Below are 48067 nucleotides of genomic sequence, written 5' to 3' on the forward strand. Positions count from 1 at the left end.
GAGATTTAGGCATTTTTATTATGTATTTGTCATAAACTATTTTTAACATTCCTAGTATAGCATAAAATTTAAACTTTATTAAATAATATTAGGATTATTTTTTAATTAACTTTTAATTTTTAGTTTAATTCTTAAATTTAGCTTTTAAAGGAGCAGGGTGGGGTGAGTTAGGATAGGCAGAAAGTCTAATAATTAGCCATTATTTATGATAAAAAGTTACATCTTGTCTATAATCTAAATAATATTTAAAGCTTATTGTCGAGTTTATGGATAAAGTTTGGTTATAATTACTAGTTATAAAGGTTTAAACTTATTTTTAAGGAAAAAAATGAAGTTCAAAGGTTTTTGTAGTTTTTGGCTTTTATTTGGAGTATTGTTTGCAGAACCTAGGCATCCAGAATGTATAGCTCCTGCTAAACCTGGAGGAGGGTTTGATTTGACTTGTAAGTTAGCGCAAATAACTTTAGCTGATAGTGGAATCTTGCAAAAGGTTATGCGTGTAACTTATATGCCCGGGGGTGTTGGTGTTGTCGCTTATAATGCAATGATTAATTCTAAGGCTAAAGATTCAAATATTATCGTAGCTTTTTCAAGTGGAACCTTGCTTAATATTGCTACAGGAAAGCATGGCAAATATAATGAAAATGATGTGAAATGGCTTGCGACAGCGGGTGTGGATTATTCGGCAATTTATGTTAAAGCAGATTCAAAATACCAAACTTTAACGCAACTGCTTGAGGATTTGAGGACTAATCCTCAAGCGATTAGTTTTGGTGCTGGAGGGAGTGTTGGCGGACAAGATTGGATGGTTACTGCTTTGCTTGCAAAATCTGCTAATGTGGATATTAAAAATACGCGTTATGTTGCCTTTGAAGGTGGGGGTGATACAATGATCTCTTTACTTGGTGGGCATGTTGATGCTGCAGTGCAAGGACTTGGTGAGCTAGTATCCCAATTAGATTCGGGTAGCATAAGAATATTGGCTATCTTTTCAGAGGAACGTTTGAAGCTCAATGATAAAATAGCACAAATTCCTACTGCAAAGGAGCTAGGGTATGATGTCGTATGGCCGGCTATTCGTGGGTATTATATGGCTCCTAAGGTTTCGCAAAAAGATTATGAGTGGTGGATTAATGCTTTTGAAAAACTTTATGAGACTCCAATTTTCAAGGAGCAAAGGGATCAGAGAGCTTTATTTGAATTTAATAAAAGCGGTAAAGAGTTAGAAGAGTTTGTGAAAATGCAAACTCACCAAATGCGGCAATTAGCTAAAGAATTTGATCTTATTAAATAATGTTAAGTATTAGGATTTTTTCTGTACTTTTTATTTTTTTAAGCCTTGTTTTGTTTTATTATGGGCTTGGTATAAAAAGTGAGTTTAATTATGAGCCTCTAGGTCCAGCACCCTTTCCTTTAGTAATACTTGGCTTGATAGCTCTTTGTAATGTTTTACTTTTGTTTTTTTCAGAGCATACAAACATTCAATGGGTTGGTTTAAGGATTATGCAAAAGTTAGGACTTTTGCTTTTAAACTTCTTTGGCTATGCCTTTGTTTTTGAGATTTTTGGATTCTTGCTTGCAAGTGTGATTTTTATATTTGTTACTTCCCTTATTTTTGGGGCTAGGTTTTTCTCTGCCCTTATTTTTGCGGTATTGTGTAGTTTAGGGTTATTTTATCTTTTTGATATTTGTTTGCAAATTACCTTGCCTCTTGGTGAGATTTTTGCGTAAAATTAAGGTGTGAGATAAGGTATTTAGGGGTGAAAGGATAGAATGGATATATGGAATTATCTAATGCAAGGCTTTAGTGTAGCCTTGAGTTTAGAAAATTTAATTATTGCGGTGATTGGTTGTTTGATAGGGACGATAGTTGGAATGTTACCCGGACTTGGTCCTATTAATGGTGTGGCGATTTTGCTTCCTTTGGCTTATTCTATAGGGCTTGAACCTGCTTCGGCTTTGATTTTGTTAGCGACTGTTTATCTTGGGTGTGAATATGGAGGAAGGATTTCTTCGATTTTGCTTGGGATACCCGGAGATGCAGCGGCTATTATGACAACTTTAGATGGGTATCCCCTCGCAAAATCAGGAGAGGCTGGAAAGGCTCTTTGTATTTCAGCTATAAGCTCATTTATTGGTTCTTTTATTGCTATTGTTGGGATTATTTTATTTGCTCCTTTGCTCGCAAAATGGTCTTTAAGCTTTGGTCCTGCAGAATATTTTGCTCTTATCGTGTTTGCTTTGGCAACTTTGGGTTCTATGATGGCGGAGAAACCTATTCGTTCGTTTATGGCTGCTCTTATTGGTTTGTTTTTGACGACAATAGGTATAGATGGGAATTCTGGTGTTTATCGCTTTACTTTTGAAAATCCGCATTTGTTTGATGGGATTCCTTTTGTTATTCTTGTTATTGGCTTGTTTTCTATTAGTGAGATTTTGTTAATTTTGGAAAATACCCATAGTGGTAGTGTTGTTATCAAAAAAACAGGCAAACTTTTGATTAGCTTAAAAGAGTTTTTTTATTGCTTTTGGGTGATTATAAGGTCGGGAATTACAGGGTTTTTTGTAGGAGTTTTACCTGGGGCTGGTGCTACCATAGCAAGTGCTATATCTTATATGAATGAAAAAAAGTTAGCGGGTAAAAGGGGGAGATTTGGACAGGGAGATTTAAAAGGTATTGCCGCACCAGAGGCGGCTAATAATGCTTCAGCTTGTGGTTCTTTTATCCCTATGCTAACTTTAGGGCTTCCTGGCTCTGGCACGACTGCTGTAATGATAGGAGCTTTAAGTCTTTATAATATTAATCCTGGTCCTACTATGTTTAATGAACAACCGGATATTGTTTGGGGGATTATTGCTTCTTTATTGATTGCAAATATTTTATTGCTTATTTTAAATATCCCTTTAATAGGTTTCTTTGTGAGAATCTTAAGTATTCCTACTTGGATTTTAGCACCTACTATTGCGGTTATTTCTGTTATTGGGATTTACTCGATTAATAGCACAAGCTTTGATATTTTTTTAATCCTTATTATTGGTATAGTGGGGTATGTCTTAAGAAAACTTGCTTTTCCTATGGCTCCTTTAATCTTAGGGTTTGTTTTAGGGGAATTATTAGAGGTAAATTTAAGAAGGGCATTGTCTATTAGTGGTGGAGATTTTTCAATTTTGTGGCAGGGGTATATCACACAGGCTTTATTGGTTATGGCTGTGTTGATTATCATCGTGCCTTTGGTTTATAAATATTATAAAAAATCTCAAGGTTAATTTATTAATGTTGTTTATACAAACTTGATCAAAGAATAAAAAGTATAAAATAGAATATCTTTTTTAGGATAATTTAAGATAAGGTTTAACGGTGCGTATATTGATGTTTAGTTTAATGGGTTTTGTAGTAGCTGTTTTATTTGGTTGTGAAAAAGCGGATTCTAGCATTATCTCTAGTGGGGCAAACACTACGCAAGAGCGATTAGAGGAGATGAATAGTATTGATAGAAACTCTTATGCGGAAGTGGCGGATGTATTTTTAGAAACGCAACATATTACTACGCAGGATAAACCTTATTTCTTGGTTTTTGGTGCTAATGGTTGCTTGTATTGTGATAGATTGAAAACGCTTATTAAGCAGGATTCTCAAATTAAAGAAAGCCTAAAGAATAATTTTTCCCCTTATTATATTAATCTTAGCTATTCTAAAAAACATAATGTTGATTTTTTAAACAAAGAAGTATCAACCACCAAATTAGGGCAGATATATGGTGTTCGTTCAACCCCTACATTAGTTTTTCTTAATGCTAATGGGGATACTTTGTTTGTCTATCCTGGATATATGCAAAGGGATAGGTTTATGGCTACTTTAGAGTTTTTGCAAAATCCTGATATTGCTAAATTAGATGAGAAAACTATTGCGATGAAATTACGTGATTTATTTGAGCAAAAGAAAATTTAATTAACTAATGGTTGGCAGTTTTTATTATAAAATTTATTTATTTGAAAAAGAAAGGAAATAATGGAACTGCAAAATTTTGTCAATAGAATTGTTAAAGGCTTTTGTAACTTTTGGGTTATGATCGCATTATTGCTTCTATATGCCACCGCCTGTGGTGTGGCAACTTTTATAGAAAATGATTATGGAACTCCTAGTGCTAAAGCATTGATTTATAATACGCAATGGTTTGATTTGCTACATTTGCTTTTGGTCTTAAACCTTATTGGTGTTTTAATTCGCTCTCGTGCTTGGCAGAGAAAAAAATATGCAAGTGTGCTTTTTCATTCTTCTTTGGTTATGATTTTCATAGGGGCCACAATAACTAGATATTATGGCTTTGAAGGTGTTATGCATATAAGAGAGGGAGAGCGGAGTAATGTCATACAATCACAAGAGGAATTTTTGACTATTTTAGCAAAGATAGATGATAAAGTTTATCGTGCATTTTTCCCCACAACTATTACGCCTTTGGTGCAGAAAAAGTTTGATGAAACAATGTTTTTTTTAAATAATGAGTTGCGTGTAAGATTTGTAGAATATCTTGCAGCAGAGGATAAAATGGGCATTGATTCGTTAAAGGTAGAAGTTAGCTATGAGGGTTTTAGTGAAATTGTTAATGTAGAAAAAAATATAATGGGACAAACTCCTATACTTTTTAGCTTAGGTGATGCAAAATTTGGGTTAGAGTGGGGCAGTAGAGCTATTATGCTTCCTTTTGCTTTGGAGTTAAAAGATTTTCAACTTGATAGGTATGCAGGCTCAATGAGTCCCTCTTCTTATGCTTCAGAAATAGTCTTAATTGATGAGAAAAATAATCTTGAAGAGCCTTATAGAATTTTTATGAATAATGTTTTAGACTATGGCGGTTTTAGGTTTTTTCAATCTTCTTATGATCAAGATGAGTTAGGGACGATATTATCTGTGAATAAAGATCCTGGCAAAATCCCCACTTATATCGGCTATGCTATGCTAACTTTAGGGCTTTTGTGGTCGTTTTTTGCAAGGAATGGGAGATTTTATAGATTAGGTAAATATTTAAAAGCACAGAATCTAGCCCTTGCTTTTGCATTTATTAGTGCTTTTGCTATGAATTATCCCCTTTATGCAGAGAATGCTAAAGAAAGTCCTCAAGAGATTGATACACCTAGTAATGCGAGTATTTTAGAGCTGTTAGAAAATCTTAAGAATAAGTCTTTACCGCATTCTCAAGAGTTTGGAAAACTCCTTGTGCAAGACTTTGGCGGTAGGATAAAGCCTGTAGATACAATGGCTATGGAATATATCCATAAAATGACAAAAAAAGATGAGTTTTTGGGGCTTAATAATATGCAGTTGTTTTTGGGGATGATGATGTATCCTAATGAATTTAAAAAAATCAAAATGATTGCTATTTCTACCCCAAAGCTTAAAGAAATTATAGGCGTGGATACTAAGGATAAGTATATTGCTTTTGATGATGTCTTTAGTAATGGTGAGTATAAAATAATCAATTATTTAGAGGAGGCTAATAGAAAAAAGCCCTCTATGCGTGATAAGTTTGATAAGGATGTATTAAGTGTTGATGAACGCATTAATGTAGCCTATTTAATTTATACTGCACAAAGTTTGCGTATTATTCCCGATTTCAAAGAGGATGGCACAACTTGGTATGCACCAACAGAAGCGATGACTGATTTTAGTCCAAAAGATAGAGAGCAGTTACATAAGCTCTTTCAAGCCTATTTTGCAAGTTTTCATCAAGGTTTAGTTGAAGATAATTGGGAAAATGCTAGTTTAGCCCTTGTGGCATTGCATAAGATTCAAGAAAAATTTGGTGGTGAGCTATTACCTCCTACTTCTAAGATAACCTTAGAGATATTTTTAAATCACTATAATATTTTTGATAATTTGACCTTTCTTTATATTTTAGCGGGATTGTTATTGTTTGTGCTAGTGTTGGTGCAGATTTTAAGGAATAAAAATATTAATATTTTGCTTACTAAAATTATTTATTGGGTGATTGTGATTTTAGCACTCTTGCATACATTTGGGCTTGGTGTGCGTTGGTATGTCGGAGGGCACGCACCTTGGAGTAATGCTTATGAATCTATGATTTATATTGCTTGGGCGGCTGGAATTGCGGGAGTCGTGTTTTTTTCTAGGAGTTTTTTAGCACTTGCTACGGCAAGTTTTCTAGCTGGGATTTCTCTTTTTGTCGCTCATTTGGGTCTTATGGATCCACAAATTGGGAATTTAATTCCTGTTTTAAAATCCTATTGGTTAAATATTCATGTCTCTATTATCACCGCAAGTTATGGATTTTTAGGGCTTTGTTTTATGCTGGGTGCTATTACTTTAGTGCTTTTTGTGTTCCGCTCAAAGAAGTATCAGCAAATTGATGAGACAATTTTAACTCTGCATACTATTAATGAGATGTCTATGATTTTAGGTTTAACAATGCTTACTATTGGGAATTTCTTAGGTGGAGTATGGGCTAATGAATCTTGGGGGAGATATTGGGGTTGGGATGCAAAAGAAACTTGGGCTTTAATATCTATTGCTATTTATGCAGTAGTTTTGCATGTGAGATTTTTACCTAAAGGGGAGAGTCCTTATATTTTTGCCACTTTAAGTGTTGTAGCGTTTTATTCTATTTTAATGACTTATTTTGGGGTAAATTTCTATCTTTCTGGACTTCATTCTTATGCTGCTGGAGATCCTCTCCCTATTCCTGTGTTTTTGTATTATTTTGTTGCAGGGACGATTCTTTTAATAGTGGTTGCAGCAAGAAAGAGAGATTTGGAATCCCCTAAACTCTCTTAAGTTAATATTTTTTAACTATGAAGCAAGAATATTCTTGCTTTAACTTAAATGAAACTAGTTGGTGGTGTTTATCTTTTTTAAGTCTATAAAACTTAACTTATTTTAATTTACATAATGAATAAGATTTAAATTGGTAGTTGTGCTTAGAGGATTTGACTTTTAATAAGGCTTAAGAGTTTAAGAATCCTTAATTCTATTTAGGTGGTATTTAGGGATTTGGGAGCTTAGGATTTTGGTATTAATGTGTTTGAATATTTATATGATTTGCATAAGTTCTAACGATTAAAGAGAGGCAAAAGCAAACGATAAAATATAATCCTGCTACGGTGGCAAATACACTAACAATTTCTTCAAAGCTTGTAGAGCGGGCTAAAATATCTTTGGAGACATTGGTTAATTCTACTACATTTAAGGCAGCAAGAAAAGAAGTATCTTTAATGGTAGTAACACATTGTGAGAGAATTGTAGGGATTACTTTGCGGTAGCATTGTGGAAAGATAATATACCATAAGGTAAAGGGGAAGCTAAAACCTTGTGAAGCAGCTGCTTCAAACTGCCCCTTAGGGATAGAATTTAATCCTCCGCGAATAATCTCTGCCATCACTGAAGAGGTATAAAGGAATAAGCCAATGGTGCCAAGCACTGCATAATTTGCGGGTATCCCAAGCACAACAGGTAAAACAAAACAAGCCGCATACATCCATAAGAGCAAAGGAGTATTCCTAAAAACCTCTATATAAGTCCCTGCTAAATATCCTAAAAACTTACCCGCACCAAATTTGCCATAGTTTCTCATTACTGCAAGGATAGAGCCAAAAATGATAGCCCCACCTGCAGCAAAAAATGCCATAATAAGGGTGAGTTTTAATCCGCCTAGTAACGCATAAAAATCAATTATATCCATTAGCCTACCTTTAACTTACCTTACTACTACACTTTTTTTAAGCTTTTCTTCATAAGAGCGTGTAAAAATTGCTAGAGCATAACAGACTACAAAGTAAAATGCTCCTGCAATTATATATGCGGGTGCATAATTAAGACTTGATTGTGCATAAGAGTCGGCATTATACATAATCTCTGCACCTGCGATAATAGCTAATACGGAGGTGTTTTTGATAAGATTGACTGCTTGATTAGTTGCTGGAGGCAAAATTATTTTAATAGTCTGTGGCAAAATAATATAAAACATTTTTTGCGTATAATTAAAACCTTGTGAAGCAGCTGCTTCAAACTGCCCCTTAGGGATAGATTGTATTCCACTTCGCATTACCTCACTCATATAAGCTCCTGTATAAACACCAATCCCAACTATACCAATAGTGAAAACATCAAGGGTTATACCAATATAGGGAACTTTGGGTAAAACATAATATAAAAAGAATAAATTAATCAATAAGGGCGTATTTTGAAAAAATTCTACATACACTCTAGCCCACCACCTTAATATTGCAAATTTACTTGTTGCCATAAGGGCGTGAAATACCCCCACAATAATGGCAAGGCTTAAGGCTAAAATAGAAATTAAAAGTGTAAGCCCAAAGCCTTCAAAAAATACATCAATGTGGGAGAGGGTATCAACCCATCTCCATAATGCAAAAGGTGAATCACTCATTAGTTCTTCCAAAATCCTATAAGGGTTATTTTAAATTCCACTTTTTTGCAAGTTCGTTAATAGCATCATTATTATTGCGAACAAAGTCATTGACATATTCACTCCATTGTGTATCACTTTTGCGCGTTACAATGCCATATTCTTGTGGATTAAGACTATCCTCTAAAATCACATTATTGTTATCTAAATACCCGCGTAAGATGGATTTATCCACAGAAAAGGCATCAATTCTTTTAGAATCTAATGCTGCTTTTAAAGAGGGATAATCGGGTAATTCTTGCACTTTGACTTTCATTCCTATTTCCTCTGCGGCTTCCATAACGGCTTTTTTGGTGGTTGCTGCTTGTGCTACGCCAATTATTTTGCCATCTAGGCTTTTAAAATCTATGAAATTATTTTCTTTTAATACCAAAAAGCCAATAGGATCACTATAATAAGAATCTGTAAAATTGTAGGTTTTCTTTCTTTCCTCTGTGATAGTAAAGGTTGCAATTACAGCATCAAGTGTGCCATTATCAAGCAGGGGTCCTCGTGTCTTTGCGGTTACGGGTTCTAGTCTTAATTTGTTTTCATTGCCTAAAATTTCTTTAGCAAGCATTTTTGCCATATCAATTTCAAACCCTTCGATTTGGTTAGTCTTGGGATTAAGCAAACCAAAATTTGGAGCGTCTTTTTTGACACCTACTACAAGCTCTCCACGCTTTTTGATAGTATCAAGTGTGCTTGTTTGTTCATTGCTATTGTTACTACACGCAACAAGTAAAAAAGAAAAAGCTACGCTAAGTCCTACCAATACGCTTTTGGTTAATTTTGTCATATAAACTCCTTTAGTTAATGTGTAAGAATCTTGCTTAAAAAGAGCCGTGTTCGCTCATTTTTAGGATTCTCAAAAAAGTTTTTAGGGGTATCTTGTTCTATAATTGCCCCATTTTCCATAAATATCACCCTATCGGCTACTTCTTTAGCAAAGCCCATTTCGTGTGTTACTATAACCATTGTTGTGCCTTTTTCATAGGAAATTTTTCGCATTACATCTAGCACTTCTTGCACAGTTTCTGGATCTAGTGCAGAAGTTGGCTCATCAAAAAGGATAATTTTCTTTTGGGTGCAAAGACTTCTTGCGATTGCTACTCTTTGTTGTTGTCCTCCACTAAGTGTAGCTGGATATACATTTGCCTTTTCTTCTAATCCTACTACTTGGAGGTATTTATAGGCAATTTCTTTTGCTTCTTTTTTGTTCTTCTTTTGGATTTTCATAGGTGCAAGCGTGAGATTCTCTAACACACTCATATGGGGATAAAGGTTAAAGTGCTGAAATACCATCGCACAATATTTACGACAAATAGTAAGCTTTGTTTTGTGTGTAAGCTCAATGCCATTAATGATGACTTTCCCTGAACTCACTTCCTCTAAACCATTCATACAACGAATTGTTGTGCTTTTGCCACTTCCACTAGGACCTATAATAACGAGCTTTTCACCTTCATTAACAATTAGATTAATATCTTTTAACACTTGGTTTGTGCCATAAAATTTATTTACATTTTTAAGCTCAATCAAGATAGACCTCTTTTGATGAATACAAATTATCTTTATATAGAGTTCATTCTAAGAAAACAAAATTTAAAAAAAACTTAATATCTTAAGGTATTATAAGAAAAGCTATTTATATGTTACTAATAATGATTAAGCAGGTGGAATGATTTGGGGGTAGGGGCTGGATAGTTATTTCACTTCGCTTATTTTGAAGTTTAATAATACTAAGATAGTATATTATTTAAAGAATATTGATGAAACTTAAGTTTATCTAAAATATCTATTTGTGGTAGTTTTTAAAGATTCTCATTAAATTTTATTTTTTGGATTAGGTATATCTTAATAAAAGAGATAGAAATCTTGGATGAGGATTTGCGTTTATAGCAAATACAAAATATGTTTTTCATAGATTAAATTCACATTATATTAATCTTTTTGATAATTAGTATATGTTTTTGTGTTGTCATTAGAATATCTTTCAGATTTTTTTAAAATTGTTTAAATATAATTATAATAATAGTTATTATATATAATTTTAGTATTAAGTTGGTTACAAATGATTGATTATATTAATATCAGCTCTAGCATTGATTTTATCAAATATCACGGGGGGATTTGTGTTTTGGATACACAGCAAGATTCTTCTATGGATTTTGGGCTAAAAGATAGTATATATCAAAATGTTTTTGTTAATGTGGATGCGTATGAGGGATTAGAATCTGCTTTTTTGGGAGATTCTTTGAAGGAGGCTTTTAGAATAATTCTTATTCCAAGTGGAATCGATCAGGTTTTGCTCTATCATCATAAAGAGGTGATTGCGAAATTTTTAGATAAGGGTGGGATTTTGCTTAGTTTTGGGCAAAATTATAAGGAGTGGCTACCGGGAAACTCTTTGTATCAAGTTAGCCAAACTCCCCTTAAAAATAGAAAAATCCTAACCTGTAAGCATCCTATTACAATGGGCGTTAGAGATTATGATATTACCTATAGGAGGGGTGTTTGTGGGTTTTTTTCTCGCGGATATTTTAATCCCCCTAAAAATGCAGAGATTTTTTTAAAGGATAATGCTGATTGTTGCGTGGGGTATATTGATAGAGATTCTACAAATGGGGTGATTCTTAGCACTGCTGGGGCAGATTTGTTTGGCTATGGACTTTTTGAGCAAAGCACAGCTAAGAGGCTTGGATTAAATCTTTTAATCTATCTTGCAGAGATTGTAAAGGAGAGGTGTTGAAAAAGGCGATTATTGTGGGCGGGAGTTTTTATCATGATTATTTGTTTAAGGCTTGTGGCGGAAAGTTTGGAGAGATATTTGATACAAAGATTTATTTGCCAGATCTCTACAAAGAGGATTTAAGTAGTTTTGATTACGTAGTGATAAGCTCTAGGCTTAATCCTAAGTTTTTAATGCAAAATGCCAACAAATTCTTGGAGTTTATCAATAATGGAGGGCATATTGTTTTATTAGGAGGGGCTGAAGTGGAGTTTTTGCCTCATTTGCATTATCAAAGCTCTGAAGTGAATTTTTGGTGGTGGGTGCATAAGGGGGCAGATTTACCTCTTTATGCTTTTGATGCTTCTCATCAATTATGGGATTTTTTAAGGGTTGGTGAGTGTAAATGGCATTATCACGGAGTTTTTAAAGAAAATGAAAAATATGAGAAAATCTTAGTTAATGAAATTGGGGAGGCGATTATTTGCAAAAGTCATCATTTTAAAGGGAATCTTTATTTAACTTCCCTTGATCCTGATTTTCACATAGGGCAGGGGTTTATGCCTGTTACTATTCCCTTTTTGGATAAATATATGCAATGGATAGAATCGGATATTTTGGGGACAAAATGAAAAAGATTCTAGCATTTTCTATACTTTTGGCATTGCCTTTGTTTGCGGAGGTGAAAGTAGCGGTTTTTGGTGGATTGTGGCCTATGCCGGTGATTTTGAGTTTCTTAACAGATGCTCAAATTGTTTATATGCCAAAAGCTTCTGTAAATGCGGCAAAGTATTCAGTTGTTGCGGAATTAAAGCCGGAGTTTTTGGAGATTCCTTATGGGAGTAATGAAAACATTGAGGAGCTGTTGGGGTTGGATGTAGATGTGTATATGTGCCATATAGCAGATATGAAGCTCTATACCCAGCTTCAAAGGGCAAATAAAGAGGTGATAAGTTTCCCAGTCAATGTGGAGAATTATAATCTCAAAAAAGCCTTGCAAGTGTGGCTAGAGGGTGTGGGAAAGTATTTTGACATTGCTTTAAAGCAAAAGGAGATTTTAGAGGATATTACGCAAACAGAGGAGTTTATCGCAAAGCGCACTCAAGATTCTCAAGCAAAAGTAATGATTTTAAAATCCCTAAATCATAATCAGATTGCTCTAGGAGGGAGGGATTATCTAATCGAAAAAAGCGGAGGGGAAAATGTTTTTAAATCCTCTAATGATGGTCTTGTAAATCTTGAGGCGATTTATAAATTTGACCCGGATGTGATTTTTATCACTAATTTTACAGATACGCAAGAAAAAGATTTATTGCAGTCCAAAGAATGGCAGAGGTTAAAAGCGGTGAAGGAAAAAAGAGTGCATAAGCTCCCCCTAGCGACTTATCGCCCTTATGCGCCAAGTCTTGATATTGCGCCTACCTTGCTTTTTATGGCAAAGAAAACCTATCCATCTTTATTTGAAGATATATCCTTAGAGGATATTTTTAAAAAGCATTTCTTGAAATTTTATGGAATCCCTCTTACCCAAAAGCAAGTAGAGTTGATTTTAAAGCCTGATTTTAGGGCTGGGATTATTTAATAAAAGGAATAAGATGTTAAAGATTATTGTATTGTTTTGTGGAGTATTTTTAAGCTTTACTCTTGCCACACAATCTCATAAAGTAGCAGTTATTGGGCTTTGGCCACTTCCTTCATTATTAGCATTTTGGAGTGATGCGAAGCTAGTTTATATCCCAAGAACCTCTTATAATGTTATGCAAAACTCTATTAATGAAAAGTATTTTCCGCAGTATAAAGAGGCAAGAATTGGCAATAATGAAAATTTAGAAGAGTTGTTGGCTATGGATGTGGATATTTATATTTGTGGCTTTGCAAATCTTAAAATTTGTGGCGGATTAAAGAATGCTGGGGTAAAAGTCATAGAACTTAGCACCAATATAGAAAATCATAATTCTAAAAAGACTTTAGAGCATTGGCTTGTAGAATTGCAACCTTATTTTGCCATTGAAGCAAAAAACCAAAAACTTATTCATTCTATCACCCAAATTGAAAAGCTTATAGAGGAGAAAACAAAGAATATCGCTAAGCCTAAGGTTTTGATTATTCACCGCTTTGATAAAGATAATATCACAACGGGGTATTTTTCGCATTATCTCATTCAAAGTAGCGGAGGGGAGAATCCCTTAGGTTATGGGGACTTTAAAAGTATCAGCGTAGAGGAGATTTATAACCTTGATCCTGATGTGATTTATATTTCTAACTTTACTCCCTTATCCCCTCAAGAGTTTATGAAAAAGAAAGAATATAAGAGCCTAAAAGCTGTTAAGCAAAATAGGGTTTATAAGCTCCCCCTAGCGACTTATCGTCCCTTTGCTCCCAGTCTTGAGTTAGGACCTGTATTGTTATTTTTAGCCAAGCATAACCATCTAGAAGCTTTTAAGGATTTGGATATGAGAAAAATCTTTAAAGACTATTTTTATGAGTTTTATGAGATTGCCTTAGAGGAAAAAGAGTTGGATTTAATTTTAAATCCTAATGCAAAAACAGGAATCCATTATTAAGGAATTGAAAATGAAAAAATATATCGTGTCATTATTGGCCATGAGTGCTTTGGTGGCTAATGATAAAGTTGTTTTGGATAAGGCTAGTATTTCTGGGGAGAGCTTTCAAGAGACTGCTTGGGAGTTGTTAGAGTATCAATCACAAATGCCTACTAAAAATGTGAGTCTTATTGGAGAAAAACAGCTTTTAGAATCTAGCAGTGGAAGTGGAGGGATTCAAAGTATTTTAGAGGGGATTGCGGGCATAACTTATGCAAGGACTTCAGGATTAGGAGGGAATATAAGTATTAGGGGGCAAAATACGCGTAATGGGCGATCCATTATCGCCATAGATGGTGTTAGAGTGAATGGTAGGACAGAGTTAGAATTTGATATGATTGATCCTTTGGCGATTCAAAGTATTGAGATTATTCGGGGTGCTGCTTCTTCTATGTATGGCTCTAATGCGATGAATGGAGTGATAAATTTTAAGACTAGGCGATGGATGGGGGATGTTTCTGCTCCTTTTAAAATGGATGCAAAAATCCGAGGAGTAGAGGTAGCTAGTGTCAATAATGCCCTTGGAGGGAGGGCGGAAGTCTTAGGTGGCGGTGATGGTTGGGATGTTTTGGTGGGTTTAACAGGAAGAAAAGCGTCAGATTTTAGAACTCCAGCAGGAGTTGCTAAGGAATCTAAATATCATTCCTATGGCACAGATTTTAATATAGGCTATACCAAAAATGCCATTCGCTATTATTTATCGGGGAAATATTATAGTGTTAGCAACCACGAAGCTAATGGGTTATTTAGCCGTCCCGGAACTTCTTATGGTTTTACAATGTCTGAAGATCCTTTAAGAGAGATCTACTTAAAAATGGGGGTGAAAGCCTATGAGTTAGCAGGTTTTGCCGATAAGATGGATTGGTATGCTTACTGGAGGAGGTGGGATACAGATATTTATAATCAGCTTCCTAATGGGCAGTATCGGCATAGAAAGGTTTATAATAATAACTATGTGGGAGGGAGATTAAACTTGGATAAAACCTTAAAATCCCATTCTTTGAGCTATGGGATTGATGTTTGGAGTTCTATTTCTCCCACACAGCTAAGGGATGAGGTGATAAGACCCAATCCTAGAGTGATACTTAATTCAAGGGATACTTATCAAGTCTCCATTGCCCCTTATATCAAAGATGATTATTACTTAAATGAGGCTTGGATTCTCTCTGGTTCTTTGCGGTATGATTATTATAAGATGAAAATAGGTAAAAAGAAATCGACAACAGAGAGGATGGATACTACTCTTGAGACGACTAGATTTTTAGATTCTCATTCGACGATGACAACAGGGGCTTTAACAGGAAATTTAGGGGCTACTTATTTTATCAATGATAAATTCTCCCTAAATGCAAATATCTCTCAAGATTTCAAATCTCAAGGCACTACGGGTATGTTTCCTAACTATGGGGCATCCATTCAAACCCTTGCAAATTTAGATTTAAAGCCAGAAACTGGGCAAACCTATGAGATAGGTGCTAAATTTGCTGATAAAAACCATTATAGCTCTTTGAATTTTTATCGCACGAATTATACGGATATGATAGCCCTACAAAGCCTTAATGCAACTACCCAACAATACCAAAATATAGGAAAAGCTTATGTTCAAGGGATTGAGCTAGAAAGTGTGCATCGCTTTTTGGAGAAGTGGAATCTCCAATTAGTGGGAGCTTATACTTATGGACAAGACAAAACCGCTAATAAGCCTTTAGCTTATATTGCTCCTTTTAGTGGAAGTTTAAGTTTGGGGTATGATTTTCTCTGGGGGAGCTTGAGCTGGATTCAAAGGCTTTATCTAGGGAAAAAGAGAATTAATAATACTCAAGAGAGGGAGAGTAAAACCTATACGATGAGTGATATTAAAGCGGTGATGAATTTAGGGTATTTTAAGAAAGACTTTAAAGATATGGAGATGATTGTTGGTGTGGAGAATCTCTTTAATACCAAAGGAAGGAATCCTGCCACCCAAGAAAACATAAATTATAGTAGGGCTTTAACCAATCCCCTCTTAGAACCCGGAATCAACGCATTTATGAAGTTTGCGTATAAATACTAATGAAATATCTATTGCTTTTATGCGTCTTGGCATTGCTTAGTTTTTTTGTTTTAGGTGTTGGACGCTATCCCTTAGAGTATCGACAGATTTTAGAAGTTTTACTCTCTCCTTGGGCTACAACTCTTGATGAGAGGTTGCGTTATATTATCCTTGAAGTGCGTTTGCCACGCATTGTCTTAGCTATTTTTGTGGGGGCATCTTTGGGGATTTGTGGAGCTTCTTTTCAAAGCATTTTTAGGAATCCTCTAGCTTCACCTGATATTTTAGGCGTGGCAAGTGGGGCTGGGTTTGGAGCTGCTTTGGCAATCCTTTTGGGGTTGAATATTTATTTTTTAACCCTCTTTGCCTTTGCTTTTGGGATTTTGACTTTAATTTTAGTGTTGCTTATTGTGAGGGATTCTAATAATAGAATTATGATTATCTTAGGCGGTATCATTATTTCTGCTCTTTTTCAGAGTTTTATCTCGCTTTTAAAGTATATTGCAGACCCTCAAGATGCCTTACCGGCAATGACTTATTGGTTGCTTGGTTCTTTAAATGTCAGTGATTTTCATCAGCTAATCTTTTGTTGTTTGGGAATGCTTTTTGGCGGGATCATTATTTTTGTGTATCGTTGGAAGCATAATCTTTTAATGCTTGATGACAATGAAGCAAAAAGCTTAGGATTGAATATTAGAAGTTTAAGAATAGGTTTAATCTTCGCCTCTACACTAATGGTATCGTGTGTGGTGAGTATTTGTGGGATTATTGGCTGGGTTGGTTTAATCATTCCCCATATTGCAAGAATGATTGGGGGTAGTAATATGAGTTCGGTTATGTCGCTTAGTTTAGTGCTTGGCGCAATTTTTATGTTGGTTATTGATACTTTAAGCAGATCCCTAAGCTCTGAAGAGATTCCTATCTCTATCTTAAGTGCCGTTATTGGGGCTTTGTTTTTTATTGTGATACTTTATCGTTTTAAAGGAGTGATGAAATTATGAGTTTGTTTCGTGTAGAAAATGGAGCGTTTTATCGTAATAAAAAAGTGATTTTTGAAAAAATAGATTTTGAAGTTAATGGTGGTGAGATATTGGCAATACTTGGTTGTAATGGGGTTGGAAAAACAACTTTGATTCAGTGTTGTATGGGGTTTTTGAAATGGAAAGAGGGGGGAAGTTATTTGCAAGATAAAGCCATTTTAAGTATGGATTCTAAGGAATTATTTTCAAAAATTGGCTTTATTCCTCAAGCCAAGAATTTTAATATTGGCTTATCTGTGTTTGATATGGTGTTGTTAGGTTGCAATGCTAAGATAGATTTTAACCCTAAAAAAGAGCATTGTTTGAGGGTGGAAAAAATATTACAAGAAGTTGGGATCATACATTTAAAGGATAAAACTTGCGATGCCTTAAGTGGAGGTGAATTGCAGATGGTTATTTTTGCTAGAGCTTTGGTAAATGATCCTTTGGTGGTGGTTTTAGATGAGCCAGAATCCCATTTAGATTTTCACAATCAGCATAAAATTTTAGAGATTTTAAAGCTTTTAAAGCATAGGGGTAAGGGGATAATTATTAATACGCATTATCCGCAAAATGCCCAAATGTTAGCGGATAAAGTTCTTATTATGCACAAAAATCAAGAATATCTCTTGGGGGATAATAGGCTTTTAACTAAGAAGCAGTTAGCTAGAAGCTTTGAGGTAGAGGTTGGGTTTTTTGATTATCTTGCAATGGCGATGTAAGGGTTATTGGTCGCTTTCTTGGAAGTCGTTTTTGCCTCTTGCGATGAAAATAATCTTAGTCCCGCTAAAATCAAAATGTTCGCGTAAGAAATTCGCCAAATATCGCTTGTAGCTAAAATGTAGGCTTTTGGGTCTATTCATAATAAGTGCGATTTGCGGGGGTTTGTTGTCAAATTGCGTAGCATAATAGATTTTGACAATTTTTCCTTTATCGCTAGGGATAGGGTGTTTTATGGTTGCTTGCTGGAGAATATCATTGAGTTTAGATGTAGGGATTCTAAAGCTAAAATTTTTATAAACTTTTAAAATCTCCTCCTCTAGTTTTTGGATATGCCTCCCATTTTTGGCTGATATGGTGAGGGTTGGGGCGTATTCTAAAAATCTAAAACGTAGTTTGAAATCTTGCATAATAGCTTTAAAATCCTTATAGGCAATATCCCATTTGTTAAAGACTACAATAGTGGCTAGTTTATATTCATCAATTAATCCTGCTATTTTTTCATCAAGCTCTACAAAGGGTTTAGAAGCGTCTAAAACTAAGAGTGCAATATCTGTTTTGCTTAAGACTTCTTTGGTGCGAAGCAGGGCAAATCTTTCTAAATCCCCTATCTCTCCTTTGCCAATTTGCCCCCTGCGTCTGATTCCAGCCGTATCGACAAAGCATACTTGGGTTTCACCAATAGTGCTAATCTCATCGACAGGGTCTATAGTTGTCCCTGCAATATTAGAAACTAAAGAACGTTCTTGTCTTAATAAAGCATTTAAAAGAGAGCTTTTACCCACATTTACGCGTCCTATGATACCTATATTAATGCTCTCTTGTGTGTGGGAGTGTTCTAAAAAATCCTCTAAGGATTCCTCCTCCTCATTATGGAATAATGGTGCGATGGGTTGGTCTTTAAAATGCTTTAAAATAGCGTTTTGCAATCCCGTAATCCCTCGATTATGGGTAGTGGAGATGAAAAAATAATTTTTACTCCCAAATTCTGTGAAACTCCATACTTGCTGTTCCTCTTTTTCATTATCGATTTTATTAATGACTAAAAAAATATGCGGGTTTTTTTTCTCTAGGTGGTAAAAAATCTTTTTATCCTCCTCATTGGGGGGCTCTTTGCCATCAAGTAGGTATAAAATCAAATCGGATTCTTCTGCAACTTTGAGGGAATTAGAGGAGATATGTTCAAAAAAGTCGTTTTTTTTATCTAATCCTCCAGTATCAAGGAGTAAAAAATTCATCTCACCAAGCGTGATATGGGCTTTTTTAATATCCCTTGTTGTGCCTGCTATTTTGGAGGTGATAGCAATGCGTAATTGGCATAAGCGATTAAAAAGAGAGCTTTTGCCGGCATTGGGACGCCCTATAATAGCAATAGAGCCATAAATTTTATCCATAATGAAGCCTTTTATAAAAGGGGGATTCTACTAAGAAGTGAGGAATTTTGTCAAATGCTTGTAGATTGAAGCATAAAAATCTTATTATTTTAAAAAAATAAAGAATTAAACGATGAAACAAGAGAGCGAAGCGATTTTATCCATACTTTTTGCTGGTTTTTTATTTACGCTTATGGGAATGTTTGTAAAGGTTTTAACGCCTAATTTACCGGCTATGGAAATAGTCTTTGCAAGGAATTTTTTTGGGCTGATTTGGGTTATGGTGGCTTTATGGTTTAATCCTCCTAAAATGCAACAAGGTGGAAAGCCTTTTGTGCTACTTTTTAGGGGTTTTGCTGGAGGTAGTGCAATGATGGCATATTTTTATAATATGTCGGTAATGCCTTTGGGAACTGCCTTTGCTTTTTCTGCAACTTCACCCATCTTTTTGGCACTTTTGGGAGTGATTTTTACACACCAAAAGGTTGCTTTGAAAGTATGGATAGCTATTTTTATAGGTTTTTTTGGGATTTTATTAATTAGTAATCCAACGAGTATTTCTTTAAGCTTTTCTGGATTGATACTTGGTATTTATAGTGGCTTAGGGGCTGCTTTAGCTTATTTATCAATCGTTAAACTTTCTAAAGCTTATGATACAAGGGTGATTATCGCTTCTTTAATGCTTAGTGGTTCTATTCTTCCGCTTTTTACGCAATTAATACCTTATGAGATATACCCCATTGCTCTTTTTGAGAGATTTGTTATGCCCACTCTTTGGGAGTGGATTCTTATCCTGGGTTTAGGTGTGGTTTCAACTTATGCACAAATTTATCTTACTAAAGCTTATAGTATGGGGAATCCTCCTATTATTGGTGTTATGTCTTATATGACGATTTTTATGGCAACCTTTGCGGGTATTTTATTGGGGGATAAAGTCCCTAATATCTTTGTGATTATTGGGATGCTTTTAATAGTCTTAGGTGGAAGTTTGGCTGCTTTTGGCAAAAAATAGAGAAGGTTATTTAGCGATAGTTGCTATTAAAATTTCTTTTTCTAAGGTATAGAGTTCATAGCGGATATTTTTGAATTTTTGGCTTTTTTCTAAGTCGTAGAGCTTTAATATTTCTTCTAATACGCGTGAAGATTCTTGTGTGCGTTTGAAATTTGCAATCATAATGTCTTGTAGATTGGTGCGTTGCATTTCCTCTTGAGTGGTAAGTTTTAAAATATCATTTTGGGAATCTCTAGCAAGAAGCGGGTTTTCTTTTAAAGAAACTTTGCATCGATGACGTAATTTTTTGAGTTTTAACGCAAGGTTTTTATTATTAAAAACATAACGAAGCATATCTTCTATAACGCGAATCCCCTCGCGTAAGCGATTGAGATTAGCATCAAGGATACGAAGTGTTGAATCTTCTAGATTCAAATTTTATTCTCTTGAGTTGAAGATTCCAAGAATTTGTAATAAAGAAACAAAGAGGTTTAAAAAATCTAAATATAAACTAACCGCGGCCATTACAGGGCTATCATAAAGACCTCTTAGAATGTTTTGTGTATCATAGGCTATAAATAAGCTAAAAAGAATTGCTCCAACGCCTGCAATGATAACTTGTAAGATTGGACTACCTAAAAATAAATTAATTAAAGAACCAATTACAACAACAATAAGTGCAATAAAGAGCATTTTCCCCATATTGGCTAAATCTTTGGTAGTGCGGAGTGCAAAAATACTCATTATGCCAAAAATAGCGGTAGTTAATAAAAAAGCTTGAGCAACAATAGAAGCACCACCTGGCATTCCTAGGATTCTACTTAAAATAGGGGTTAATGTTAAGCCTGTAACGAAAGTAAAGCCAAAAAGCATAGCAAGGTTGATACCGGGTTTTGCTTTGGTAAAAAATAATCCAAAAAGTAGTGCAAATTCTAAAATAACAAATCCAATATAGTATTGGGATACAATATTACCAAGACTGCTAATTCCGACATAAGCACCAACTGTTGCAGCTAAAAGGGAAGCGGCAAAAAGCTGATAAGTTTGTTTAACAAAACTAATTAAAGCAACATCGTTTTGTGCAAGATTATTTTCCACATATTGTGAATTATAATCGCTTTTAATAGAATTTCTATTATATAAAGACATTATTCATCCTTAAAATATGGAGTTTAATAAGGTCAATATTGTAGCGTATTTTTTAGTAAAATTCCATAAAGGGATAAAAGATGTAAGGTTTTGTATGTTAGAATATTTGTTTAATTTGGAATTTGTAGAAATACTTAAGGGAAAAATCAAATGGGGAAGATAAAAATCTTTATCAATGGATTTGGTAGAATCGGACGCTGTATAGCTCGTGTTGTTTTATGTAATAGCTCTGATAGATTTGAAATAGTTGGCATTAATGATTTAGCAAATTGTGAAGTGTTAAGCTATCTTTTAGAACACGATTCTATCCATAATCAAAGCATAAAAGCTAAACAAACAGAACATAACATCTTTGAATTTAATGGCTATAAAGTCCCCTTTAGCGCAAAGAATAATCCCTCTGAAGTTGATATTAAAGGTGCGGATGTTGTCCTTGAATGTAGTGGGTTGTTTTTGCAGAGAGATTTTGTGGAATGCTATTTACAAAAAGGGGCTAAGAAAGTTATTTTTTCTGCTCCTGCTAAGGATGATACCTCTACTTTTGTTTTGGGGGTTAATCATCATCTTTATAAAGGAGAATCTATAATCTCTAATGCTAGTTGTACGACCAATGCTTTAGCACCTATTGTAATGCTTCTTGATAGGGAGTTTGGTGTAGAAAAAGGAATTTTAACTACGATCCATAGTTATACAAATGATCAAAACCTCATAGACTGCGTTCATAAGAAAAACGATTTACGACGATCTAGAGCAGCAGCGGTTAATATCATACCTACAACTACAGGAGCTGCTAAGGCATTGCATCTAGTTTTGCCACAAATGAGAGGCAAGCTTCACGGGCATAGTGTAAGGGTTCCAATCCCAGATGTTTCGATGATTGATTTAAATATTAATTTGAAAAAAGATACGACTAAAGAAGCGATTAATCAACTTTTTGAAGAGTCTTCTTGCTCTGTTTTAAAGGGTATTTTAGGTGTTGATAAATCTTATGGCGTTTCTCAAGATTTTATTAATAATCCTCTAAGTAGTATCATCGCTAGTGATTTAACTTTTGTATTAGAAGGAAATATGGCAAAGATTATGGCTTGGTATGATAATGAATGGGGTTATTCCAATCGTATCTTAGAGATGGCAGAGTGGATTTTAAAGGATAAATAAATGCGAGTTATTGGTATTTTTTTGTGGGTAATGGCTTTAGGGGGTGTGTTGTTAGCAAAAAACCCTCATTTTTCGCTCTATACTTTAAATGGCGAAGAAGAGGGGCATACTTTACTTGTAATTGGTGGGATTCACGGCGATGAACCCGGGGGGTATTTTGCTCCAGCGATTTTAGCACAATATTATACGATTAAAAAGGGTAATGTTTGGATTGTGCCTAATCTTAATCCTGATAGCATAATGGCATTTAAACGAGGCGTTTATAAAGATATGAATCGCAAATTTGCACATATTAGCCCCAAAGATCCAGATTTTGATAATGTTGTTAGAATTAAAGAGATTATTAAAGATCCTAAGGTGAATTTTGTTGTTAATCTTCACGATGGGCATGGATTTTATAGGGAGAAATGGGAAAATTCTATTTTTAATCCTAAGGCTTGGGGGCAGACTTATGTTATTGATCAAAAAAGTTTAGATGATGTGCTATTTGGTGATTTGGATAATATTACTAAGCAAATTGAGATGAAGCTTAATCAAAGTTTGCATTATGATTTTCATACCTTTGGAGTTCGTAATACACAAACGCGTTTTAATGATGAAGAACAGCAAAATTCTTTAACCTTTTTTGCAGTTACTAATCTAAAACCTGCTATTGCTATTGAAACTAGCAAGAATATTAAAGAATTAGCTTTAAAGACCTTTTATCAACTAAGCTCTATTGAGGTTTTAATGGATATTATGGGGATTGAATATGAGCGGGGCTTTGAAATGAATTTAGAGGAAGTTGGTAAAAAAATTAAAGAATATGGAAAATTAAGTATTAATGAAAATATTACTTTAGAGCTTGAGAATATTAGAAATGTTATAAATTTTATGCCTTTAAAAAAAGGAGAGAATAACTTTATATTCACTCATCCATTAGGCAAGATTTATCAAAGCAAACAAGGCTATGAAGCTTTTGTTGGGCATCAAAAGCTTACTTTGTTAAAACCTGATTACTTTGCTATGGAATGCGATATTAAAGATATGAATATTTCCTTAGATAAGCAAGCATTACAAGCTGTGAAGTTTGGGGCAATATTAGAAGCTAAAGAGCAGTTTTTAGTAGAAGGTAGAGAGGGAATAAGGGTCAATGTGATTGGTTATGCAAAAAAGGGGGTAGTAAGTGAGGATGATATGGAGATTAAACTCGATTGGATTGATGGAAATTACTCCTTAGATAAGGATAAAAAGATTTTTCGTATTGAAGTTTATAAAGGGAGTAATTTTTGTGGGATGATTAATATAAAAAAAGGAAACTAATGCAGCATAAAAAAGCAGTTGTTCTCCTAAATATGGGGGGTCCTAATAATCTTTTAGAGGTCAAAACATTTTTGCAAAATATGTTTAATGACCCCTATATTTTATCGATTAAAAGTAGCTTTTTTCGCAGCCTTCTTGCAAGTTTTATTACGCATAAAAGGCTTGAAGAGGCACAGAGTAATTACCAAGCAATTGGTGGTAAATCTCCCCTTGTAGAGCATACTTTTGCTCTCTGTGAGACTTTAAGACAACTAAATTCAAGCTATTTTTATACTTATGCTATGCGTTATACCCCACCTTTTGCTAAGGATGTTGTTAAAGAGCTAAAAGCAAAGGCTATAGAGGAGATTATACTTTTTAGCCTCTATCCGCATTTTAGTTATACTACAACGCAGAGTTCTTATGATGATTTTATAAAAGCCTTAAAGGAGCTTGATTATCATCCAAAATTATGTTTTGTGAGGAATTATTATTCCGATAAAATGTATAACCAAGCTGTGATTAATCGTATTTGTCAGGCTTTAGGAGGTGATGATTGCAGAGAGTTTCATTTGATATTTTCCGCACATTCTCTGCCCCAAAGAAATATTGACAAAGGTGATCCTTATCAAAAAGAAATTATTGCTAATGTAGAAACCCTAAAACCTATGTTAGAGGAAGTAGGGTTATATTTTAAGAGTATTAAAATAGCTTATCAATCTAAAATAGGTCCTATAAAATGGCTAGAACCAAATTTGCAAGATATGCTTAAAAACTATAAAGATGAAAAACTCCTTATTTATCCTATTGCCTTTAGTATTGATAATTCTGAAACAGATTTTGAACTCTCTATCCAATACAAAAAAGAATCTCAAACCTTGGGTATTAAAGACTATCGTGTAGCAAAATGTCTTAATAGTGGGGAAGATTTTGCAAAAAGTATTTTGGGGTTAATCCATTCAGAAGTTTGTCAAAGTGTAGAGTTAGCTAGATAAAGGAGGTATGATGCAATATGGAGATCTTTTTAGCTATTTAGGAAAAATTCAAATAATTTTAGAACAAAAAGCCATTAGTGGTTATGCTGCTTGTATTGTAAATTCAGGATTTGGAGATATTGTTACCAATGCTAGTATATCATCTATTGTCCCACAGATTTTAGGACTTGAGTTTAAAGGTATTACTTCAAAAGTTGCTTGTTATGATGATGTTAGTAATTGTATAAAGTTATTTCCCTATTTTTGGAGGAATAGATTCTATGCAGATTTTTTAAAAGATATTAATTTTATGCATTTTGCTAGAGATGAAGTTTTTATTATTGAGGTTGATAATGTGTTGCTTGATATGGAATCTTTAATTATGCAATTCTCTAAGGCTCCTAGAGGTTCTATAATATGTATAGCCCCTATTAATTTGTTTTATACCAATGATTATGGAATATTTGCCTACCAGCTTGGGATAGATTTGTATGATAATGGATTTACCCAGGCATTGCAAAAGAATCTTTCTAAGAAGGGCTTTTATGATGATGTTGATTATTCTCCTATGAATATTTGCGTTCATCAAAGAATAGGTGATAGTGGTATTCTTGAGATAAATTCCAATGGGGATATTATTAGCACGGATTGGATTGCAAGAGAGGATAAATACAAGCAATATGGTTGGTATAATTTAAAAAATAAAAAAGGTTCCCAATGGCTTTATGGTGAGTATCGTAAAAATCATTCCTTAAAAGATTTTATCCAAAAATTGAAATTAAACTTTCATAAAGCAAGGATTTATTTTATTAGTGATGGTTTTGAAACGGCTCACCGAGTATTAGAGCAACATCCACTTGCTAAAAAGCATTTATTGGGACTTAATATAAGCTATGATTCCACGGTGGCTAGAAAATATGGAGAAGAATTTATCAATGTTATTAAAGACTTAAAAGAAGTTGATAAGGTTATTATTGGTGAAGACTATGTTTCATTTTTGGAATGTATTAAAATCATCCTTAGTTCTCATTTGGTTTTTTCTAATCGTAGGGCTTATATAATGAGGACTTTGCTTGGGTTTAAAGCCGATAAAAGCTTTCCACAAATAGTTTGCATTGATGGATTAGAAAATGGAGCAGAATTTTATTTGCAAAAGAAAAATATATGGACTAATGGAGCGTTAAGACAAGAAGTTAGTAATAGTTTTTTATCTTTTAACTCAAACATTCATCAGAAATATGCTTATTTTAACCTATATAGGGAATCTAATTTGAAATTTAGTATGCCATCTTTCTATTCTGCCTCCTCCCGCATTAAATCTCATCTTTCTTATAAACTAGGACAAGCTTTGATTTTAAACTCTAAAAGCCTATGGGGATATATAAGAATGCCTTATGTATTATCTTATATCAAAGATAAACATAAACAAGAACAAAAAGAATATCAAGAAAAGATAAAAAAGAATCCTAGTTTAAAACTTCCTACCTTAGAATCTTATAGAGATTATAAAGATGCTTTAAAAATAAAAAATACACTTTCTTATCAATTAGGGGAAGCACTCATAAAAGCTGATTCTAGCGGGGGGGGGGGCGAATATTTGCACCTTTATTTGCCTACATCACATTCTTCAAAGAAGTGCGTAAGTTAAAGAGGGAGTTTAGGGAGAAAAAGGGAATGCCCTGCAAAGGGCAGTTTGTTATTAACCCCCTAGATTAGTGAAGGGCTTATAAAAGTTTTTGGTGTGGCGGGCTTTTGAAATTTTATTTTTTTGATGTTAGGAGGTTTCGCAAGGAATTTTTAGCAAAGAAAAAATAATATTGATCTCACTCCATCCAATCTAAGATTTTTGTAACTTCTTGCACTTCAAAGCATCTAATGTTGAGGTGTTGGGTGGGTTTTTTAGGTAAGATAGCTTTATTAATCCCTAGTGAGAGGGATTCTTTTAGCCTTTGTTCGATATTTGGGACTTCCCTTATATCGCCTACTAAGCTTACTTCCCCGATAAAAATACTTTGTGAAGAGATTGCTCTGTTGCGGAAGCTTGAAAGAATGGCTGCAACGATGGCTAAATCAGCAGCGGTTTCTACGATCTTAATGCCACCGGTGATATTGATAAAAACATCATAGCGATTAAGCGGAATTTCTAGTTTTCTCTCTAACAAAGCTAAAATCATATTGAGGCGATTGGTTTCAAATCCTGTAGAAGAACGTTTAGGTGTTCCATATGCACAATCACTCACTAAGGCTTGCACTTCTAAAACTAAAGCTCTACTACCCTCTAAAACTACACTTAAGGCACTTCCGGGACTAGCAGTCTTTTGGGAGAAAAAGAGTTTTGAAGCTTCTTTAGCGCCCACTAAACCATTGCTTTTCATTTCAAAAATACCCACTTCACTGGTATTTCCAAAACGATTTTTAAAGCCTCTTAAGATTCTAAGTTCTCTATTGGAATCCCCTTCAAAATACAAGACACAATCAACCATATGTTCTAAGATTCTAGGACCTGCAATAGAGCCATCTTTAGTGATATGCCCTATAATAAAAACGCAAATTCCATAATTTTTGGCTAAACGCATAAGCTCAAAGGTAACTTCACGCACTTGTGAGACGCTACCTGGAGAGGAGGTGATTTTCTCACTATAGAGGGTTTGGATACTATCAATAACTAGCATTGTATAATCCCGCTCTTTGTTTTGGATGGTTGTAAGTATGGATTCTAATTTAATTTCATTAAGCAAGTAAAGATTAGGATTCATAGCCTTTAATCGTTCTGCTCGCATTCGGATTTGGGAGGCACTCTCCTCTCCACTTACATATAAAACATTTTTTCCATCACTAGCTAGATTGCTAGAGATTTTTAATAACAAAGTGGATTTACCAACGCCCGGACTTCCACCTACAAGATACATCCCCCCTACGACAATTCCGCCACCAAGAACAATATCAAGTTCCTTTTCTTGAGAGCTAAAACGCGTGAATGTTTCATCTTGTATTTCTGTAATGGGGATAGCTTTAGAGGTATCATTCAATGCTTGTAGGCTTTGGATATGCGTTTCTTTAAGTTCTAAAAAGCTCTCCCATGCACCACAATTTGAACATTTTCCTAACCATTTTGGGCTTTGTAAGCCACAATGTTGGCATTCAAAGATTTGTATTTTTTTCTTCGCCATATTCCCTACTTTTTGTGGAATCATAACGCATTCTTAGAAAATTTACAAAATCATTGAATGCCTAAAAAATAATGAGGCGGATAGTTTTTGTTAAATATCAAATGTAATCCCTCGCTAAAAGAATAAATTTCATAATCGCAATGAATCCTTTGACAAAGAATCCTTAAACTTTGTTGTGTAAAAATAGAAATATGTCCATTTCTTGGGGTAATATACCACCAGTGTGTGCCTATATCTAAGATATTTTGCGGTTGCAGTAAGGTAGAGAATAAAAACACTCCCTCTTCTTTTAGCATTTCAAAAATTTCTTGGAATGTCTTAAAAACATCACTAATATGCTCGACCACTTCAAAAGCGACAATTACATCGTATTTTTTCGTAGGTTTAGTTTTGAATTTATCACTAAAAGCATCATAACCCTCTATTTTATATCCATCTTGACGGAGAATTTCAAGCATTTTGCCATTGCCACAGCCATAATCTAAAACATCTAAATTCCGCTCCATCTTCAAGTTATCCCGTAATAAAATGGCATTGGATTGCGGACGCACCTCAAGATAATCTGGGTCAAAGTAGGTATAATCTTGGTTATAAATAAAATGTGAAAATTCCTCATTGCTCCACTTATCAAAAGCACAAGTAAAGACGAAACCACAAAAAGAACAGTGATAATAATAAATAGGGATCCCGCACAAATTTATTTTTGTCGGACTTTTATTAAAATCGCAAACATCAAACAACAACGCTTGGTTTGCACAGCATTTACATAATAGTGTGTGGGGGGGGGGGATTGATTTTATGTTGAATTTCATATTAATCTTCAAAAATAGAATCTAAAATTGTTTGAATATATTGATTTTCATCAAAGGTAATAATATCTTCAAGGCTCTCACCCGTGCCAATATAGAGGATTGGTGTGCGTAAAGTGTGGATAATGCTAAAGATTGCTCCTCCCTTGCTACTCCCATCAAGCTTGGTAATAATCACCCCATCAATGCCTCCTAGACTCTGGCTAAAAACTTTGGCTTGTTGTAGGCTTGAAGTGCCTTGTGTGCCATCTAGGATAAGTATTTTTCTATGGGGAGCACCTGTCTTAGCTTTATCGCAGATTCGGAGTATTTTTTGTAATTCATTTTGCAGATTGGTTTGGTTATGTAATCGTCCTGCGGTATCAAGAAGCACATTATCTATTTTTTTAGCTATGGCTGAAGTGATAGTATCATAAGCAACTGCAGAGGGGTCATGCCCGATTTTTGAAGCAATAATTGGGATATTTAGTTTATTTGCCCATAAGCTTAATTGCTCAATAGCTGCAGCCCTAAAGGTATCCCCAGCACCTAAAATTACACTTTTGCCTTGTTTTTTATAGATATTAGCAAGTTTGGCAATAGTTGTGGTTTTGCCCGCTCCATTAACCCCTACAATAAGATCTACACAAGGTTTTTCATCAACAGATTTAATTTGCACTTTATCATAATAGCTCTCCCCCCTAAAAAGTCTAAGTAAGGCGACTTCAAGCTCATTTTTGCTAATTTCTTGGCTTAAAGGGGAGAGTATCATCTCTACTAAATCATAATCCATATCTGCAGTAATAAGAATCTCCTCTAATGCTTCTTTGGGGAGCTTTGTTTGTGCTTTAGGTAGAAGCTCTTTGATATTTTGTGTGGTTTTTTCTAAAGTTTTTTTGAATATCCCAAACATTCCTTACCTTTTTTCTATCTTTTCTAAGAGGTCAAATTCAATCATTTCTTCAGGGACTGCCCCTAGATAATGAATAATATAAGAGCCATTTTTATCATAAAGAACTAATAAAGGCACACCTTCAATGCCATTAAGGGTTTGCAGGAATTTTAGTCTCTTAGAATCTACAATTATAGGGAATTGGATGTTGTTTTCCCTAGCAAATACTTCTAAGACTTGATTGAAGTCATCAGAATTTTCTATGAAGTCATCAATAGGGATTCCATAAATGGAGATTGCTTCATTAAATTGTTGGCGTAAGTTTTCTAAATGTGGTATTATTCCTTCACAAGGCTCACACCAGGTTGTGAAAAAGAATAAAATTTTGATATTTTTGGTATCAGAAGTAATGATGAAATTTTTAAAGATTTCTTCTTCTTTGGGGTCAATATTTTTAAAATTGCCATTATTTTTTGTGATTTGTTGGATAGTAAGTTTGCCTTTTTGTGTATCTTCTAAGGTGAGTTTTTTAAGGTTGGAGGATTTAGTCTTATCACCGCTAGCAGTTTTGGTATTATCACAAGCAATAAAAAGAAGTAAAATGCTAAGAGTTAAGATTATGTGTTTCATTGCTGTCCTTTGTTGTTAGTGTTTAAGTAGATATTCAAAAACAGAATTTTTAAAATCTTCGAAATTTTTTAATGCTATCAAGGGGATTTTTAGCCTTATAATGCCATAAGAATAGGGCAGAATTTCATAGGGTTGGTAGAGGAATATTACTCCATCATAATCTAATAAAATTGAATCAGAAACTTTAAAGTCTTCAAAATTTATATAAGTTTGTGGTGGGGGAGTTTCTTTGGGAAGTCTTTTGAGATATTCTCTATATTTTTTCCAAAGAAGCGTTTTTAATTGATGATTATTCAAGTTTATATTTTTATCAATAGGTATTAGCCCTTGGCTTTTTGAGAGTATAATGCCTTGTTTGGTTGGCATCCCGTGTGCTCCTCCAGTATATAAATAACTACTTCTTTCAAAAACTAATAGTTCATCATCAAAATAAACAAGCGTATCCATAACATTATCTTCTAATGGGGAGTATTTTAAGAGTTCTTGAGCTTCTTTCTTGTCGGTATTAGCATTTTTGATATATTCTTGCATAGAAGCTTTTGCCTTTTCATAAAATAGCTCTTTCCCACTTCCACAAGAAAAATTTTTTTCATACATTTGCTCTAGAAGTTTTTGAATTTTACTATCTGTTGAACATTGAAAAAGGATTGAAATTTTATTGTCTGGATAATTAGGGTATTCATAAATGGCTTCTTGTGCTTTTAGGCTAAAGCTTGTTTGAATAAGTAAATTGTGTGTTTCTTCAATTTTACCATTATGGACTTTAAAGCTATAGATTCCACATTTTAAGCTACCATTTTTAAGCGGTATTTCTTCGTCTAATAAACAATTTTGAGAATCTTTTCCTTGTATCCCTGCAAAAAATATTCCTTTTGCAGAGTTTGCAATAAAGAGCTTGTGCTTATTCAATAAATAAGTTGTGTAAGTAATTTCTTGCGGTATTTCACTTTGGGTGGCATAGCTATGAAGCGTTGAAAAAATAAAACAAAATGCAAGAAAAATAATTTTATAAATTCGCATATTACTCCTTTTTAATTTTATTTTCCTCATTAATACTTAAAAAATGGGATTCTATCATTTTTTTACAAAATTCCTATCAATTCCTTGATTTTTAAAAAAAGCATTGTTATAATTCCTAGCTTATTTTTGCGGGAGTAGCTCAGTGGTAGAGCATAACCTTGCCAAGGTTGGGGCCGCGGGTTCGATCCCCGTCTCCCGCTCCATTTTAAAACATTGAAATAATCTTTGCCCGGGTGGTGAAATGGTAGACACAAGGGACTTAAAATCCCTCGAACACTGCGTTCGTGCCGGTTCAAGTCCGGCTCCGGGCACCACTTAAGGCGACATAGCCAAGCGGTAAGGCATGGGCCTGCAAAGCCTTGATTCCCCAGTTCGAATCTGGGTGTCGCCTCCACATTATATTCTATTAATTTTACGGGAGATGGCTGAGTGGTCGAAAGCGGCGGTCTTGAAAACCGTTGAGGGTAACACCTCCGGGGGTTCGAATCCCTCTCTCCCGGCCATATGCGTATAATATTTCAAAGTAATGCAAACATAAAGATAGTCTAAAGTTTGTGAATGGCTTTGAGGGTTTTTTGATTGGACAATCCCTTTTGTTGTAGGCTATAAAATAAATGAAGTCTATAACAAACATTCCTTAAACTATCTATAAACCCTAATATCTTTACCCTAATTTTAATTATAAATCTCTTTTACCTTTAAACTTTATGGTGTTTCCAAATTCCGCTTTGAAAGATTTTCCAATAGATAAAAGCGCGTAAAAAAGTCTCACAACAAATACAAATATAAATATAAATGATAGGATATTTCAATGTAGCTATAAAATAACAAGGAATTACACGAATCCCCCAAATCATTAAGCCATTAACTATTAAGGTAATTTTAGTAATACCAGCACCCCTTAAGGCACCATCTAAGATGCAAATATACGCAAAGGCTATTTGTGAGATTCCTATAGGTATGAGATAACGGACACTTGCTTCAATAGTTTTTAAATCCTTGCTAAAAAAGCTTGAAAATAAGGGTGCAAAAATACTCATAATAATCCCAATAACGCCCATAAAAACCCCTCCTAAAAACAGAGCATTTAAAGTGCTATATCTTGCTTCTAAAGGTTTTTTAGCCCCAAGATTTTGCCCCATAAGCACCATGGAGGCTATCATAAAGCCAAATCCTGGCATAAATGCAAATCCTTCTATTCTTGTAGCGATTTGATAACCGGCTAAATCATAAGTCCCATAGAGGGCTACAAATTTTGTCATTAAAATAATGGCAAAAAGTGTAAAAAGCCTTTCACAACCTGATGGGATTCCAATTATTAAAGCCCTTTTAATATAATTAAAATTGATTTTACCCTTTAAGGATAATGGGCTTTTTTTATAAAATATAAGGCAGAAAAGTAAAGCTAAAGTCTCTAAAATATTAACGATTAAAGTCGCTATTGCTGCACCTTTTACCCCAAAGGCTGGAATAAGAAAAAACCCAAAGATAAAGGAATATTTAATAAGAGGATTAAGGAGTGTGATGAAGATTTTAATCATAAAAGGGATATTAGTTGCCCCTGCAGCGGAGAAAGCAGAAATACTCACTTGCTTTATCAATAAAAGCGGAATACTAAAAAGCGTGATGGAAAGGTAAGAGTATGCAATTTCTTGTGCTTGTTTAGAGATATTAATCCATTCAAAAAAAGGTGTAAAGCCTAAAAAAGCAAGAGTGGTTAAAGGGATAGAGAGACACAAAGAAGCAAAAGTCAAGCTCACAACGACTTCATTAGCAGCATTTTTATTGTTAGCCCCTAAAAAGCGTGAAACTAATGCACTATTGCCGACAAAAATAATTGTAGTAAAAGCAAAGGCAAGTAAAATATAGTTCAAGCTTACTCCAACAGCTACAATAGCATTTGCCCCAAAAATGCCGATTAAAAAAAGATCGATGGAGATATTGATAATATCTAAAAGAGAGTTTAAGCCCGAGGGGATAGCAATATGTAATATTTTCTTGCTTCTTTGTGTAGAGTAAAAATGAAAGTATTTTCTAAGCACGGGCTACAAGTCTTGCAGTAACAGCAAAGGTGGAGGATTGGTTATTAAGGATTTGGGTGGGCTTTTCTTCATAAAAGAGTATTTCTAAATCTAAAAATGCTTTTAAAAGTTCATTCTTTCGTAAAAAATGTGAAGGGTTGGTAATGGGAGCATTATAGGTTTCATTATCGTTTTTTACAAAGGTTTCAAAGATTAAAATCCCTCCCTTTTTTAACCCTTGTATTATAAAGGGAAATAATCTCCTTTCTAAGAAAAAGCTATTGCAAATTAAATAATAACTCTTTTTTGGGATTATGAAAGTATCTAAATCTGCACATATAGGGTTGATATTAGGGAGATTTTGTAAATGAGAGATTGCAAAAGGAGAAATATCAACGCTATCAACAATAAATCCACTATCACGCATAAAAAGACTATTCCTTCCCATTCCACAAGCAATATCTAAAGCTTTACCTTTTTTAGCAAAGATAATATTTTGCACTAAAAGCTCTAGTGGGTTAGTTGGGGTTTGGTTATTAGCGTGGCGATAATCCCACTTTTCCTTATCACTAGTCATCAAAACATTTCAAGAGACTTTGGTAGGAATCAATGCGTCTATCGCGTAAAAATGGCCAGATTCTACGAATTGTTTCAGTTTGACTTTTATTCCATTGAAAATATAAAATTTCTTCTTTAGTTACACTTCCTAAGGTTAAAAGTTCTCCTTGTGCTCCAAAGGCAAAGCTAGAACCCCAGAAGCGAATCCCTTTTAAAGTGCCACTTTTATCTTCTTCAAAACCTACGCGATTTGTAGCGATAACAGGAATTGCATTAGCTATGGAATGTCCCCTTTGTATCGCAATCCAAGCTTCTCTTTGTCGCTCTTTTTCTTCCTTAGTATCTTCATCAAACCAGCCAATAGCCGTAGGGTAGATTAAAATTTCAGCACCTTTTAATGCCATAATCCTTGCAGCTTCAGGATACCATTGATCCCAACAAATAAGAATTCCAAGCTTACCCAAGCTTGTTGTTATGGGCGTAAAGCCTAAATCCCCTTGTGTAAAATAGAATTTTTCATAAAATCCCGGATCATCGGGAATATGCATTTTGCGGTATTTACCCGCAATTTCTCCATTTTTTTCAAAAACAACGGCAGTATTATGATAAAGACCACTTGTTCGAGGTTCAAAGAGGGAGGTAACTAGTACTGCTTTATTGTTTTTAGCGATTTGACTAAAATATTCGCAATCTTCTTGAAAACTTAGAGCATAATCAAAAAAATCTGTATTTTCACTTTGACAAAAATATTCTGTAGTGTGTAATTCTTGTAGCACTATAAGTTGTGCGTTATTTTGTGCTGCTTCTTTTATCATTTTTGCACTTCTTTGCATAGTCATAGCTTTACTTCCTTGGAATGCTTGTTGTATAAGTGCAACTTTTATAGTCTGCATTGATTAATCTTCTCCCTCATAATCATCTTCTCCACTATCATAATCATCCTCATCATAAAGAAATTTATCATTATCTTTGTATGCAGAATCATAATCTTCGTATTCTTCTTCAAACTCTTCATTGTCATCTTCCTCATAGGGTTTTGTGTAGATTCTCATTATATTTTCCTTTTTAAGATTATCGAGATAGTTTCACTAGCAAGTCTTAAACCAAAGCTTGCTGTTACACCGCTAAAGCTTCCTAATTCTTTACATTTTGGTTCTTCAGGGCTAAAAACAACTTTAAAATCTCCACGAAATTTTTGTTTTTTTAAATTTTCTCGGAATTTTCTAGCAAACTTATCTCCATAACTTTTCCAAATGCTAGCACATTGGATTTTTGATGGATCAAGTTTTTTAGCACTTCCTGTAGAAGAAAATAAAGTGGGATAAGAACCTTTTTGATGAGCAATTTTAAGGGCAAGAAAAACTTTAGAGGGTATATCATCAATGGCATCAAGGACGACATCAAAGGCATTAAAATCAAAACTTTGAATAAAATCATAGGATAATTTAGTGTCTATGGCTTCAATGCCCGGATATTTTTTACTTAAAATCTTTACTTTTTTTTGCCCAATACCTTCAAAAGCACCAATTTGTCGATTTTGGTTTGTTTCATCAAAGCAATCATAGTCTATAATGCAGAGGTTTCCTATACCTGTGCGGTATAAACAATCTAGGGCAAAACTACCAACACCACCTACGCCAAGAATTAGAACCTTTGCATTTTGGAGTTTAGAAAATCCCTCTTCTTTGAAAAGTAATAAAGTTCTACTAAAACGTTTTTGTATCATTGTTGTATCCAGTTTTGTAAGGATTCTAGGCGGTTTCTAGCAGTAAAATCAAGTGTAATGGGAGTAATTGAGATAAAACCCTCTTTAATGGCACTAAAGTCTGAAATCTTACCATTTTTTCTTTCTTGCCAAGAGAGAGGGTGTAATCCTAACCAATAATATTCCTCTCCGCGAGGGTTGCGATGCAAATGTGCATCATTCCCATACATACGAATCCCAAGCTCGGTAATTTGTATCCCCTTGCATTTTTCTTTTGCAATAGGGGGGATATTGATATTAAGAAACTCCCTAGATTGTAGAGGAAAACCTTGATAGAGGACTTTTTTAGCAAGAGAGGCAATAGTTTCTTTAGCGAGTGTAAAATCAAAACCAAAGGTATTTTGATCTTGTAAAACTTGTGAAATAGCAATGGAGGGAATATCGTGTAATACACCCTCCATTGCCCCACTAGCTGTTCCAGAATAACTCACATCTTCTCCCATATTAGAGCCAAGATTAATCCCGCTTACGATTAAATCGGGTTTGAAGTTCTCATCATAAAGTGCGTGAAGTGCGAGATAGATACAATCTGTTGGTCCCCCATCATCAAGCTTATAAAAATCATCATCAATTTTTATAAAACGCAAGGGCTTAGTAAGAGTCATTCCGTGTCCGCAAGCCGATTTTTCTGTTGCTGGTGCTACGATTGTAATCTGTCCTAAAGGGTTTAAAGCTTCTCTTAATGCCTGAAGTCCCACAGAGTTAAAACCATCATCATTGGTAATTAAGATTCTTTTCATTTCATACCTTAAAATAATCTTTTAGTAGTAGTTGTAAAGTTTCTCTTACTTGAGGTGTTAGAGAGTTTAATTGTTTTTGGATTTGTGATTGGAGTTTTAGAGTTTCTTGTTTAGCTTTTTCTAAACCTAATAGATTCACATAACTATTTTTATAAGCATCTTGTTGTGTGGTTTTTCCAGCTTCTTTAGTGCTTTGGGTAATATCAATAATATCATCGCGTATTTGGAAAAATAATCCCAAATTTAAGCCTAGTGTGTAAAGGCTTTTTAAAGTTTTTTTGTCACATTGGGAAATAATACCCCCCATTTCTAAAGCAGCTGCGATAAGTTTTGCTGTTTTATTTAGATGGATGGTTTGGAGCTTATCTAAAGAGAGTGTTTGGTTTTCAAAATAACAATCTAAAGTTTGTCCTAATACCATACCAAAAATACCTCCATTATAACTTAAGGATTGAATAAGCTTTATTTTTATTTTTGCTTTAAGTTTGGAAGTAGAAATGAGATAAAAACTATGGGTATTTAATCCATCTCCTACTAAAATAGCCCCAACTTCATCATATTTAGTGTGTAATGTGGGTATGCCTCTTCTTAAACTTGCATTATCCATAGAGGGTAAATCATCGTGGATGAGCGAATAGGTATGCAATACCTCTAAAGCAAGGGCAGGGGCAAAGGCATTTTTAATTTGTTTTGGGCAGTGAGCATATACAACGCTTAAAAGTAGGTTAGGGCGGAATCTTTTACCCCCGCTTTGGAGCATTTCCCATAAAGCTTTTTCATAGTAAGGGTGAAAACTCGGAATTTTTGGAGGATTTTTTAGGATATAAGTTTCAAAACTCTTAAAAATATTCTCTAATTTCTTCAGTTTCATTGGTGGTATCATCATCTTTTTTATTGACTTCTAAAAAGAAATAAAAATCATCACGAGCAACTAGCCATTTTTGTTGTTGGTCAGGAAATTCTCCTAATAATCTAATGATGGCATCATAACCTTGTGGGACATTTTTTTTATTAACGCTTAAAATTTTGTCCCCGACTTTTAATTGTTCAAATCCATTAGAGGCATCTGGTGCTATAGAAGTAATTGTAAAATTGTTAGAAATTTCAATCCCAATGCGTCCTAAAAAATCCTCTGGTAGGAGTAATCCCCCGCGTCTTTTATCAACTTCAACTTCTACATTAATAATAGCTTTATTGCGTTCAATCCTTACAGGTATTATAGAATCTTGTTCTAAATCAAAGACTACACGATGAAAATCACTAACATTGCCAATGGCTTCACCATTTATCATCATAATAATATCCCCATATTCAAAAGGGTTGTTTTTAAAAAAGGGATCAATAATATCCACTTCTACCCTATCATTGCTATTTTCAAAGACGCGTATGCCAATATCTCCATAATAAATAGAATCGCTTTTTAAAAATCTTTCTAAATATTTCTTTTCTATAAATTTGTTTTCCCCAATCCCTATACCATAGATATGATCGCAAATTGTGCTAATTAAGCTATTACTAAAGGTTGGAATATTAAGGGTTGCAAAGTCAATGGGGCTTTGCATAAGGGTTTGGATTTTTCCACTTATATTATCTTGTGGCGTGATACTCGCAATTTCTTCTTCTAATATTTGAGGAGTGATTTCTCGCAAGGTAACAGGTGTGAGATTCTTTTTAGATTCTAAAAGATACATTCCTACAAAGGGGTCGTGCTTTAAGATATTATAACCCTTGGGGGTGGTTCTAGGTGAGTAGAGAAATAGCTTACTTTTTTTATCATTTAGCGATTCTATAGCAACAGCATAATCATTCCCAATTTTTTCTAAAGAGAGTTTTGATTTATCTTGGCAGGCTTGAAAATCATAAGCAAAAAGTTGTGAAAATACAACAAAGAGTGATATAAAAAATCCCATTAAATACTTCATTATAACCCTTTAAAAGGAAAATTTTCTAAATTTCCAAGCATACCCATAGCCATATTTTTTCGATTAGATTCTACGCTTTTAAAAACATCATTGATAGCACTTATTAGTAGAATCTGCAAAGATTCTTTATCTTCTAATAAAGAATCATCAATAGTAATATCAATAATCTCCCCATCCCCATTAGCAGTTACATTAATTAATCCGCCACCGCTTTTAGCATTAAAAGTGAGATTTTTACTTTTTTCTTGTGCGTCACTAAGTTTTTCTTGTAGGTTTCCTAGTGTTTTGGCTAACTCTTGCGGGTCAAACATTATCTTAACTCCTTTTTGATTTGAATAATTTTATTTTTTTCATCAACAAGCACAATTTTAGGCTGATAATTTTTTAATTCTTCTTTAGAAAATTGCGCATAGGCTATTATGATGATTTTATCTCCTATTTGCACCTTTCTAGCAGCTGCACCATTGAGGCAAATATCACCGCTTTTTCCTTCAATCACATAAGTAGTAAATCGTTCTCCGTTGTTGATATTTACAATATCAACCTTTTGCCCCTCATAAAGTTCTGCTGCTTTCATAAGTTCAACATCAATAGTGATTGAACCATTATAATTTAAATTAGCGTCACTTACATAAGCACGATGGATTTTGCTATAAAGCATAGAAACTTTCAAAATGTTCCCTTAAAATATAAATAAACATATTGAATTTTAGCATATTTATTGCATAAAATATAAAAATCATTAAAAATCTCTCAAGTGGGCTAAAGCTTTAATCCCTCATATTTAAAATATGCCGCACAGGCCCCTTCACTGCTTACCATACAACTCCCTAAAGGGTTTTGAGGATTACAGGCTTTTCCAAAAAGTTTGCAATCATAAGGTTTTTTAACACCTTTTAAAATCTCTCCACAGATACAGCCTTTATGCTCATCTTTTGGGATTCCTCCTAAGTAGTCTTGAAAAATAATATTAGCATCATAGGGGTGAAATTTCTCTTTTAACTTCAAAGAAGAATGTGGTATTTCCCCAAGCCCACGCCAATGAAAACTATCTTCTAAGGTGAAATATTGTGAGATAATCTCTTGTGCTTTTAGATTCCCCTCATAGGTTACACTTCTTGCATACTGCGTTTCTGTTTTGGCGGTTTTGGTAATGATTTGGTTTAAAATAGAAATGAGGCTTTCTCCGACATCTACGGGTTCAAAACCACATACAACAATGGGTATTTGGTATTTTTTTACAAGGGGTTCATAGATTTTTGAACCTGTAATAACACTTACATGTGATGGGGCTAAAAGTGCATCAATTTGAGAATCTTTAGCGCTTAAGATAGCTTTTAGTGGCGGAGGGACTAGGACATGATTAATGTGAAAAAAGACATTTTTTAAACCTTGTTTTATCACGCTTTGTAATAATGCAGCAGTCATTGGTGTAGTCGTTTCAAAACCTATGGCAAAATAAACAACTTTTTTATTGGGATTGTTTTGTGCGATTTTAAGCACTTCCAAAGGAGAATAAACAAAAACAATATCAAATCCCTTAGCTCTAGCTTCTTGTAAGCTCCCAAAACTACCGGGAACTTTTATCATATCTCCTAAGGTTACTAAAATTACATCTTTGCAAGAAGCAATTTTATAAGCACAATCGATTCTAGCTTTTGACATAATGCAAACTGGACAACCTGGACCATGCACAAATTCAATGTTATCAGGGAGGAGTTGGGGGAGGGCGTATTTCATAATAGTATGGGTATGCCCACCACAAACTTCCATAATTTTAATAGGCTTAGGCAGTTTTTTGCTTAAAAGCCTTATGGCGTGAAAGGATTCTTGAATTTTTTGACTATTACGATAATTGCTAATATAAGGATTCATCTTTAAGCACTTTTTGAGAAAATAATAACTTTTTAGATTATAGCAATCTATATTTTAAAGATTTTTGATTTGAATAGAAATTGTGATGTGGAAATTTTGTTTTAGATTGTATTTGAGGTAAATAAGAGTCGTTAGGAGTTTGGTAATCTAAGGGGTGATATATAAAGGGTGAGTTATAATGCTAAGATAGAGTTTATTAAGTAATGGAGAGGATATGCAATTAACACATTTAGATAAAAAGGGCAATCCTAATATGGTAGATGTTTCTTCTAAAGATATTACTTTAAGAGAAGCAGTAGCAAGAGGCAAAATTACTATGTCTGCAGAAGCATTTAAAGCAGTGGTTGAAAATAAAGTCAAAAAGGGTCCTGTATTGCAAACTGCAATAATTGCTGCTATTATGGGTGCTAAGAGGACTAGTGAGCTTATCCCTATGTGCCATCCTCTTTATTTAACTTCGGTAAAATGTGATATTCAAGAAAATAATGATGAAAAAGCTTTTATAGTAGAAGTGGGGGCTAAAAGTAGCGGACAAACAGGGGTAGAAATGGAAGCATTAATGGGGGTAAATATCGGATTATTAACTATTTATGATATGGTAAAGGCGATTGATAAAAGTATGGTTTTAAGTGAAATTTATCTTGTAGAGAAAAGCGGAGGAAAAAGTGGATATGTGCGTGTTAATACTCCTAAACCATAAAAGAATAAAAAACTAATCACTAATATAGAAGCATTAAAGCAATTAAAGAAATTTTTTAATAACACTTAAGCCCTAAAACTAACATAAGATAGTTTGCATTATTAATATCTTTATTCCCTGCACTATGAGCTAAAATAAAGCTAAAGATCAAGAAATAGTTGAGTTTAGGTTTCATTAAATAAATGCTAATTCTTATCATAACCTAATCCTTATCCTCTCTGATAGCTTGTTTTCTTTTATAATCTCTATACCATAAATAACAATTTCTTAACACAAATAAAGGAGGGATACAAAGAATAAGAAAGGATGCCTCTTTTAAGGGTATCATAAATAGATCAAGTAATATTGGTGCAAACACCATATAAAGCAAATGAAAATATTTTTCTATATTCCTTTTGTTAATATGAGCGTGAATGGTAAGAATCAAGGGGAGGATAAAATAAATAAAAACGAATGAATAAGAAAAAATAATATCATAATAAGTAGTAGAGTTATAGCCCGTTAATACAAATGCAAAGGAGAGTATAAGTCCATAAATTATTTCAATAATGGAATATATAAAAAAAGTAATTGCTATAAACCAATCATAGGGTCGTTTTTCACCAATCCATTTCAAAATCAAGGCAAAAGTAAGGGATAAAATAAATAAAAAGTTTAATAAAGGAAATGTAAGCATAAAAATTCTATTTAATTCCCTAACAATTGACTCATCAGCACTATAATTTGCAAAGAAAGTAGAAACTATAAAAATCACTAGAAAAAGAATTAGTGAAGGAATACTAATACTTAAAACCCAATCTAATATTTGCCTATTCTTATAAAAATAAAGAGTATAAAGAGAGGTAAAGCAAAAACTAATATATACTGCAAGAGAATTGGGGGTTCTCATAATCAAAGTGCTTGTAAATTGTGCTAATGCGTAGAGTAAGATTATAATTGCATATTTTCTAGTCTTTATCATTACTTAATTCTTTCTCATTCACTTTTTTCATTGCATCTTGCATCAATAATCTTTGAATAGTTTGTTGCAGTTGAAATTCTGGATTATTGTAATAAGATTCAAAGGAGTGATATTCATCTAGTTTATGAAAAGTAATACCAATTCCACCACCAATACCAATGATTCCACCTATAGCTCCACCCCTAGAAGCACCCACAATTGCATTTCCAACAATATCTAAAGCAGCACCTAATTGATTTGCCACTGGATCCCTACTATCATTCACTTGCCTTACCAACTCCGCCCCTACTGCATTAGTAGATTCTCTTAAATCTTTCTTTGATTTAGGAGAGCCTATAGAGATAAGCTTATAATCAGTCTTAAGTTTCATAAGAGCATTTAAATAGTTTGCCTTATAAATATCCTCATTCCCTGCACTATGAGTAATGACAACAGAATCTTTAGTCATTTGTCGCAACATATAAGCATTTAAAGAATCTTTTACACTCAAAGGACTAGAATACTCTAAAACATCATTAACAATTCCTCCTGTTGCATTATTCACTATTCCTACTTGTTTATTTAAAAAATCTCTTTGTATAAGATTAGCACTATTCCTTGCATCTTCTAAAGTATTACGCATTCCATTTACATATATAATATCTGTCCCTTTATTAATATTTTCATAACTCATATCTGTCCTCCTCCTTAAAGTTTCAAAGTCTCTAGGATTATTTAAATTTAAATCCTTATTAGTAAATTCTTTAGTAATAGGATTCTTATAGATAATCAAACGATTATCATAGAAGCTTTTAGGGACATAATGGGGTGCTCCAGCTTGAATTACTCCATATTCTCCTATTCCCATTTCATATTCCCCCAATGCCCCCTTATTACTCATTAACCATTCATACTCCTCCTTAGTTAATTGCACTACCTTATTATCCTCAATACCATCTGTAGCTACCACATAATCATCATAATGCAATTCCCTATTATATCTCTCTGCACTCTCACTTAAAGCACTCCCTAAAGCCATAAGAGAATTACCCCCTAATAATCCCCCTACTACTCCCCCATAAACTTTAGAGATTAAAACCTCTCTTTCTTTATTTTCTATTGGATTCCCCCTTAAAGGAGCAATACTCTCATGTATCCCAGAGATTAAAGCCCCTTTAAAAAAGTTTTCATTCTTTAAAGAAGCCATTACTCCTCCTACACCACTATGAAGCACTACCTTACCTAATCCCCCTTCTTTAAAAAGATTATTCCCTTTCATACTTTGTATCTGTGCTATATCCCCTACACCTTTATAAAGACTATTACCTAAAGCCAATAAAGAATATTCTAAAAGAGATTCTTTAAGTCCTTGGTTATAAATTAAAGTATCAACACTAGCATTTAAAACAATCTCTCTAAGAGGTAGAGTCTCTATCCCTTCAACCAAAGAAAGATTAAGAGGAAGTAATCCTATCCCTGCTTTTAATCCTCCCCCTAGAGTATCTTTAGTAAAACTCCTAAAAGATAAAGCATTCTTAGAATCTATTAGCTTATTACTCACTTGAAAAACCCCACTACCTAAAGCACCTTGCATAGAACCTTTAGCAACACTAGAGACAAAGGTAGAATGAATAGGTAGATTAATCCCAGCACTTATATAAGCTAAAGCAGCTTGTAAGAGTAGATGACTTAATGGAGTAAGAGACTTACTCCTCTCACTCCATTGCTTATTCTCTAAAAATGCTTTAGAAAAGACCATAGAAGAATCTAAAGCTAAAGGCATTTCAGAGGAGAGAGTTAGGCTTTCTTGACTTTCATTATTTAAGCCTTTACTTAACTCTTGAACTTCTTTACTTAAATCCCTACCATTAAAGACAAAGCTATTACTAAAGCTAAGGGTAGAGGGAATAGCTACTTCTTTTATAGATCCCTCCTTAGTATTTTTAGCTAAAAGGAAAGAAGAAGCATTAGAACTAAAAGAGCTTTTAGTCTCCCTATTTTTTAAAGACATTAAATCTAAAGCTTGGGTATTAATACTAACATCCCTAGCCTTTATATTAGAAGCTTTAATAGTAGTGTTTAAAGCATTAATACTTAAATCTTTAGATTCTATAAAAGAGGGAGCTAGAGAAAGTCTCTCTAAACTCTCTTGATAAAAGCTAGGGGATAATAAAGTTCCTTTACTCCATTCTTTAGTCTCTATACTCTCTAACACTAAAGGCTTAATCTCTAAAGTCTTAGCCCCTAAAGATATTCCCTTAGCATTAAGCCTAACACCCTCTAAGACTAAAGAGGATAAAGCCTTTAAAGAAAGATTAGCATCACTATTGACTAAAGCATATTGTGCTTGCTCTTTCAAAGAAGTTTCTTTAAACTCTCTCTTAGAAAGCCCAAAGAAAGTAGAGGAGCTTTTAGAATGATAAGACTTAATAGTATCTTTAACCCTATGCATAGTTACTGCTTATCATATAAATTTATAAGCTCTACCGCAACTCCTGCTATAGCTCCTAGCATAGCTCCTAGCATAGCTCCTAGCATAGCTCCTAGCATAGTTCCTAGCATAGTTCCTAGCATAGTTCCTAGTATCTTTCTTTTAGCAATACCCTTGATAATACCTATGATAATACCTCCGATAATACCTATGATAATACCTCCGATAATACCATTGATCATGCTTATGATAATGCCTCCGATAAAGCCTACGATAATACTATTACTTAGAAGCAAACCCAAAGTCTTTGTGTATTTTACATTCTTTTTCTCGGGTTCATAACGATAAATCACTTGCATAAACTCCCCTCCTGTATTAGCAATATCCCTTAATTCACTCTCTGCTATTGGAGAATCAATAGAGATGAGCTTATGAGGAGTATTAGTATTTGTAACAGCATTTATATTATTAGCTTTATAAATATATTCATTAGTGATACTATAAGTAATTATAAAACTAAGGATTAAGAAGTATTTTAATATACAAGTTATTGCAAAATCTCTATTAGTTATCATAATTTAATCCTTTACTTATTCTTATGTTGATAGAAGTTAGAAAAGAATAGAGAGGTATTAGTAGCTATTGGTGGGCAAATGAGCGAAACTAAAAAATAAAATGCTTTTAAATGAGAATCTAATTTATCAGAAATATAATCTAAAGAAAAAAGAGGGGCTAGAAATACTACTAATGAAGTAATGATAATGGATAAAATCCTATACAACACATATCTTTTGTTAAAAAAATAAAAAAAGCAAAAGACTGCCAAAAGAACACTAAGTGATACTATAAAAGTATCCGAAAGTATAGATAAGAAGCTTGAAATTTGAATCAATGCATAGAATGGTATAACAACTAGATAATTTCTACTCTTTATCATCACCTAATCCTTTTTCATTTATCCCTTTTATTGCATCTTGCATTAATAATCTTTGAATAGTTTGCTGAAGTTGAAATTCTGGGTTTTCAAAATAAGATTCAAAAGAGTGGTATTTTTCTAGTCTAAGTGCAGAAACACCAAGACTGCTCGCAGCCCCACCTACAATTCCACCTATAGCCCCACCTAGAAGACCCATTGCACCGCTTGTCTGTAAATTAGTAGCTATCATAACTTACCTTTTTATCCCTATACCATAAATAACAATTTCTTAATACAAATAAAGGAGGGATAGAGAGTATAACTATAATCATTGTAAGAAAAACAATAGAGTTAATGTCTTTAGTAGTAGTATCATAGCCATAGGCAAAAAAAACAAGTAACATTGGTGCAAATACCATATAACAAAGATGAAAGTATTTTTTTATATTCCTTTTGTTTTTATGGGCACGAATAGCAAGGGGTAGGGGGAATATAAGATGAATAAAAAAAATTAAGACAATAAAAACACTAACAATAGTAGTATGCCCATTAACAAGAAAATCTAAAAAGAGTAATGCTGCTTCTATGAGCGTATAATACAATATAGTAATGAAATACACCATCGTAGCGATAACTTCAAACTTCATAAAACCTCCTATTTTAATCATCACCTAATCCTTTTTCATTTATCCCTTTCATTGCATCTTGCATTAATAATCTTTGAATGGTTTGTTGGAGTTGAAATTCTGGGTTTTCAAAATGAGATTCAAAAGAGTGGTATTTTTCTAGTCTAAATCGAATATTACCAATTACATCTTTTGCACCTAAAACTGCACCATTAATTCCACCCATGGTTGTGCCTATAATTTTACCCATAGTTCCACCCATAGTTCCACCCATAGTTTTACCTATATTCTCACCCATAGCTCCACCCCTAGAAGCACCCACAATTGCATTTCCAACAATATCTAAAGCAATACCTGTTGGATTTGCCACCGGATCTAATGGATTATTAAACATACTCACCGACTTCACCCCCACTTCCTTACCAACCTTTATAAAATCCTCCTTTCTCTCTGGAGAACCAAGAGCCACAACATGAATAGGAGTCCTACCCCCTTGAATAGCATTAACAACCATTCCATCTAAAGCATCTCCACTTCCTCCACTATGCCCCATATATACAGAATTCTCTGGTAATTGTTGCATTTCATGAGCAGTTGCAAAGTCTCCTGTAGAGAATTTTTTAGATTTATACTCTATAATATCTCTAGCTCCCTTAACTCCTAAAAAACTATGCGTCTTATTATGTATTACTTTTATATCCTGTTGAAAAAGTTGTTGGGTAAATAAACCAATCTCTCTAGCTCTTGCTTCATCTGTAGAAATTCCTGTAGCCACTACAAGTTTAGGTTGTGAATTATTATTAAAGCCTACATTCTTAGAATCTTTATTTAAGTATTTAGAATCTATAAAATTAACATCTTTCTTTAGATATTTAAGATCTATAAAATTTAAATCCGTTTTAGCTATAAACCTTTCTTTTTCTACTTCCTTATTTAAATCCAAAGCTTCTTTTACATACCTTGTATCTTTAATAAAATCTTTTAACTCCTCCATCATAGAACCTTTGAATACATAGACATCTTTACCATAAGCATTATCTTTAGTAATACCATATAATCCCATCTTAGCATATTCCTCTATTTTTTCTAACCCCTCTTGTGTTAATTCAATACCCACTCCATTATTAATTGTATCTACAATCATTATCCTATCCCCATAATGCATCATCGCATTATTTCTTAAAGCACTCTCACTTAAAGCACTCCCTAAAGCCATAAGAGAATTACCCCCTAATAATCCCCCTACTACTCCCCCATAAACTTTAGAGATTAAAACCTCTCTTTCTTTATTTTCTATTGGATTCCCCCTTAAAGGAGCAATACTCTCATGTATCCCAGAGATTAAAGCCCCTTTAAAAAAGTTTTCATTCTTTAAAGAAGCCATTACTCCTCCTACACCACTATGAAGCACTACCTTACCTAATCCCCCTTCTTTAAAAAGATTATTCCCTTTCATACTTTGTATCTGTGCTATATCCCCTACACCTTTATAAAGACTATTACCTAAAGCCAATAAAGAATATTCTAAAAGAGATTCTTTAAGTCCTTGGTTATAAATTAAAGTATCAACACTAGCATTTAAAACAATCTCTCTAAGAGGTAGAGTCTCTATCCCTTCAACCAAAGAAAGATTAAGAGGAAGTAATCCTATCCCTGCTTTTAATCCTCCCCCTAGAGTATCTTTAGTAAAACTCCTAAAAGATAAAGCATTCTTAGAATCTATTAGCTTATTACTCACTTGAAAAACCCCACTACCTAAAGCACCTTGCATAGAACCTTTAGCAACACTAGAGACAAAGGTAGAATGAATAGGTAGATTAATCCCAGCACTTATATAAGCTAAAGCAGCTTGTAAGAGTAGAAGACTTAATGGAGTAAGAGACTTACTCCTCTCACTCCATTGCTTATTCTCTAAAAATGCTTTAGAAAAGACCATAGAAGAATCTAAAGCTAAAGGCATTTCAGAGGAGAGAGTTAGGCTTTCTTGACTTTCATTATTTAAGCCTTTACTTAACTCTTGAACTTCTTTACTTAAATCCCTACCATTAAAGACAAAGCTATTACTAAAGCTAAGGGTAGAGGGAATAGCTACTTCTTTTATAGATCCCTCCTTAGTATTTTTAGCTAAAAGGAAAGAAGAAGCATTAGAACTAAAAGAGCTTTTAGTCTCCCTATTTTTTAAAGACATTAAATCTAAAGCTTGGGTATTAATACTAACATCCCTAGCCTTTATATTAGAAGCTTTAATAGTAGTGTTTAAAGCATTAATACTTAAATCTTTAGATTCTATAAAAGAAGGAGCTAGAGAAAGTCTCTCTAAACTCTCTTGATAAAAGCTAGGGGATAATAAAGTTCCTTTACTCCATTCTTTAGTCTCTATACTCTCTAACACTAAAGGCTTAATCTCTAAAGTCTTAGCCCCTAAAGATATTCCCTTAGCATTAAGCCTAACACCCTCTAAGACTAAAGAGGATAAAGCCTTTAAAGAAAGATTAGCATCACTATTGACTAAAGCATATTGTGCTTGCTCTTTCAAAGAAGTTTCTTTAAACTCTCTCTTAGAAAGCCCAAAGAAAGTAGAGGAGCTTTTAGAATGATAAGACTTAATAGTATCTTTAACCC

General features: G+C 33.9%; 47 protein-coding genes and 4 tRNA genes. 22 read left to right on the forward strand and 29 right to left on the reverse strand.

Annotated features, from left to right (window positions below; translation table 11 throughout):
- The first annotated feature begins 328 nt into the window (after positions 1 to 328).
- The 5 genes from LS72_RS07445 to ccsA all read left to right on the forward strand — a co-directional run bounded on the left by LS72_RS07445 (position 329) and on the right by ccsA (position 6790).
- On the forward strand, positions 329 to 1294 hold the full coding sequence (locus tag LS72_RS07445; RefSeq protein WP_034554932.1) for a tripartite tricarboxylate transporter substrate binding protein: 966 nt from the start codon (positions 329 to 331) through the stop codon (positions 1292 to 1294).
- On the forward strand, positions 1294 to 1731 hold the full coding sequence (locus LS72_RS07450; RefSeq protein WP_034554933.1) for a tripartite tricarboxylate transporter TctB family protein: 438 nt from the start codon (positions 1294 to 1296) through the stop codon (positions 1729 to 1731). Before LS72_RS07445 ends, LS72_RS07450 begins: the two co-directional genes overlap by 1 nt.
- A 42-nt stretch (positions 1732 to 1773) precedes the next feature.
- Positions 1774 to 3267 (forward strand): tripartite tricarboxylate transporter permease, encoded by a 1494-nt coding sequence (locus tag LS72_RS07455; protein ID WP_034554934.1) that lies wholly within the window; start codon positions 1774 to 1776, stop codon positions 3265 to 3267.
- Between the two features lie 91 nt (positions 3268 to 3358).
- On the forward strand, positions 3359 to 3949 hold the full coding sequence (locus tag LS72_RS07460) for a SoxW family protein (RefSeq protein ID WP_238700766.1): 591 nt from the start codon (positions 3359 to 3361) through the stop codon (positions 3947 to 3949).
- Between the two features lie 60 nt (positions 3950 to 4009).
- Positions 4010 to 6790: a cytochrome c biogenesis protein CcsA gene (gene ccsA, locus LS72_RS07465; protein ID WP_194145574.1), complete on the forward strand. Its 2781-nt coding sequence runs from the start codon at positions 4010 to 4012 to the stop codon at positions 6788 to 6790.
- A gap of 238 nt (positions 6791 to 7028) precedes the next feature.
- Here the strand turns inward: ccsA and LS72_RS07470 are convergent, their stop codons facing one another.
- The 4 genes from LS72_RS07470 to LS72_RS07485 are packed head-to-tail and all read right to left on the reverse strand — an operon-like array spanning position 7029 to position 9962.
- Positions 7029 to 7694, reverse strand: coding sequence for an amino acid ABC transporter permease (locus LS72_RS07470; RefSeq protein WP_034554769.1), 666 nt, complete (start codon positions 7692 to 7694; stop codon positions 7029 to 7031).
- Between the two features lie 15 nt (positions 7695 to 7709).
- Complete coding sequence (locus tag LS72_RS07475) at positions 7710 to 8402, reverse strand: amino acid ABC transporter permease (RefSeq protein ID WP_034554770.1); 693 nt, start codon at positions 8400 to 8402, stop codon at positions 7710 to 7712.
- Positions 8403 to 8427: 25 nt separating this feature from the next.
- Positions 8428 to 9219, reverse strand: a complete 792-nt coding sequence (locus tag LS72_RS07480) for a transporter substrate-binding domain-containing protein (RefSeq protein ID WP_034554772.1) — start codon at positions 9217 to 9219, stop codon at positions 8428 to 8430.
- Between the two features lie 14 nt (positions 9220 to 9233).
- Complete coding sequence (locus LS72_RS07485) at positions 9234 to 9962, reverse strand: amino acid ABC transporter ATP-binding protein (RefSeq protein WP_034554773.1); 729 nt, start codon at positions 9960 to 9962, stop codon at positions 9234 to 9236.
- Between the two features lie 532 nt (positions 9963 to 10494).
- Between LS72_RS07485 and LS72_RS07490 the strand changes: the two genes are divergently transcribed.
- From LS72_RS07490 to LS72_RS07520, 7 genes are read left to right on the forward strand one after another with little or no spacing between them, the layout of a single operon-like run.
- Positions 10495 to 11172: a hypothetical protein gene (locus LS72_RS07490; RefSeq protein WP_052087354.1), complete on the forward strand. Its 678-nt coding sequence runs from the start codon at positions 10495 to 10497 to the stop codon at positions 11170 to 11172.
- On the forward strand, positions 11169 to 11783 hold the full coding sequence (locus LS72_RS07495) for a hypothetical protein (protein WP_138155240.1): 615 nt from the start codon (positions 11169 to 11171) through the stop codon (positions 11781 to 11783). Before LS72_RS07490 ends, LS72_RS07495 begins: the two co-directional genes overlap by 4 nt.
- Positions 11780 to 12733: an ABC transporter substrate-binding protein gene (locus LS72_RS07500; protein WP_034553984.1), complete on the forward strand. Its 954-nt coding sequence runs from the start codon at positions 11780 to 11782 to the stop codon at positions 12731 to 12733. The genes LS72_RS07495 and LS72_RS07500 overlap by 4 nt, the downstream gene beginning before the upstream one ends.
- Before the next feature lie 13 nt (positions 12734 to 12746).
- On the forward strand, positions 12747 to 13715 hold the full coding sequence (locus tag LS72_RS07505) for an ABC transporter substrate-binding protein (protein ID WP_034553982.1): 969 nt from the start codon (positions 12747 to 12749) through the stop codon (positions 13713 to 13715).
- Positions 13716 to 13725: 10 nt separating this feature from the next.
- On the forward strand, positions 13726 to 15807 hold the full coding sequence (locus tag LS72_RS07510) for a TonB-dependent receptor (RefSeq protein ID WP_052087289.1): 2082 nt from the start codon (positions 13726 to 13728) through the stop codon (positions 15805 to 15807).
- Positions 15807 to 16787 (forward strand): FecCD family ABC transporter permease, encoded by a 981-nt coding sequence (locus LS72_RS07515; protein ID WP_034553981.1) that lies wholly within the window; start codon positions 15807 to 15809, stop codon positions 16785 to 16787. Before LS72_RS07510 ends, LS72_RS07515 begins: the two co-directional genes overlap by 1 nt.
- Positions 16784 to 17527: an ABC transporter ATP-binding protein gene (locus LS72_RS07520; protein ID WP_052087288.1), complete on the forward strand. Its 744-nt coding sequence runs from the start codon at positions 16784 to 16786 to the stop codon at positions 17525 to 17527. Before LS72_RS07515 ends, LS72_RS07520 begins: the two co-directional genes overlap by 4 nt.
- A gap of 3 nt (positions 17528 to 17530) precedes the next feature.
- On the opposite strand, the gene der is transcribed toward LS72_RS07520, so the two are convergent.
- Positions 17531 to 18919, reverse strand: a complete 1389-nt coding sequence (der, locus tag LS72_RS07525; protein ID WP_034553979.1) for a ribosome biogenesis GTPase Der — start codon at positions 18917 to 18919, stop codon at positions 17531 to 17533.
- A 112-nt stretch (positions 18920 to 19031) separates the two neighbouring features.
- On the opposite strand from der, the gene LS72_RS07530 reads away from it, so the two are divergent.
- On the forward strand, positions 19032 to 19910 hold the full coding sequence (locus LS72_RS07530; RefSeq protein ID WP_034553976.1) for a DMT family transporter: 879 nt from the start codon (positions 19032 to 19034) through the stop codon (positions 19908 to 19910).
- Positions 19911 to 19916: 6 nt separating this feature from the next.
- Here LS72_RS07530 and LS72_RS07535 read toward each other — a convergent pair whose 3' ends face one another.
- The gene (locus LS72_RS07535) at positions 19917 to 20324 is read right to left on the reverse strand and encodes a hypothetical protein (protein ID WP_034553975.1); all 408 of its coding nucleotides are present in this window, start codon (positions 20322 to 20324) and stop codon (positions 19917 to 19919) included.
- A gap of 3 nt (positions 20325 to 20327) precedes the next feature.
- Entirely contained in the window at positions 20328 to 21038 is a 711-nt protein-coding gene (locus tag LS72_RS07540; protein ID WP_034553973.1) for a Bax inhibitor-1/YccA family protein, read from the reverse strand.
- Positions 21039 to 21188: 150 nt separating this feature from the next.
- Between LS72_RS07540 and gap the strand changes: the two genes are divergently transcribed.
- The 4 genes from gap to LS72_RS11400 are packed head-to-tail and all read left to right on the forward strand — an operon-like array spanning position 21189 to position 26099.
- Complete coding sequence (gene gap / locus LS72_RS07545; protein WP_034553971.1) at positions 21189 to 22196, forward strand: type I glyceraldehyde-3-phosphate dehydrogenase; 1008 nt, start codon at positions 21189 to 21191, stop codon at positions 22194 to 22196.
- Entirely contained in the window at positions 22197 to 23498 is a 1302-nt protein-coding gene (locus tag LS72_RS07550) for a M99 family carboxypeptidase catalytic domain-containing protein (protein WP_034553968.1), read from the forward strand.
- On the forward strand, positions 23498 to 24472 hold the full coding sequence (gene hemH / locus LS72_RS07555) for a ferrochelatase (protein ID WP_034553966.1): 975 nt from the start codon (positions 23498 to 23500) through the stop codon (positions 24470 to 24472). Before LS72_RS07550 ends, hemH begins: the two co-directional genes overlap by 1 nt.
- Before the next feature lie 10 nt (positions 24473 to 24482).
- Positions 24483 to 26099 (forward strand): hypothetical protein, encoded by a 1617-nt coding sequence (locus tag LS72_RS11400; RefSeq protein ID WP_238700768.1) that lies wholly within the window; start codon positions 24483 to 24485, stop codon positions 26097 to 26099.
- 175 nt (positions 26100 to 26274) lie between these two features.
- Here the strand turns inward: LS72_RS11400 and radA are convergent, their stop codons facing one another.
- Genes radA through LS72_RS07585 form a run of 5 tightly spaced genes read right to left on the reverse strand, consistent with a single transcriptional unit; the run spans position 26275 to position 30951 of the window.
- Positions 26275 to 27621, reverse strand: coding sequence for a DNA repair protein RadA (gene radA, locus LS72_RS07565; RefSeq protein WP_034555310.1), 1347 nt, complete (start codon positions 27619 to 27621; stop codon positions 26275 to 26277).
- Between the two features lie 50 nt (positions 27622 to 27671).
- A complete protein-coding gene (locus LS72_RS07570) occupies positions 27672 to 28433 on the reverse strand; it encodes a class I SAM-dependent methyltransferase (protein WP_138155241.1) in 762 nt (253 codons plus the stop codon).
- 1 nt (position 28434) lies between these two features.
- The gene (gene ftsY / locus LS72_RS07575) at positions 28435 to 29322 is read right to left on the reverse strand and encodes a signal recognition particle-docking protein FtsY (protein ID WP_138155242.1); all 888 of its coding nucleotides are present in this window, start codon (positions 29320 to 29322) and stop codon (positions 28435 to 28437) included.
- A gap of 3 nt (positions 29323 to 29325) precedes the next feature.
- A complete protein-coding gene (locus LS72_RS07580; protein WP_238700769.1) occupies positions 29326 to 29931 on the reverse strand; it encodes a TlpA family protein disulfide reductase in 606 nt (201 codons plus the stop codon).
- Between the two features lie 15 nt (positions 29932 to 29946).
- The gene (locus LS72_RS07585; RefSeq protein ID WP_034553932.1) at positions 29947 to 30951 is read right to left on the reverse strand and encodes a DUF3298 and DUF4163 domain-containing protein; all 1005 of its coding nucleotides are present in this window, start codon (positions 30949 to 30951) and stop codon (positions 29947 to 29949) included.
- Between the two features lie 128 nt (positions 30952 to 31079).
- On the opposite strand from LS72_RS07585, the gene LS72_RS07590 reads away from it, so the two are divergent.
- The 4 genes from LS72_RS07590 (at position 31080) to LS72_RS07605 (ending at position 31454) form a co-directional block, all read left to right on the forward strand.
- Positions 31080 to 31154 (forward strand) — tRNA-Gly (locus tag LS72_RS07590).
- A 24-nt stretch (positions 31155 to 31178) separates the two neighbouring features.
- A tRNA-Leu gene (locus LS72_RS07595) sits at positions 31179 to 31265 on the forward strand.
- A 5-nt stretch (positions 31266 to 31270) separates the two neighbouring features.
- Positions 31271 to 31345: transfer RNA gene (locus tag LS72_RS07600), tRNA-Cys, on the forward strand.
- A 21-nt stretch (positions 31346 to 31366) separates the two neighbouring features.
- Positions 31367 to 31454, forward strand: a tRNA-Ser gene (locus tag LS72_RS07605).
- Positions 31455 to 31649: 195 nt separating this feature from the next.
- Here the strand turns inward: LS72_RS07605 and LS72_RS07610 are convergent.
- The 11 genes from LS72_RS07610 to hypD form a co-directional block, all read right to left on the reverse strand.
- Positions 31650 to 32993 (reverse strand): MATE family efflux transporter, encoded by a 1344-nt coding sequence (locus LS72_RS07610; protein WP_034553931.1) that lies wholly within the window; start codon positions 32991 to 32993, stop codon positions 31650 to 31652.
- Positions 32986 to 33549: a class I SAM-dependent methyltransferase gene (locus tag LS72_RS07615; protein WP_034553930.1), complete on the reverse strand. Its 564-nt coding sequence runs from the start codon at positions 33547 to 33549 to the stop codon at positions 32986 to 32988. Before LS72_RS07615 ends, LS72_RS07610 begins: the two co-directional genes overlap by 8 nt.
- Positions 33542 to 34423 (reverse strand): carbon-nitrogen hydrolase, encoded by an 882-nt coding sequence (locus LS72_RS07620; RefSeq protein WP_034553929.1) that lies wholly within the window; start codon positions 34421 to 34423, stop codon positions 33542 to 33544. Before LS72_RS07620 ends, LS72_RS07615 begins: the two co-directional genes overlap by 8 nt.
- 3 nt (positions 34424 to 34426) lie before the next feature.
- The gene (locus LS72_RS10870) at positions 34427 to 34582 is read right to left on the reverse strand and encodes a hypothetical protein (protein WP_194145575.1); all 156 of its coding nucleotides are present in this window, start codon (positions 34580 to 34582) and stop codon (positions 34427 to 34429) included.
- On the reverse strand, positions 34582 to 35256 hold the full coding sequence (locus LS72_RS07625) for a tRNA threonylcarbamoyladenosine dehydratase (protein ID WP_034553927.1): 675 nt from the start codon (positions 35254 to 35256) through the stop codon (positions 34582 to 34584). The genes LS72_RS10870 and LS72_RS07625 overlap by 1 nt, the downstream gene beginning before the upstream one ends.
- Positions 35253 to 36035 carry a 5'/3'-nucleotidase SurE gene (surE, locus tag LS72_RS07630; protein WP_034553925.1) on the reverse strand — a complete coding sequence of 261 codons (783 nt, stop codon included), beginning with the start codon at positions 36033 to 36035 and terminating at the stop codon, positions 35253 to 35255. The genes LS72_RS07625 and surE overlap by 4 nt, the downstream gene beginning before the upstream one ends.
- Before the next feature lies 1 nt (position 36036).
- Positions 36037 to 36906: a polyprenyl synthetase family protein gene (locus LS72_RS07635; RefSeq protein WP_034553923.1), complete on the reverse strand. Its 870-nt coding sequence runs from the start codon at positions 36904 to 36906 to the stop codon at positions 36037 to 36039.
- Complete coding sequence (locus tag LS72_RS07640) at positions 36875 to 37957, reverse strand: DUF7488 domain-containing protein (protein ID WP_034553922.1); 1083 nt, start codon at positions 37955 to 37957, stop codon at positions 36875 to 36877. Before LS72_RS07640 ends, LS72_RS07635 begins: the two co-directional genes overlap by 32 nt.
- Complete coding sequence (locus LS72_RS07645; RefSeq protein WP_034553920.1) at positions 37957 to 38268, reverse strand: YbaB/EbfC family nucleoid-associated protein; 312 nt, start codon at positions 38266 to 38268, stop codon at positions 37957 to 37959. The genes LS72_RS07640 and LS72_RS07645 overlap by 1 nt, the downstream gene beginning before the upstream one ends.
- Positions 38268 to 38630, reverse strand: a complete 363-nt coding sequence (gene panD, locus LS72_RS07650) for an aspartate 1-decarboxylase (RefSeq protein WP_034553919.1) — start codon at positions 38628 to 38630, stop codon at positions 38268 to 38270. The genes LS72_RS07645 and panD overlap by 1 nt, the downstream gene beginning before the upstream one ends.
- An 89-nt stretch (positions 38631 to 38719) precedes the next feature.
- Complete coding sequence (gene hypD / locus LS72_RS07655) at positions 38720 to 39832, reverse strand: hydrogenase formation protein HypD (RefSeq protein ID WP_034553918.1); 1113 nt, start codon at positions 39830 to 39832, stop codon at positions 38720 to 38722.
- A gap of 214 nt (positions 39833 to 40046) precedes the next feature.
- Between hypD and moaC the strand changes: the two genes are divergently transcribed.
- Positions 40047 to 40532 carry a cyclic pyranopterin monophosphate synthase MoaC gene (moaC, locus tag LS72_RS07660; protein WP_034553917.1) on the forward strand — a complete coding sequence of 162 codons (486 nt, stop codon included), beginning with the start codon at positions 40047 to 40049 and terminating at the stop codon, positions 40530 to 40532.
- Positions 40533 to 40734: 202 nt separating this feature from the next.
- Here the strand turns inward: moaC and LS72_RS07665 are convergent, their stop codons facing one another.
- The 6 genes from LS72_RS07665 to LS72_RS10875 form a co-directional block, all read right to left on the reverse strand.
- Complete coding sequence (locus LS72_RS07665) at positions 40735 to 41493, reverse strand: hypothetical protein (RefSeq protein WP_034553916.1); 759 nt, start codon at positions 41491 to 41493, stop codon at positions 40735 to 40737.
- Positions 41480 to 43924 carry a hypothetical protein gene (locus LS72_RS07670; protein WP_138155243.1) on the reverse strand — a complete coding sequence of 815 codons (2445 nt, stop codon included), beginning with the start codon at positions 43922 to 43924 and terminating at the stop codon, positions 41480 to 41482. Before LS72_RS07670 ends, LS72_RS07665 begins: the two co-directional genes overlap by 14 nt.
- A gap of 2 nt (positions 43925 to 43926) precedes the next feature.
- On the reverse strand, positions 43927 to 44478 hold the full coding sequence (locus LS72_RS07675; RefSeq protein ID WP_034555187.1) for a hypothetical protein: 552 nt from the start codon (positions 44476 to 44478) through the stop codon (positions 43927 to 43929).
- A gap of 348 nt (positions 44479 to 44826) precedes the next feature.
- A complete protein-coding gene (locus LS72_RS07680) occupies positions 44827 to 45069 on the reverse strand; it encodes a hypothetical protein (RefSeq protein WP_034555190.1) in 243 nt (80 codons plus the stop codon).
- On the reverse strand, positions 45056 to 45487 hold the full coding sequence (locus LS72_RS07685; RefSeq protein ID WP_034555191.1) for a hypothetical protein: 432 nt from the start codon (positions 45485 to 45487) through the stop codon (positions 45056 to 45058). Before LS72_RS07685 ends, LS72_RS07680 begins: the two co-directional genes overlap by 14 nt.
- Positions 45480 to 48067: hypothetical protein (locus tag LS72_RS10875; protein ID WP_414458067.1), on the reverse strand; the 2588-nt coding region annotated here is incomplete at its 5' end. The genes LS72_RS07685 and LS72_RS10875, both read right to left, overlap by 8 nt.

The organism is Helicobacter apodemus, from assembly GCF_000765745.2.
GTDB lineage: Bacteria > Campylobacterota > Campylobacteria > Campylobacterales > Helicobacteraceae > Helicobacter_D > Helicobacter_D apodemus.

Bases quoted from the DNA above. Each gene is read 5' to 3' on its own strand.
- LS72_RS07580 (WP_238700769.1), bottom strand. From the start codon at position 29,931: ATGAAACACATAATCTTAACTCTTAGCATTTTACTTCTTTTTATTGCT.
- radA (WP_034555310.1), bottom strand. From the start codon at position 27,621: ATGGCGAAGAAAAAAATACAAATCTTTGAATGCCAACATTGTGGCTTA.
- LS72_RS07490 (WP_052087354.1), top strand. From the start codon at position 10,495: ATGATTGATTATATTAATATCAGCTCTAGCATTGATTTTATCAAATAT.
- moaC (WP_034553917.1), top strand. From the start codon at position 40,047: ATGCAATTAACACATTTAGATAAAAAGGGCAATCCTAATATGGTAGAT.
- surE (WP_034553925.1), bottom strand. From the start codon at position 36,035: ATGAAAAGAATCTTAATTACCAATGATGATGGTTTTAACTCTGTGGGA.
- LS72_RS07480 (WP_034554772.1), bottom strand. From the start codon at position 9,219: ATGACAAAATTAACCAAAAGCGTATTGGTAGGACTTAGCGTAGCTTTT.
- LS72_RS07585 (WP_034553932.1), bottom strand. From the start codon at position 30,951: ATGCGAATTTATAAAATTATTTTTCTTGCATTTTGTTTTATTTTTTCA.
- LS72_RS10870 (WP_194145575.1), bottom strand. From the start codon at position 34,582: ATGAGAATCTACACAAAACCCTATGAGGAAGATGACAATGAAGAGTTT.
- hypD (WP_034553918.1), bottom strand. From the start codon at position 39,832: ATGAATCCTTATATTAGCAATTATCGTAATAGTCAAAAAATTCAAGAA.
- LS72_RS07500 (WP_034553984.1), top strand. From the start codon at position 11,780: ATGAAAAAGATTCTAGCATTTTCTATACTTTTGGCATTGCCTTTGTTT.
- LS72_RS07670 (WP_138155243.1), bottom strand. From the start codon at position 43,924: ATGCATAGGGTTAAAGATACTATTAAGTCTTATCATTCTAAAAGCTCC.
- LS72_RS11400 (WP_238700768.1), top strand. From the start codon at position 24,483: ATGCAATATGGAGATCTTTTTAGCTATTTAGGAAAAATTCAAATAATT.
- LS72_RS07635 (WP_034553923.1), bottom strand. From the start codon at position 36,906: ATGAAACTGAAGAAATTAGAGAATATTTTTAAGAGTTTTGAAACTTAT.
- LS72_RS07450 (WP_034554933.1), top strand. From the start codon at position 1,294: ATGTTAAGTATTAGGATTTTTTCTGTACTTTTTATTTTTTTAAGCCTT.
- LS72_RS07550 (WP_034553968.1), top strand. From the start codon at position 22,197: ATGCGAGTTATTGGTATTTTTTTGTGGGTAATGGCTTTAGGGGGTGTG.
- LS72_RS07620 (WP_034553929.1), bottom strand. From the start codon at position 34,423: ATGCAGACTATAAAAGTTGCACTTATACAACAAGCATTCCAAGGAAGT.
- LS72_RS07445 (WP_034554932.1), top strand. From the start codon at position 329: ATGAAGTTCAAAGGTTTTTGTAGTTTTTGGCTTTTATTTGGAGTATTG.
- LS72_RS07685 (WP_034555191.1), bottom strand. From the start codon at position 45,487: ATGATTAAAATAGGAGGTTTTATGAAGTTTGAAGTTATCGCTACGATG.
- LS72_RS07530 (WP_034553976.1), top strand. From the start codon at position 19,032: ATGAAACAAGAGAGCGAAGCGATTTTATCCATACTTTTTGCTGGTTTT.
- LS72_RS07515 (WP_034553981.1), top strand. From the start codon at position 15,807: ATGAAATATCTATTGCTTTTATGCGTCTTGGCATTGCTTAGTTTTTTT.
- LS72_RS07470 (WP_034554769.1), bottom strand. From the start codon at position 7,694: ATGGATATAATTGATTTTTATGCGTTACTAGGCGGATTAAAACTCACC.
- LS72_RS07680 (WP_034555190.1), bottom strand. From the start codon at position 45,069: ATGATAGCTACTAATTTACAGACAAGCGGTGCAATGGGTCTTCTAGGT.
- LS72_RS07505 (WP_034553982.1), top strand. From the start codon at position 12,747: ATGTTAAAGATTATTGTATTGTTTTGTGGAGTATTTTTAAGCTTTACT.
- LS72_RS07570 (WP_138155241.1), bottom strand. From the start codon at position 28,433: ATGAAATTCAACATAAAATCAATCCCCCCCCCCCACACACTATTATGT.
- der (WP_034553979.1), bottom strand. From the start codon at position 18,919: ATGGATAAAATTTATGGCTCTATTGCTATTATAGGGCGTCCCAATGCC.
- LS72_RS07510 (WP_052087289.1), top strand. From the start codon at position 13,726: ATGAAAAAATATATCGTGTCATTATTGGCCATGAGTGCTTTGGTGGCT.
- ccsA (WP_194145574.1), top strand. From the start codon at position 4,010: ATGGAACTGCAAAATTTTGTCAATAGAATTGTTAAAGGCTTTTGTAAC.
- LS72_RS07665 (WP_034553916.1), bottom strand. From the start codon at position 41,493: ATGATAAAGACTAGAAAATATGCAATTATAATCTTACTCTACGCATTA.
- LS72_RS07640 (WP_034553922.1), bottom strand. From the start codon at position 37,957: ATGAAGTATTTAATGGGATTTTTTATATCACTCTTTGTTGTATTTTCA.
- ftsY (WP_138155242.1), bottom strand. From the start codon at position 29,322: ATGTTTGGGATATTCAAAAAAACTTTAGAAAAAACCACACAAAATATC.
- LS72_RS07455 (WP_034554934.1), top strand. From the start codon at position 1,774: ATGGATATATGGAATTATCTAATGCAAGGCTTTAGTGTAGCCTTGAGT.
- LS72_RS07645 (WP_034553920.1), bottom strand. From the start codon at position 38,268: ATGTTTGACCCGCAAGAGTTAGCCAAAACACTAGGAAACCTACAAGAA.
- LS72_RS07625 (WP_034553927.1), bottom strand. From the start codon at position 35,256: ATGATACAAAAACGTTTTAGTAGAACTTTATTACTTTTCAAAGAAGAG.
- gap (WP_034553971.1), top strand. From the start codon at position 21,189: ATGGGGAAGATAAAAATCTTTATCAATGGATTTGGTAGAATCGGACGC.
- LS72_RS07675 (WP_034555187.1), bottom strand. From the start codon at position 44,478: ATGATAACTAATAGAGATTTTGCAATAACTTGTATATTAAAATACTTC.
- LS72_RS07475 (WP_034554770.1), bottom strand. From the start codon at position 8,402: ATGAGTGATTCACCTTTTGCATTATGGAGATGGGTTGATACCCTCTCC.
- LS72_RS07540 (WP_034553973.1), bottom strand. From the start codon at position 21,038: ATGTCTTTATATAATAGAAATTCTATTAAAAGCGATTATAATTCACAA.
- LS72_RS07615 (WP_034553930.1), bottom strand. From the start codon at position 33,549: ATGACTAGTGATAAGGAAAAGTGGGATTATCGCCACGCTAATAACCAA.
- hemH (WP_034553966.1), top strand. From the start codon at position 23,498: ATGCAGCATAAAAAAGCAGTTGTTCTCCTAAATATGGGGGGTCCTAAT.
- LS72_RS07520 (WP_052087288.1), top strand. From the start codon at position 16,784: ATGAGTTTGTTTCGTGTAGAAAATGGAGCGTTTTATCGTAATAAAAAA.